This is a genomic window from Jeongeupia naejangsanensis, from assembly GCF_016865585.1.
Lineage (GTDB): Bacteria > Pseudomonadota > Gammaproteobacteria > Burkholderiales > Chitinibacteraceae > Jeongeupia > Jeongeupia naejangsanensis.
Map to the genome: position 1 here is coordinate 1 of NZ_JAESND010000012.1, position 57,671 is coordinate 57,671.

The window sequence follows — 57,671 nt, forward strand, 5'->3', positions numbered from 1 at the left end:
TCACCGCGACGCAGATGATGGAATCGATGATTTCCAGCCCGGTGCCGACCCGCGCCGAAGTGTCCGACTGTGCCAATGCGGTGCTCGACGGCACCGACGCGGTGATGCTGTCGGCCGAATCGGCGGCTGGCAAGTATCCGGTCGAGGCGGTCGAGGCGCTGGTGCGCACCTGCATCGAGGCCGAACGCTCGGGCGAATGCCGGGTCGACAGCGAAGTCCGGGGAGGAACGGCGCAGTTCGACCGCGTCGACCAGACCGTGGCAATGGCCGCGCTGTACGCCAGCCGCCACCTGCCGCTGAAGGCCATCGTGGCACTGACGCATTCGGGCACCTCGGCACTGTGGCTGTCGCGCTACAACAGCCACGTGCCGATCTACGCATGCACGCTCGAACTGGCGACCTATCGCAAACTGGCGTTGTACCGCCACGTACAGCCGATGCTGCTCCCGGCCGAAGTCGGCCAGGACCGCGAGGCCCAGCTCAGCCACGCACAGCTCGCCCTTCTCAAGGGCAATCTGATCGCGCCCCGCGACCGGGTAGCGCTGACTTTCGGCTCGCAGCGCGGCGGCATCAACGGCGCCGATAGCCTGCGGATCATCGAGATCAGCGGCAAGTAGGTTTTTACAACCTCGGACAGCCTATAGCTGACCGAGGTTGTATTTATATCCCGGTGAGACCTAGGTTGATTGTGGGTGTTCGTTACATACACCAGCCGGCTGGCATATTAAGCTAGCTTCATTCTTACAATCTACCTTCTCTCTCCGGTGCCTATGCCCTATCTTGCCCGTCGAGTCTGCACGTATTTTCTTTTTGTCCTGATCCTGGGTAGCTGGACGATACAACTGGCCCGGGCAGCGACGCCTCAGCCCAGCGTCGCCTTTTTCTATGGCGAGTCGCCGCCGATCGATGCGTTGTCGACATTCGACTGGGTCGTGGTCGAGCCCGGCAATCTGGCCACCGCCCCCACAACCGGTACCACCCGCTGGTTCGCCTACATGAGCCTCGGGGAAATCACCGCAGATCAACCCTACGCGAAGTCATTGCCGCCATCGTGGGTACTCGGCAAGAACGACGCCTGGGGCGGGGTGATCGTCGACCAGAGCCAGCCCGACTGGCCGGCCTTCGTCGTCGACAAGATGGTGACGCCGCTTTACCAGCTGGGCTACCGGGGGCTGTTCCTCGACACGCTGGATTCATGGCAGATCGTCGCCAAGACGCCACAGGGCCAGCAGGCGCAAATCGACGGTCTGGCCCGGGCGATCCGGGCGATCAGGATCCGCTATCCGGACCTGCAACTGATCGCCAACCGTGGCTTCGAGGTGATGCCCAGCATTCACGCCGATCTGGCCGCGGTGGCATTCGAATCGCTGTACCGGGGCTGGGACCAGTCCCGCAAGCGCTACGTCGAGGCCAGCGAATCCGACCGGGCCTGGCTGAAGCAGCAGCTCGCCCCCATCGTCAACGACTACAAACTGCCGGTCATCGCCATCGACTACGTCGCGCCGGCCAAGCGGGCACTGGCCCGCCGCACCGCCGAACAGATCCTCGCGGACGGTTTCATTCCTTGGGTTGCCGATCCCTACCTGAAAACGATCGGCGTCGGCCTGCGCGAAGTGCAGCCCCGCAAGGTGCTGTTCCTGTACGACGGCCAACGGTTTTCGACGCCGATGCGCTCGGACCTGCTGGCCCTGCTGACCCCGCTCAACTATCTCGGGCTGACGCCCGAATTTGTCGACGTCCGCGGTCCAATGCCGGGTGGCGTACTGATCGGACGGTATGCCGGGATCGTCAGCTGGCTCGACGGCGTCACCTTGCCGGCCCCTGCCCAGGCATGGCTGCGACACGCGATCGACGACGGTTTGCCCTGGGTCACCTTTGCCGGACTCGGTGTCGAGACGCGCGGCGATTGGGCACAACGACTCGGCCTGATCGATGACGGCAAGCCTGAAACCCCGGCACGCAAGATCGTGACCCAGTCCCCGCTCTACGACTTCGAAATCGCCCCCCGCCCCCAACGGGACGGGTTCCGCGGCCTGACCGCGAAACAGGGAGAGCCGCTGCTGAGCCTGAGCGATGCCAACGGCCGCCGGTTCGACGCTGCCGCCATCATGCCTTGGGGCGGCTATGTGCTCGACCCCTACTTCCGCAGTGAAATGCCCGATCAGAGCAATCGCTGGCAGCTCGATCCGATCGCGTTTTTCCAGCGCGCCTTGCGCTTGCCACCGGGGCCGATCGCCGACGTCACCACCGAAAACGGTCGCCGCGTCTTCCTGATGCATCTGGACGGCGACGGCTTCGTTTCCCGCGCGGAAATGCCGAACCGCCCCTACGCGGGCGAAGTGATGATGAACGAGGTACTGAAAAAGTACGGCCTGCCCGCCACCGTATCGGTCATCGAGGGCGAAGTGGCGCCGACCGGCCTGTACCCGAAGGACTCGCCCGCGGTAGAAGCCATCGCCCGGCAGATTTTCGCGCTGCCGAACGTCGAAATCGCCAGCCACTCGTTCTCGCACCCGTTCCAGTGGGGCAGGGTCAACACCAACAATGCCGAGGATTACCACCTTGAGATTCCCGGCTACACGCTCGACCTGAATCGCGAAATCGCCGGTTCGATCGACTACATCAATCACCGCCTCGCGCCACCGGGCAAGCAGACCAAGGTCTTCCTGTGGACCGGCGATTGCAAGCCGATGCCCGACGCCGTGGGCCTGACCCGCAAGGCCGGCGTCCTCAACATGAACGGCGGCGACACCGTCATCACCAAGCGTCTGCCCTCGATCACCGCCGTGGCCCCGGTGGGCCTGCCCTTCGGGGGAGAGCTGCAGATCTTTGCGCCGAACCAGAACGAGAACGTCTACACCAACGACTGGACCGGGCCCTTCTACGGCTACCGCCGCGTCATCGAAACCTTCGAAATGACCGACGGCGAGCGTCGCCTCAAGCCGATCAACATCTACCTGCATTTTTACGCGGCCTCCAAACGCGCATCGCTGGACGCCGTACAGCAGGCCGTGAGCTGGGCCCTGAAGCAGCCGATTACCCCGATGTTCGCATCGCAGTACATCGAACGCGCAAATGCCTTTTTCTCCGCGACCATCGCCCGCGACGACAAGGGCTTTGCCATCCACGCCGGGGCACTGCGCACGGTGCGGATTCCCGCCGAACTGGGCTATCCGGACATTGCGGCCAGCCGCAACATCGCCGGCTTCAGCGAGCACGGCAAGGAACGTTACGTGCATCTCGCCGATGACAGTGCCTATCTCGCGCTGCAGGCGACCGCGCCGACGCAGCCCTACCTCGCCGATGCCAGCGGCCTGCTGAAGAAATGGCAGTCCGCACCGGGCAAGCTCAGTTTTGCCCTCGATTCGACCCGCCCGCTGACCTTCGCGATGGCGAACACCGCGCGCTGCAGCGTGCGGGCCGATAATGTCGTCCTGACCCCGCGCAACGAAGCCGCCTTGCAACGCTATACCCTGAGTCGCCATGCCGCCCAGATCGACGTCAGCTGCGGTTGAACCGCCGTCGCGTGCGCGGCTGATCGCACCGTGGGCCGTCATCGCCTTGATCGCGACGACGGCCGGCGGACTGTATCTGCTGCACACCAATGATTCGGCGCTGGGCCAGTTGGCCGAAAAACACGGGAACGACGCCGTCTCCATCGACTATCTGCGGGCATTGCTGCAGACGCACCCGGAGAACGACCAGGTCCGCCGCGCCCTGATCGACGGCTACATGCAGCAGCAGCGCTATGGTGACGCCGAAGCCCTGCTGGCCGTCTGGGAGCGCGGCTCGGACGCAGGTAAACAGCGCGAATGCCAGCGAAAACGCCTGCTGATCGCCGAGGCGCGAACCGTCTCGCTGCCGCCGGGCCCCACGCGTGATGCCAATCTGGCGCAGCTGCGCAGCCTGCTGGCCAAACTGGCGGCCAACCCGGCCACCGATGAAACCGACTGGCTGATCGGCAAGCTCGGCAATTACGCTCCCGACCAGCTGCCTGCGCTTTACCAGACCCTTGCAGCCCGGGACCAGGGCCGTGCGCCACTCTGGCACGACAAGGCAGGGGCCCTCGCCTTTGCCCACAGCCGCTATCGGGACGCCGCCACGAACTACTTCGCGGCACAGGCTGCCAGCCACTCGCCGGACAACCGCAAACGCTACTTCCTTGCCGGCGTCGCGGCCCTGCAATCGGGCAATCTGCTCGACGAAGCGCTGAGTGCCGCCGACACCCACGGCAGCGAGCTGCTCGGTGACCGCGACGTGCTGCTCACGCTCACCCGGCTGGCCCGCGCCGCCGGCAACAATGCCGCCGCCGACAGATACGCCAGACGACTGGTGCGGATGGCCTGGCTGGATGCGCAAGCGGGCCGGCTGGCGCTGGCCGGCTACAACGCCCTTCCCGCCCCCGAATGGCGCAGCGCGAGCGTGAGGCGGATTGCCGCCACACCCAATGCCGCGTTCGATGCCGAATCGTTCCAGCTGGCCTTCGAGGTTTTCGTCGGCAACCGCAAGCTCGACGACGCACTTGCCGTCGCCACGGCAGCGCTGAAGGCCGTCCCGAACGACAACGGCTGGCTCAAGCGCTACGCGCAAGTCGCCGAGTGGGATGGTCACCCGCAGGACGCACTGGCCGCCTGGCAGAAACTGGCGCTGCGGGCCGATGACAACGACGCGTGGCAGGCCATTCTGCGCCTTGCCCCGGGGCTGCTCGACGATGAAGCCCTGCTGCTGGCCAAGGAACGCGAAGCGCGCCGGCGTACGCTGTCGACCACCGAACTCGACCAGCTGGTATCGCAGTACGAACGCATGGCCCGTCCGGAGGCCGGCATCCGTTTCCTCGAGGCACAGTTCCACGCGCGTCCCGACGCAGGAATGCTCGAGCGCGCAGCGCTGCTGCGACAACGCAGCGGCGACGATGCCGGCGCCATCGTCAATTACCAGACGCTGCTGGCGCGTTTCGGTCAGCGGGTCGGTTGGGCCAGAACGCTGGCCGCCTTACGCTACAGCCGTGGCGACCTCGACGGCGCGTACCGCGCGCTGGCCGATGCCCGCGACGTGGGCACCGATGCCGACGGCGATTACTGGCGCTTGCTCGGCGATCTGGCCTGGCAGCTGCAGCATGACGAAGTGGCCCGCCAGGCCTACCAGCACCTGCCCGGCTCGCCGAAATGGCAGGCGGTCGATGCCGGCCGCCTGATTGCGCTGCTGCCCGCAAGCGACCTCACCGGGCGCCGGGCGGTGGCGGACGCAGCGTGGCAACGCTTCGGCGATCCGGTCTACCTGAATCAGGTTCTGGCCATCGATCTGGAACGCGGCGATTACGCGGCCATCCGCCAGCGATTGTCGGCGCTCTCCGCCGCACAGCGCAGCCAGCTTGAAAAGGACGGCGACTTCCTGCTGCTCCGCGCCCGCTACCACCAGGAGACCAACCAGCTGGCGGCCGCGCATCGCGATTTCGAGGCCGTACTGGCGCTGAATCCCGAGCTTGGCGTGGCCCGCATCGGCCTCGTCTGGCTGCTGATCCAGCAATCGGACGCAAACGCGCTGGCGGGCCTGCTGCCGCGATTGGAAAAACCGGCGGAAAGCGACCCGGCACTGGCGCAGGCCGTTGCTGCCGGCTGGCAATCGCTGGGCCGCATCCAGAAAGCGCTGGTGTGGCAGCGCCAGCTTTTGGCGGAACGAAGCGGCGATTTCGCCTGGCTGATGAACTATGCCGATCTGGTCGAGCAGGCCGGCAGCCCGGATCAGGCGTGGCGGATTCGCCGCCATGCGTGGCAGCAGCGCCCGGCCAGCCCCGACGGCAATCTCGACGCGCTGCTGTCGCAGCTCCGTCTGACGCTGATGTTCGAACGCACCGATGCCGCCGAACGCAAGCTCTTTGCCGCGCTCGCGTCGCAGGCAGCAGGGAGCCGCGACGACGCGGCGGTCGACGAACTCGCCTACACCTGGCTCACCGGTCGCGACGACGATGCCCGGGCACGCTACTGGTACTGGCGCCGCTACGCCCGCAAGCTGACCGACCCGCACTACCTGACGCGGCAAAGCGCCATGCTGCGCGGTGACGAAGCCGCGATCGCGCAGGCGCTCGAACGCGACGGCATCGCCGTTCAGCCCGCCGACGCCACGCTGCTCGCGCACGTCGCCGGCCAGAAGCCGCTGGAAACATCGCTGGCACACGTCGCCGCCGACGGCGCGCCCGACAACGACGCGCTGCATCTGGCGCTCGAAACCGAGCTGATCATGGACCGGCCGAACCGCATCACCGTCCAGATCGACCGGCTGTTGCAGGACACGCTCAAGGGCACGCGCACCGTCGTCGGCGCACGCATCGCGCTGACGCCGACGTTGCGGCTGACGATGCAGCTGGCCGAAACGCCCTACACCTACTCGCCGACCGGCTACCGGCAGAACAACGGCCTGCTGGTGCTGACCCTGTCCGAGGTCGGCTCGGAAAACAATGCCGATGATGCGCGCTGGTCCGTTTCGCTGCTGCAACGGCGTGCGTGGGAAGACAACACCGGCGCTGCCGTACACTGGGCCGACCGCATCGGCGGCATCGACTGGCTGGTCGAAGCCGCACTGAACGAACCGACCGACGACACCGTCGGGCTGACCTTGCTCGGCCGCCAGAATCGCCTTTCGTTCGGCGCCGGCTACCGCTTGCGCAGCAACCTGTCGGCCCAGCTCCGCGCCAACCTTGCCCGCTACGCCTTGCAGGACGGTACGCTGCTCGGCGACAAGCAGGAGCTGCTGGCCAGCATCAGCTGGCGATTCGCCGGGCTGATTTCCGCCGAACTGATGTCGCAGACCATGTGGACCAGCGCCCGCGACGTGGTGCTGCAAACGCCGGACGGATTTGCACCGGGCGAAACGATCACGGCGAAAACGCTGCTGCCCGAGCATTTCCAGCGCACCACGCTCGGCCTCGGCTACGACATCGACACCGCGACATTGCCGCGACGCAGCTGGAATCCCTACGGGCTGATGACCGTCGGCTATCAGACCATCAGCGGCGTCGAATACGGCGGCCTGCTCGGCGTCGGCGGCAGCGTGTTCGGCGGCGACCGGATGACGCTGTACGTCCAGCGCAGCAACACCGACCGCGGCGACGCCAGTCTGGATCTGGGCATGTATTACCAATGGCTGTTCTGACCCCTGACGCAGCACGACGAATCCAAACAACGAAAAGGACCATCATGCAAAGACCCGTACCCTCGCTGATCGGCCGCCTGGCCGCTCTGTGCCTGCTGCTCGCGCTTTCGGCGTGCGCCGTCGTCGACGTTTCGAAGAGCGCGCCGCTGCCGGCCAAGGCGCAATGGGCGATGCTGCCCATCGTCAACCACACCGAAACGCCGCTGGCCGGCCTGCGTGCCGAGTCCATCCTGCAACCGCTGCTGCACCAGCGCGGCATTGCCGACCTGCGCCCCTACCCGAGCAGCCTGTCGAAGGAAACGATGCTGGCCCCGGACGAGCGTGCGACGCTTGATGCCGCCCGCAACTGGGCCAAGGAAGAGGGGCTGCGTTACGCCATCGGCGGCAGCGTCGACGAATGGCGCTACAAGGTCGGCGTCGACGGCGAGCCGGCAGTCGGCCTGAGCCTGACCGTCTGGGATCTGCAAACCGGCCAGGTCGTCTGGAGCGGCGTCGGCGGCAAGAGCGGCTTCTCGCGCGAAAGCCTCGCTGCAGTCGCGCAAAAGCTGATGCGCGACATCGTCAACGGTCTGCCGCTGTCGGAGAATACGGGTGCTGAAACTCGCTAACTGGCAAACCTACGTCACGCAGGCGCGCCTGCCCTGGTGGCACTGGGCCGAAGCGCTGGGCATGCCGGCGCTCGGGCTGGCCATCGGACTCTGGCTCTCGCCGGCCGATCCCTTCGGCGTCGAGGCGCCGTTTCCGTGGCTGTGGCTGATCCCGCTGCTGGTCGCGCTGCGCTACGGCATGCTGCCGGGGCTGAGTGCCGCGGCGGTGCTGCTGCTCGGCTGGATGCTGCTGGCCCACAACCAGCCGCTGCCGCCGGCATACTTCATCGGCGGGCTGATCATGACGATGATCGCCGGCGAATACAGCGGCATCTGGCGTACCCGCGTGCGCCGGGTCGAGGAGCTCAACCGCTACATCGACGAGCGGCTCGACCGGCTGGCCCGCCAGCACCATCTGCTGCGGCTGTCGCACGAACGGCTCGAACAGAACCTGATCAGCCGTCCGGTCACGCTGCGCGATGCACTGGCGCGACTGCGCGAACTGCTCGACGCGCATCGCGGCGAGGGCAACCTGCCAGTCGCACAGTCCTTCCTCGATTTCATGGCGCAGTTCTGCCAGCTCGAAGCCGCAGCGCTGTTCGAATGGCGCAACGGCGAACTCGTCCGCGACCCGGTCGCGCTGATCGGCAGCGACCACAACTACGACACCGACGACGCGCTCCTCGTATACGCCATCAGCCACCGCACGCTGTGCCACGTGCAGACCGATGCGCTGCAAACGACCGAAACCGGCCTGCTGGTGGCCGTGCCACTGCGCAACAGCATCGGCGCGCAGATCGGCGTGCTCGCGATCAAGCACATGCCGTTTTTCGCACTCAACGACGATACGCTGCAGATGATTTCGGTGCTGTCGGCGTATTACGCCGAGCAGGTGTCGGTGCGCGAACTCGCCGCGCCGCTGCTCGAAGCGCTGCCGGACTGCCCGGCCAGCTTCGCCTACGAGGTTTTCAACCTGCAGCGCGTCCGGCGCGAAAGCGGGCTGACCAGCTCCATCGTCGTACAGTTCTTCCGCCATGGCGCCCAGCAGCACGACATCTTCAACACCGTCCTGCGTGCACAACGCGGGCTCGACCAGACCTGGGTACTGCAGGACCGGCCGACGCGGGCACTGATCACGCTGATGCCGCTGTCGACGGCGCGCGTGATCGAAGGTTACGTCGCGCGGATCGAGACCCTGCTGCAGGAACGTTTCGGCAAATCGCCCCACCAGGCCGGGTTCAGCTACCACTGCGTCGAGCTGACCAAGGCCGATGCCTGGATCCAGCTGCAAGGCCTGCTGCGCGAAAACCGCGCGCTCGCGCCGCTTGAAGCGGACAAGGCCGAAGCGTGAAGGCGCTGGCCGGATTGCTGCTCTGGCTGGTGTTGCCGGCGCTGAACCTGACGCTGGTGATCGCCAGCACCCAGGGCATGAACCTGTCCGCACCGACGCTGCCGACGCACTTCGCGATCGGCATCGCCGAAATGGCGCTGGCCTGGTGGCTGATTCCCACATCGCAACGCCGGCCGCGACGGCTGACGCTGTCGCTGCTCGGTCTGGCCGCGCTCTTCCTGCCTGTGCTGGGCGTGCCGGTGTTCAGCCTTGCCGCCTGGCTCGGTACGCGCAGCCGGCGCACCCAGCCGCCACCGCCTTTCCGGGTGCTGCCGGCGCCGGTGTTCACCTCGCGCAACCGCAGCGCAATCAGCTACGGCATGGGCGGCGTGCGCATGCGCCTGACCGATCCGCACACCCGGCCCGAAGCAAGGCTGTCGGCGCTGCTGACGCTGAAGTCGATGCCGATCCGTCATGCCAGCGAGCTGCTGCGCGATCTGCTCGATGATCCCGAGGAGGATTTGCGCCTGCTGGCCTACGGCATGCTCGAACGCGAGGAGAAACGCCTCGACAGCCAGATCAACATCGCGCTCGAACGCTATCGCGACGGCGACCCCGTTGCCGCGCGGACGCTGGCCTTCCTGTACTGGGAGCTGATCTATCACGACCTCGCGCAAGGTGATGTGCGCCGGTTCGCCGCCGGCGAGGTCGAACGCTATCTGGACGAAGCTTTGAAAGCGGCGCCGCGCGAGCCGGACCTGTGGATGCTGCGCGGCAAGTTCGCCCTGCTGCACGAACAGCTGGACGAGGCCGGCAATGCCTTCGGCACCGCCAGCATCCTCGGCTATCCGCACGTGAAACTGATTCCCTATCTGGCCGAACTGGCCTACGTCCGTCGTGATTTCGGCGCGATGCGCGCACTCTTTCCCAGCCTCAATCCGCTACACGTCAACGACACGCTGCAGCCCGTCGTCCGCTTCTGGAGCCGCCAATGACCACCGATCATCCGACGCGGCCCGTCGACGTCTGCCTGTTACTCGAAGGCACCTTTCCCTACGTCAGCGGTGGCGTATCGAGCTGGGTCAACCAGATCATCCGCGGCTTTCCGGAACTCCAGTTCGGTATCGTCTTCCTCGGCAGCCGCCGCGAGGACTACGCCGGGATGAAGTACACCCTGCCCGACAACGTCGCCTGGCTGACCTGCCACTATCTGCACGACATCCAGCACAACGACAAGCCGCGCGCCCACCGTGGCGACGCAGCCGAATTCGAGATCATTGCCAAGGCACACGCCCACTTCCGCGCGCCCAACGGCCTCGACACCTCACCCGAGGCGGTCGAACGCATGCTGGAGCGGCTGTTCAACGGGCTGATGGGACGCAGCGACTTCCTTTACAGCGAGGCGGCCTGGCACTTCATCTGCAACCAGTACCGCCAGCATTCGACCGACCCGTCCTTCGTCGACTACTTCTGGACGATCCGGGCCATGCATGCGCCGGTCTGGCTGCTCGCCGAGATCGCGGCAAAGCTGCCGCCCGCCAGGCTTTTTCACAGCGTCTCGACCGGCTATGCCGGCTTTCTCGGCGCCCTGCTCAAACACCGGACCGGTGCGCGCCTGCTGCTGTCCGAGCACGGCATCTATACCAAGGAACGCAAGATCGACCTCTACCAGAGCGAGTGGATCCGCGACAACCGCAACGTCTTCGAACGCGAGGCCAGCCGCATCGGCTACTTCCGCGAGCTGTGGATCCGCTTCTTCGAGCAGCTCGGCCGCCAGTGCTATCGCGCCGCCGACGACATCGTGGCACTGTACGAAGCCAACCGGCTGCGGCAGGTGCGTGACGGCGCCGAGGCCGCGCGGACCCGCTCGATTCCCAACGGCATCGATCTGGCACGACTGGCGCCGCTGCGCGCGCAACGTGACGAATCGATTCCGCCGGTGCTGTGCCTGATCGGCCGGGTCGTGCCGATCAAGGACATCAAGACCTTCATCCGCGCGATGCGGACCGTCGTCAACCGCCGGCCCGATGCAGAAGCCTGGATCGCCGGCCCCGAGGACGAGTCGCCGGATTACGCGCAGGAATGCCGCGAGCTCGTCGTCAGCCTCGGTCTGGCCGACAAGGTCCGTTTCCTCGGCTTCCAGCGCATCGACGCGCTGCTGCCCAAGGTCGGCGTCGTCGTGCTGAGTTCGATTTCCGAGGCCCTGCCGCTGGTCCTGCTCGAGGGCTATGCCGCGGGCGTTCCGGCGGTCACCACCGATGTCGGCTCCTGCCGCCAGCTGGTCTACGGCCACGGCGCCGAGGACGAGGCGCTCGGCGCTTCGGGCCGTGTCGTCGGCGTCGCCGATCCGCAGGCACTGGCCGACGCGGCGGTCGAACTGCTCGAACCCGCACACTGGCATGCCGCGCAGGCCGCCGGGATCGCCCGGGTCGAGCGCTACTACACGCAGGCGCAGATGTTCGACAGTTACCGTGCGCTGTACGGCGCCGCCTTTGCCACGGAGACAGCCTGATGGCCGGTATCGGTTTCGAGCTGCGCAAGCTGCTCCGGCGCGACAGCTACCTCGGCCAGTTGCAGGCCTACGCCTACGCCGGCCTGATCAGCGCCGGACCGTGGATCCTGTCGATCATCGGCGTCCAGCTGATCGGCCTGCTGAGCCTGTCGGTCGTCGTCCCGAAGATCGCGATCGAGCAGTTCCAGGTCTCGGTCACCTGGCTGCTGGCAACCAGCCTGATCGTCACCGGACCGCTGCAGCTGGCGTTCACGCGCTACATCGCCGACCGGCTTTACCAGAAGCACGACCACCATGTGCTGCCTAACTTCATCGGCGCGCAGTTCGTCACGCTGGCCGTCGCCGGCACGCTGGCACTGGTGCTGTGCTTCACCGCCTTCGCCGGCGAATCGGTCGGCTACCGGATCCTGATGTTCAACGGCTTCGTGCTGCTGTGCCTGATCTGGATCGCCGCGGTCTTCCTGTCGGGGATGAAGCGTTACCTGTCGATCGTGCTGCTGTTCGCGCTCGGCTACGGCACGACCGTGGTCATCGCCTTGTGGCTGCGGCCATGGGGGCTGGAAGGCCTGCTGACGGGCTTTGTCGTCGGCCATGCGCTGCTGGCCGGCGGGCTGTGGTTCCTCGTCTGGCAGCACTACCCGTCCGAACGGCTGATCTCGCTGCAGTTCATGCGCAGCGGCCGGATGTATCCGGCGCTGATCCTCACCGGGCTGTTCTACAACCTCGGCATCTGGATCGACAAGTTCATTTTCTGGCTCGACCCGAGCACCAGCCAGGCCGTCATCGGCCCCTTGCGTGCATCACCGATCTACGACTTCCCGATCTTCATCGCCTACCTGTCGATCATCCCGGGCATGGCGGTCTTCCTCGTGCGGATCGAAACCGACTTCGTCGACTACTACAACCGTTTCTTCGACGCCGTGCGCGAAGGCGGCTCGCTCGAACAGCTGGAAACCTACCGCAACGAAATGGTGTTCTCGATCCGCCAGGGGCTCGCCGAAATCGCCAAGATCCAGGGGCTGGCCATGCTGGTCACCTACATGCTCGCCGGCGAAATCTTCGCCTGGCTCGGCCTGTCACCGCTTTACCTACCGCTGCTGTATGTCGACGTCTTCGCCGCCGGCCTGCAGGTCGCGCTGCTGGCGGTGCTGAACGTGTTTTTCTACCTCGACTCGCGCCGCATCGTCCTCGGCCTGACGGCGCTGTTCGTCGTCGCCAACGCTATCCTCAGCTGGATTTCGATCCAGCTCGGCTCCAGCTGGTACGGCTACGGCTTCGCGCTGTCGCTGCTCCTGTGCGTGACGGTCGGTCTGCTGCTGCTCAACCGCAAGCTCGACCGGCTCGAATACGAAACCTTCATGCTGCGGTAAACTCGACGCACACGCATTCCGCCGACCCGGCCACCAGGCCGGTGGCCGCAAGGATTTTCCGCATGACCCAAACCATCCTGTTCGTCGAAGACGACCTCGAACTCGCCGGGCTGATCGGCGGCTTCCTGCGCTCGTTCGAGTTCGACGTCGACCACGTCGCCGACGGCAACGATGTCATCGAGCGCGTCCGCACCGATCCACCGGCCCTGGTACTGCTCGACGTGATGCTGCCCGGCAAGGACGGTCTGACCATCTGCCGAGAATTGCGCGAGTTCTATACCGGCCCGGTGGTGATCCTGACTTCGCTCAACAGCGACATGAACCAGATCCTCGGCTTCGAGATCGGCGCATCGGACTACGTCGTCAAGACCACGCCACCGGCCGTGCTGCTGGCACGCATTCGCGCCCACCTGCGCAGCACGCCGGCCGTGCCGCTGACCGCCTCGCCGGCCGCTGCCGGAGAGCGCAGCACGCTGAACTTCGGCAAGCTCACCGTCGACCTACGCAACCGCACCGCCAACTACCAGGGCGAGCCGCTGGGGCTGTCGACCGGCGACTTCGACCTGCTGTGGGAACTTGCCAGCCACGCCGGCGAAATCCTCTCGCGCGATCACCTGCTGAAGAAGCTGCGCGGCATCGATTACGACGGACTCGACCGCAGCATCGACGTGGCGATCTCCCGGCTCCGGAAGAAGCTCGACGACGATCCGCACGAGCCGCGCAAGATCAAGACCATCCGCCACAAGGGTTATCTCTTCGCCACCGACATCTGGTGGCAGGAGTAGTGGCACGGACGGCTGCGCCGGCTTGCCACTGCGTCGGGCGCTCCTCGCAGCACCCCAAGGGCACTTCCTGCGGGGCGTCCTCATGGGCAGACAGCCCGGTCCGGCTGCTGCAGCGTGGCCTCCTTGTCGTGAACCGGCTCGCTCGTCCCGATACTTCATCGCGCGGCAAGCTGGCCCGGCCGATGCAGCAATGGCCGACCGCGCCTTGTGCAGCACGCCTCCCGTTTTAGGAACCCGATGCGCAAGCTCTTCCTGCGGTTCTACCTGACCGTCGTCATCTGCTTCCTTGGCGCAGCGCTGCTGGTCGGCTCGTTCTACAAGCACATGATCGAGCGCACCAACGAGCGCTATCTGACCGACATCTTCCAGTCGACGATCACCATCATCGAGGAAGAACTCGGCGACCTGCCGCAATCGCTGTGGCATGACGAAATCAGCCGGCTGCGCGGCACCCTGCCGGTGCCGGTACAGGTCGAAGCGCTCGATGCCTACGTGCTCAGCACGGACAACCGCGTCGCGCTCGCCTCCGGCGACATCATCCTCGTCGCCGACGCCGGCCTGTACCTGCACCGGATACCGAAGACCGACCTGATGGTCGTGCTCGGCCCGGTGTCCTACCTCGAGCAGCTCGACAACGTCTCGTGGCCGGACATCCTCGCGCTCGCGCTGATGTGTCTGGCGCTCGGCCTGCCGACCTGGCTGTGGCTGCGGCCGTTCTGGCGCGACCTGCTGGCGATGATCCGGCAGAGCCGCAAAGTCGGTACCGGCGACTTCAGCGTCCGCGTCTCGCTCGACGAAGCCTCGCCACTGGCGCCGCTCGGCGCAACATTCAACCGGATGGCGCACGACGTTGAAGAACTGTCGGCCAGCCGGCAGGCGATGATCGACGCGATCTCGCACGATCTGCGTACCCCGCTGGCCCGGCTGCGCTACCGGCTCGAAGCGCTGAAGGCCGGTGCCGCAACGCCCGACGTCGCCGCCGGCATGGAGCGCGACCTCGACAACATCGACGCGCTGATCGAGGAGTGGCTGACACTGCGCAGCCTCGAAGCCCGCAAGCTGACGATGGAACTGCAGCCGCTGGAAATCCTGCCGTGGCTGTCCCGCCAGCTCGACGAACTCAGTGTCGCCGGCAACGCCATTCCGCTGACCAACGCCACGCCGGTCAAGGCCCCCTGGCTCGCCGCCGACAGCTATTACCTGTCCCGTGCGCTCGGCAACCTCGTCAGCAACGCGCGCCGTTACGGCGGCGGCCGTGTCGAAGTGACACTGGCATGGGCCGATGGCGTGGCCCAGCTGATCGTCGACGACGACGGCCCCGGCATCCCCGAGGAAGCGCGGGCCCGGCTGGTCAAGGCGTTCGAACGGCTCGAAGGCAGCCGCAACCGCGACAGCGGCGGCTTCGGCCTCGGCCTCGCCATCGTGGCGATGATCATGCGCGGCCATGGCGGCGACGTGCGGATCGACGATTCGCCCCTCGGCGGCGCACGCCTCGTGCTCTCGTGGCCAACGACGCTGCGCGACGCCGGCAAGCTCTGACCGCCCGTACCACCACGTCGCGTACACGGCGTTACACGTCGCTACCAAGCGCGCATCGACCCTGTAAGCCAGTTTTTTGATAATCGCCTCCAACACAAGACGTGTTCTTCTTACTTGGAAACAGACAATCATGAAAAAACTGCTCGCCGTTCTCGTTGCTGGTGTGTTCGCTACCGCTGCTGCTGCCGGCATCGCTGCTGAAGCTTCGCCGGCTTCCAGCGTCAAGGCTGTGAAGGTTGAAAAGCACGCACACAAGAAGGGCGCGTCGGCTGCTTCGGCTGCACAAAAGGCTCAAGCCAAGAAGGCTGCCTCGACCGCTTCGGCTGCACAAAAGGCTCAAGCCAAGAAGGCTGCTTCGACCGCTTCGGCGGCACAAAAGGCTCAAGCCAAGAAGGCGGCTTCGACCGCTTCGGCTGCACAAAAGGCTCAAGCCAAGAAGGCTGCCTCGACCGCTTCGGCTGCACAAAAGGCCCAATCGAAGAAGGCTGCTTCGACCGCTTCGGCTGCACAAAAGGCTCAATCGAAGAAGGCTGCTTCGACCGCTTCGGCTGCACAAAAGGCTCAATCGAAGAAGGCTGCTTCGACCGCTTCGGCTGCACAAAAGGCTCAAGCCAAGAAGGCCGCTTCGGCTGCTTCGGCTGCACAAAAGGCTCAAGCCAAGAAGGCTGCTTCGACCGCTTCGGCTGCACAAAAGGCTCAAGCCAAGAAGGCTGCTTCGACCGCTTCGGCTGCACAAAAGGCTCAAGCCAAGAAGGCTGCTTCGACCGCTTCGGCTGCACAAAAGGCTCAATCGAAGAAGGCCGCTTCGGCTGCTTCGGCTGCACAAAAGGCTCAAGCCAAGAAGGCTGCTTCGACCGCTTCGGCTGCACAAAAGGCCCAAGCCAAGAAGGCCGCTTCGGCTGCTTCGGCTGCTGCTGCCAAGTAATCACTGGCTCGCTCAAGCACGAAAAAACGGGGACACTGTCCCCGTTTTTGCATTTCAGGATCGACCAACTTGCGTTACCTCGCTTCCCTGCTTCTGTCCGCCCTCAGCCTTGCCGCCCACGCCGACCCGGCCAGCGAGCGCAAGGCACTGTTCTTCGGTCGTGATGACCGGGTGGCGATCAGTGCACCCTACCCGGCGCCGTATGCGGCAATCGGCCAGCTGGAAACCCGCGCCGCCAGCACCTGTACCGCAACGCTGGTCGCGCCCGATCTGGCCGTCACCGCAGCCCACTGCTTCCTGATGGACAAGGGCAAGATCGACCCCGGCCAGTGGTTCAAGGCCGGTTTCCACAAAGGCAAGTATCAGGCCCGCTATCGCGTCGTCGACCAGGTTTTCCACCCGAAATTCCGGGCCGGCCTCGTCTACAAGGGCGACGATGTCTACATCGAGCCATCCGCCGCACGCTATGACATCGCCTGGATCAAGCTCGAGCGCGCCGATGGCGCCGCACCGGCCCCGATCCCGCTGTTCAAGGGCGACCGGCAGACGCTGACCACCGCGCTGAAGGACGCAGCCTATCGCGCCACGCAGGCAGGATTTGCCGAAGATCACGACGACATCCTGACCGCGCATCAGGGCTGCCAGATCACCAAGTTCCGCAGCAACAATACGCTCTACCACCGTTGCGACACGCTGTCCGGGGACTCGGGTTCGCCGCTGTTCATCGACACGCAATACGGCCCGCAGCTGATCGCGGTGCAAAGCTCGGCCCCGGACTGGTTCAACCGCAAGAAGGCCGACAACGTGGCCGTCACCGTCCTGCAGTTGCCGGAACGCCCCTAGACTGGCGCATCCGGCGGCGGTGCTTTACGCGCCCCCTCCCCGCTTGGCCTCGCTCGCCGGCCGGGTCGCTCCGCGACGTTTTCGGTACAATCGGTTGAATCGTATTCAAATCAAGCGAGCGGATCCGAGGCAAGGAACCCGGCGCGCAGCAACCGGAATGGACTGCAAGTCCATGAAGATTGCGGGCACCGAGGCACGCCGCACCGGATTCGCGCAGCCGCTTTGCTGATCGGAGTTTGTCGCGATGGATATCAAGCAATACATGCAGGATGTGGGCCGCAACGCCCGCGCCGCCAGCCGTGCCATGGCCAAGGCCAGCACCGGCGCCAAGAATGCCGCGCTGAATGCGATCGCCGATGCCGTCATCCGCGATACCAGCGCGCTGCTGGCCGCCAATGCGCAGGACATGGATCAGGCGCGTGCCGACGGTCTTGATGCCGCCTTGCTCGACCGGCTGCAACTGACCGACAAGACCATCGCGACCATGGCCGAAGGCCTGCGGCAGATCGCCACGCTGCCCGATCCGATCGGCAATATGGGCGACTTCAAGTACCGGCCGTCCGGCATCCAGGTCGGCAAGATGCGCGTGCCGCTCGGCGTGATCGGCATCATCTACGAAGCCCGTCCGAACGTCACCGCCGACGCCGCCGGCTTGTGCATCAAGTCCGGCAACGCGACGATCCTGCGCGGCGGCCGCGAGGCGTTCCACTGCAATCAGGCCATCGCCAAGCTGGTCAAGGAAGGCCTGGAAGTGGCCGGCCTGCCGGCCGCAGCGGTACAGATCATCGAGACGCCGGATCGTGCCGCCGTGGGCGAGCTGATCACGATGACCGAGTTCGTCGACGTGATCGTGCCGCGTGGCGGCAAGAGCCTGATCGCGCGGATCACCGCCGATGCCCGCGTCCCGGTGATCAAGCACCTCGACGGCATCTGCCACGTCTACATCGACGACGAAGCCGATCCGGAAAAGGCCATCCGTATCGCCGACAACGCCAAGACGCACCGCTACGCACCGTGCAATACGATGGAAACGCTGCTGGTCAACGCCACCGTCGCCGAACTGATCCTGCCGCCGCTGGCCGAGATCTACCGCGCCAAGGGCGTCGAGCTGCGTGGCTGCCCGGCGACGCGCGACATCCTGCCGGACGCGATTGCCGCCACCGAGGAAGACTGGCGCACCGAATACCTCGCACCGATCCTGTCGATCAGGGTCGTGGCCGATCTGGACGCAGCGATCGACCATATCAACACCTACGGCTCGCACCACACCGATGCGATCGTTACCGAGAACTACACCAAGTCGCGGCGCTTCCTGCGCGAGGTCGACTCGGCGTCGGTGATGGTCAACGCCTCGACGCGTTTTGCCGACGGCTTCGAGTACGGCCTCGGCGCCGAGATCGGCATCTCGACCGACAAGATCCACGCCCGCGGCCCGGTCGGCCTCGAAGGGCTGACCAGCGAGAAGTGGATCGTGCTCGGCGACGGCGAAATCCGCGCCTGAACCAGCACAACGCACCGGCCCGCCTTGCAGCGGGCCGTTTGCATTGAAGACACAATGAACACACTCGGCATTTACGGCGGCAGTTTCGATCCGGTCCACAACGGTCACCTTGCATTCGCACGCTGCCTGCGAGACACCTTTGCACTGCCCGAAGTGAGGCTGATCCCGACCGGTCTGCCCCCGCATCGCACCGCACTGCGCGTTTCGCCGCAACAGCGACTGGACTGGGTCCGGCTGGCGATCGCCGGAGAACCCGGCCTCGCCGTCGACGACCGCGAAGTGCGGCGTGAAGGCTACAGTTATACGATCGACACGCTGACCGCGCTGCAGGCCGAATACCCAGAGACATTGCTGGTGTGGCTGATCGGCGCCGATTCGCTCGCCGGGCTGGCTGGCTGGCACCGCTGGCGCGAGCTGCTCGACCTCGGTCATCTGGTCGTTGCGGCCCGGCCGGGCTTCGCATTCGACCGGTTATCCGCCGAAATCAGCCGTGAATATGCCAAGCGGCTGGTAACAGCCGCACCCGAAACGCTGGCTCGCGGTAAAATCAGCCAATTACCGAGTCCGCTGACGACGATTTCGTCGACCGAGCTGCGCGAAAAACTCGCGCGCGGCGAGAATGTATCGGCCCTGACGCCGATCGCCGACGAACTCTCCGCCAGCGGCCTCTACCGGACTACACCCTAGGAAGAACATGAACGAACTGACCCAAGCGATGCGCGACGTGGCCGTTGCGGCGCTCGAAGACATCAAGGGCAAGGACATCCTCGCCCTCGATACCACCGAACTGACCGAACTCTTCGACTGCATGGTCGTCTGTTCCGGCGATTCGAACCGCCAGGTACGCGCGCTCGCCAACAACGTCGCGGTCGAGCTCAAGGCCAAAGGCTACGATATCGTCGGTACCGAAGGCGAAGAAAGCGGCGACTGGGTACTGGTCGACGCCGGCGAACTGGTCGTGCACGTGATGCTGCCGGCAGTGCGCGATTACTACGATCTGGAACAGCTGTGGGGCGGCCAGAAGCCGACCTTCAACCCGCTCGGCAAGAGCTGGACCGCGGTCTGACTGCTGCAGCAGCATCCCCCGAAAAGCCCGGCCCAGCCGGGCTTTTTGCTGCCTGCTGTCAGCGCAAGGGGATGGAGAACGCTTCCCATATCCTTATAACCAGGCAATCTTTCTGCGCTGGTTTTATTACGGTAGATTCGGCCTTATTCCGTATTGTCCCGGCCCGTTGCGGGCCCGCCGTGGAGCACCATGAACCTTGTAAGTGAAGCGAGGCTGACTCACCTCAAGCAACTCGAAGCCGAGTCGATCCACATCATCCGCGAAGTCGCGGCCGAGTTCGACAACCCGGTGATGCTGTACTCGATCGGCAAGGACAGCGCGGTGATGCTGCATCTGGCCAAGAAGGCCTTCGCGCCGGGCAAACCGCCGTTCCCGCTGATGCACGTCGACACGACTTGGAAGTTCCGCGACATGTACGCGCTGCGCGACAAGCAGAAGGCCGAGGGCTGGAACCTGATCACCCACGTGAACGAGGAAGGCGTGAAGGCCGGCATCAACCCGTTCACCGCCGGCAGCGCCAAGCACACCGACGTGATGAAGACCGAGGGCCTGAAGCAGGCGCTGAACAAGTACGGCTTCGATGCCGCCTTCGGTGGCGCGCGTCGCGACGAGGAAAAAAGCCGCGCCAAGGAGCGCGTCTACAGCTTCCGCGACAAGAACCACCGCTGGGATCCGAAGAACCAGCGCCCCGAGCTGTGGAACATCTACAACTCGCGCATCGACAAGGGCGAATCGATCCGGGTGTTTCCGATCTCGAACTGGACCGAACTCGACATCTGGCAATACATCTATCTCGAGAACATCGAGATCGTCCCGCTGTACTACTCGGCCGAGCGTGAAGTAGTCGACTACAACGGCACGCTAGTGATGATCGACGACGAACGCATCCTGCAGTACCTGACGCCGGAACAGAAGGCGACGATCCGCAAGGAATGGGTACGCTTCCGCACGCTGGGCTGTTACCCGCTGACCGGCGCCGTGGTCTCGAAGGCGCAGACCTTGCCGGAAATCATCCAGGAAATGCTGCTGACCACCACGTCCGAACGCCAGGGCCGCGCCATCGACCACGATAGTGCCGGGTCGATGGAAAAGAAGAAAATGGAAGGCTATTTCTGAGCGGGGCCGTGCCGATGTTTGTCATTCTGGTTGAATACCTGCGGCCGCTGGATGAGATCGACGCGCTGGTGCCTGCGCACCGGGCCTTCCTCAAGACCCAGTACGATGCCGGCATCTTCCTGCTCTCGGGGCCGCAAGTGCCGCGCACCGGCGGGGTGATCCTCGCCCGTGGCCTGAACCGTGAAGCGCTCGAGGCGCTGACGCGGCAGGACCCGTTCCATCAGGCCGGCGCCGCACGCTACCAGATCATCGAATTCGCGCCCAACCTGTCCGCCGACGCCCTTTCCTTCCTGCGCGCCTGAGCCGCGGGATACCACTGGATCACACCATGTCCCACCAATCCGACCTGATCGCCAGCGACATCCTCGCTTACCTGAAGCAGCACGAGAACAAGGATCTGCTGCGTTTCATCACCTGCGGCAACGTCGACGACGGCAAATCGACGCTGATCGGCCGGCTACTGCACGATTCGAAACTGATCTTCGAAGACCATCTGGCCGCAATCAAGAAAGACAGCCAGAAGTACAACACCACCGACGAAGAGATCGATCTGGCACTGCTGGTCGACGGCCTGCAGGCCGAGCGCGAGCAGGGCATCACCATCGACGTCGCATATCGCTACTTCAGCACCGAAAAGCGCAAGTTCATCATCGCCGACTGCCCGGGCCACGAGCAGTACACCCGCAATATGGCGACCGGCGCATCGACCAGCGACCTTGCCATCATCCTGATCGATGCCCGCTACGGTGTGCAGACGCAGACGCGCCGCCACAGCTTCATCGTCTCGCTGCTCGGCATCAAGCACGTCATTGTTGCGGTCAACAAGATGGACCTGGTCGATTTCTCCGAAGCACGCTTCAACGAAATCAAGACCGACTACCTGAAGTTCGCCGAAGAACTGGCCATCGACGACATCCGCTTCGTGCCGATCTCGGCGCTGAAGGGCGACAACGTCGTCAACGCCTCGACCCGCGCACCGTGGTACGACGGCGCCACGCTGATGGGTCTGCTGGAAAGCGTCCAGGTCAGCAAGAACGCCAAACTCGACGCCTTCCGCCTGCCGGTGCAGTACGTCAACCGCCCCAACCTCGACTTCCGCGGCTTCTGCGGCACCATCGCCGCCGGCCATGTCGTACCGGGCGATGAAGTCGTCGCACTGCCCTCCGGCAAGACATCGAAGGTCAAAGCCATCGTCACCTTCGAGGGCGAACAGCCCGCCGCCTTCGCCGGCCAGGCGATCACACTGACGCTCGAAGACGAAATCGACGTCAGCCGTGGCGATCTGCTGGTACGCGCACAGGATGCGCAACCGCAAGTCGCCTCGGCGTTCAGCGCCCACATCGTGTGGATGAACGAAGCACCGCTGCTCGTCGGCAAGGAATACCAGTTCAAGCTCGCCGGCAAGAGCGTCTACGGCCGCGTCAGCCAGATTACTCACCGGATCGACGTCAACACGCTGGCGCAGACCGCCACCGATGCGCTGCAACTGAACGAAATTGCCCTCGTCACCCTCGAAACCAGCGCCCCGGTCGTCTTCGACCCCTACACCGCCTGCCGCGGCACCGGCTCGTTCATCATCATCGACCGGCTGTCCAACGCGACAGCGGGAGCCGGGATGATTGTCGAAGCAGCCGAATCCAAGGGCATCAGCAGCGATGCCGATGAGCTGGCAAGGTTGCGGGCGTTCGAGGTGGAGTTGAATGCGCTTGTGCGGAAGCATTTTCCGCACTGGGGAGTGAATGCCATTCAAGGGCTTTCAAAGTAAAGCATCGTTTCGAAACAAAAAGGCCATCCCTTCGGATGGCCTTTTTTGAAAAATCACATCAAATCGATAACCGGTTTATATGCCGGATACATTTCCAACGCCTTGGACATAAATCTCGGATTAGTCTGTTTAAGTACGTCAATCCACTGTTTTGCTTTTATTAAATCTCCCGACGCATAATCAATCATCGCCATTTTAAGCATCAAGAGCGGAAACGGCCTGAACTGCCACAATTGCAGTAACAGCACCTCCTTTTGCTCGCCGAACAAATTGTCAGCAACCAGATAATTGCTTAATGCCACATCCGACATGTAGTGCAACATCGGATGCATTCCTGCTTTACTCAGCTCACGTGTGGCGGCGATACGCTGGGCAGTTTCCTGAGGCGGAGTAAAATACTTCTCGAGCTTGCCCATCGCCAGCCACGCCCCGCCCCAAAACATCAAAACGAAAACCAGGAAAAAGAATGCCCATTGCCGATTGCTACCAAATGAAACAGTAGTACAACGGGATTGATCGACAAGACCCCATAAAAGGCAAAACGGCATCAAGAAAACCGTATACCACAACGGAAACTCGAGCAAGCTGTGGATCAGCACAGCGCCACTCAGAAATGCAACGAATGCGAACGCCGGATCATTTCTATTTTTCCAGATCGATCCCGCCACAGGAATCAGCATCGCCGTTACACACATCAATCCAGCAATTCCATATTCTGCCAGCACTTGCAGAATGAAATTGTGGCAATGACTAGTGACCCCTTCGTCGATGGTGACCGGAAACTGCCCATTGGACACTTGCTGCCATTGCTGAAAACCGTAATGCCCAAGTCCCCAGCCGAACCAGGGTTTCTCGGTAATCAGCATCCAAGCCTGGTGCCAATACTGTAGGCGTACGTTATGCGCACCTCCGATCTCCGTTCGTGCCAATGCATTGGCATTAGACCAGCCCATTTCAGCCACAAGCCACTGGCCACAAAATACACTCAGTCCAAACAACGCAATCCCACCCCAGATTTTCCGGTTAGCAGGCTGAAGTCGCATCAGCAAAACTGCCATCAAAATCCAGGCAGACAAGATCAGCAACATCGTTCGTGATGTGGTCAGTGACAGCGCCACCGCCATCGGCAATGCCAGCAAAAGGGCAACAAAGCCCGCAATTTTTTTGCGTAGCAATAACCAGAAAATGGATGCTGCACCAAACAATACGAAACTGGCAAAATTGTTGGCTTGCGCAAAATGGCCATTCACGATGCCCTGGCTTTGGTAAACCCAACCATCAAGCCACGCCGGCACGCCGGCAAACTGGATTATCCCGGCCGCTGCATTGCTAAGCGCACCGCAAACTGTTCCCAACGCAAATGCATCAAGGATGACCTCGCGCTGCGAAGCCAGATTTCGCCCGGCAATCCACATCAGCGCGGCCATTGCCATGACAATGGCCGCAGCGGCTCGCAGGTAATCATCACCTCGCCAGAGAGTCAAAAGGATCAGTCCGAGCCATCCGGACACTGCTGCTATCGGTAACGCAAGGCGCTTGTGCTTGAACAAAACCCAGACGACAAGCAAGCACGCAAGAAAGCCGGCCCAGCCATCGGCCGGCATCTCGCCGAGAAAAATCCCCGTAGGGACGGTCAGCAATAAAAACACAAGTAAAGTATTGACGATATGCAGCATGACTGGCTTTCGGACAGTAACAGTGGAAATAGAAAGTGCCCCAATTGGGGCACTTTCTACGATTCAAAGACCGATATGCTTGTTACTTGCAGAGCTTGGCAGTGATACAAGTACTATTGGAAGCAACAGCCCACTTCACGCCAGTGGCCGAGCTGAACTGCGGCTCTAGGATGTAGTTTTCACCGCTCAGGCCGTCTTGGGGCGTAGTAGACGAGCCCACAGCAGTAGCGGTAATCTTGCCATCAGCAGTCGAAATCGACTGCACGTACTTGCCAACTGCTGCAACCGTAGCCGAACCACCGGTGGTGTCGGCAGGAATTTCATTGCTGCCGCCGTCGCATGCATTGACGTCATTCGTATCGTTAATGCAAAGCTCGACGGCCGTCTTGATGGCCTGCGTCGATTGCATCACTTCGGTGAACTTCGCTTTCTTGGTGTAGTTCTGGTACGACGGAATCGCCACCGCAGCCAGAATACCGATGATCGCCACAACGATCATCAATTCGATCAGGGTGAAGCCCTGTTGCATCTTTTTCATTTGCTCTTCTCCAACTTCTTTGAAGGGATAGCCTGGGTGGCCACTTCACGCAGCCACTCGGCGCGTGCCAGTACATAAGCAAATGCTGTGCCAGCGGCTGGCACTTCGCACATTTCAGTACGCGGGCCTTGGTCCTAGGCCCGGTTTTCCGTATAATCCAGCCCGTTGCCGTTGTAGCTCAGTCGGTAGAGCAACTGATTCGTAATCAGTAGGTCGAGTGTTCGATTCACTTCAACGGCACCAAGTACATAAAAGGCCCGCAGCGATGCGGGCCTTTTGCTTTGCTGGCATCCCTAGCGCCTCAGCAAGTGACGCAAAACGTCACCTTGCTGACGCATGCCGTCGTGGCCGCCCATGCTGCGTCCAAAAACAAAGCCCGCAATCGCGGGCTTTGTGTCGACCGGGCGATCTGAAACGCCGTCAGACAGCCAGACCCGCCGGCTTGTGACCGGTGAGCAGGTAGTCCATCAATTCCTTCACCGGGCGGATGGCGCTGCCGAAGGGCAGGTTTTCCGAGCCGCGGAAGAACAGGCCCTGGTTGACCTCGCCGCGCACGGCGGCGGCGAGCTTGAGGTCGATGCAGAACTGGCCGATCTTGGCGAGACCGTCGCGGAAGCCGCAGACCGACAGGCAGTTCAGCGACTGGGTGCAGCGGCGCGGGTCGGCCTTGGCGTTGGCCTGGGCCTTGGCTTCCATCTTCAGGTACTTGGCGAGCCACGGCGTCTTCACGGCGCGGGCCGGCAGACCGGCGACCGACATGAATTCGACCACGTCGCTCTTCTGCGCACCGGCCAGCACGTTCTTGAAGTTGATGTGGGCGTCGCCTTCCTCGGTGACGGCAAACGCGGTGCCGAGCTGGACGGCGTTGGCGCCGCAGCCGAGCAGGTGCGCCACCTTGGCGTGGCTGTTGATACCGCCGGCGACGATCAGCGGGATCGGGTCGATTTCCAGTTTGGCGAACAGTTCATGTGTTTCGGCCAGCACGCGTTCGAATTCGAATTTTTCGTCATGCACGCCTTCGATCGTTGCCGCGCCGAGGTGGCCACCGGCATGGGCCGGATGTTCGATGACGATGGCGTCGGGCAGCTTGCCCTTTTTCATCCAGCGCTTGAGCACGACGTTGATGCCGCGGCTGTCCGACAGGATCGGGATCAGCGCCACGTTCGGGTGGTCGGCGGTCATCTCGGGCAGGTCGAGCGGCAGGCCGGCGCCCATGACGATGGCGTCAGCGCCGGATTCGCACGCCTGGCGTACGTATTGCGCATGAATGTCGACCGCCTTCATCACGTTGACGGCGACCATGCCGCGCCCCTGCGCGGTGTCCTTGGCCATGCGGATTTCGCGGTCGAGCGCGGTCAGGTTCAGCGCGTCGAGCGTGGCCTGGTCCTTGGTCGCTTCGCTTTGCGCCAGCAGATCCGGGTGGTGGTGACGAAGGTCGACCGATGCGATCGTACCGACGCCGCCCTCGGAGGCGACGGCGCCCGCGAGCTTGTGTGCCGAAACACCGACGCCCATGCCGCCCTGAACAATGGGCAGGAGCGTCTTTCCTTTGATAATCAGTGGTTTGAATTGATGTGCAAGCATGCCTGTATCCTAAATGGGTATGTTTGGGGTCGAGCCCTTTTTTTGGTGATGCAAGTTTGCGCTGGGACCTGGAAAGCGGCCTTGATCTGCATCAAGGCGCTCAGGACAGGGGCATGCGATGGCACGATTCACGCTCTGCATGCAAAGAAAAACCGGCCTCGCGGCCGGCTTTTCCTTGTGATTGCCCGTTGGTCGGGCAATCCGGGCTCAGGCGAGGTCGAAGCGGTCCGCGTTCATCACTTTGGTCCACGCGGCGACGAAATCGCGGACGAACTTCGTCTGCACATCGCTCGATGCATAGACCTCGGCCAGTGCGCGCAGCTGCGAGTTGGAGCCGAACACCAGATCGACCCGGGTCGCAGTCCACTTCGGGGCGCCGGTCCTGCGGTCGCGGCCTTCGAACACGTCGGCGGCCTCCGACACCGGCGTCCACACCGTGCCCATGTCGAGCAGGTTGACGAAGAAGTCGTTGCTCAGCGTGCCGACGCGCTCGGTGAACACGCCGTGCTTGCTGTCGCCGGCGTTGGCACCGAGCACCCGCAGCCCACCGATCAGCACCGTCATCTCCGGCGCGGTCAGCGTCAGCAGCTGGGCCTTGTCGATCAGCAGCTCCTCGGCCGATACGCTGAATTGCGCTTTCAGATAGTTGCGGAAACCGTCGGCCACCGGTTCGAGCGGCGCGAAGTTGGCGACATCGGTCTGTTCCTGCGACGCATCGGCACGTCCGGGCGAGAACGGCACGCTCACCGCTTGACCAGCGGCCTTGGCCGCCTGCTCGATCCCGGCACAGCCGGCCAGCACGATCAGGTCGGCCAGCGACACCTGCTTGCCGCCGGCCTGATTGAACGCCTGCCGGATGCCTTCGAGCGTCTGCAGCACCTTGGCCAGTTGCGCCGGCTGGTTGACCGCCCAGTCCTTCTGCGGTGCCAGCCGGATGCGCGCACCGTTGGCGCCGCCGCGCATGTCCGAACCGCGGAACGTCGACGCCGACGCCCAGGCCGTCGACACCAGCTCCGCAACCGACAAGCCCGACGCCAGTACCTTGGCCTTGAGCGCGGCGATATCCGCATCGTCGATCAGCGGGCCCTTGGCCGCCGGAATCGGGTCCTGCCACAGCAGCTCTTCGGCCGGCACTTCCGGGCCGAGATAGCGGGCGCGCGGCCCCATGTCGCGGTGGGTGAGCTTGAACCAGGCGCGGGCAAAGGCGTCGGCGAACTGGTCCGGGTTCTCCATGAAGCGGCGGGAGATCTTCTCGTACGCCGGATCGAAACGCAGCGACAGGTCGGTGGTCAGCATCGTCGGCACGCGTTTCTTCGACGAATCGAACGGATCCGGAATCGTCGCGCCGGCACCCTTGGCGGTCCACTGGTGCGCGCCAGCCGGACTCTTGGTCAGCTCCCATTCGTAGCCGAACAGGTTCCAGAAGAAGTTGTTGCTCCATTTGGTCGGCGTCGTCGTCCAGACGACTTCAAGGCCGCTGCCGATCGCATCGGCGCCCTTGCCGCTGCCGAAGCTGTTGTGCCAGCCCAGCCCCTGCGCTTCGAGGGCGGCAGCTTCGGGTTCGGCGCCGACGTGCGAAGCCGGGCCGGCGCCGTGGGTCTTGCCGAAGGTGTGGCCACCGGCGATCAGCGCGACGGTTTCCTCATCGTCCATCGCCATCCGGGCAAAGGTTTCGCGGATGTCGCGGGCCGCGGCCACCGGATCCGGGTTGCCGTTCGGGCCTTCCGGGTTCACGTAGATCAGCCCCATCTGTACCGCACCCAGCGGGTTTTCCAGATCGCGGTCGCCGCTGTAGCGCTTGTCGTCGAGCCAGGTTTTCTCGGCGCCCCAGTAGATGTCCTCGTCCGGCTCCCACACGTCGACACGGCCGCCGCCGAAACCGAAGGTCTTGAAACCCATGGTTTCCAGCGCGACGTTGCCGGCCAGCACCATCAGGTCGGCCCACGAAATCTGCTTGCCGTACTTCTGCTTGACCGGCCACAGCAGCCGGCGCGCCTTGTCGAGATTGACGTTGTCCGGCCAGCTGTTCAGCGGTGCGAAACGCTGGGTGCCGTGACCGGCGCCACCGCGGCCGTCGCCGACGCGATAGGTACCGGCACTGTGCCAGGCCATGCGGACCATCAGGCCACCGTAATGGCCGTAGTCGGCCGGCCACCAGTCCTGCGAATCGGTCATCAGCGCGGCGAGATCCTGCTTGAGCGCCTGATAGTCGAGCTGCTTGAAGGCCTCGGCATAGTTGAACGCAGGGTCCATCGGGTCGGACAAGGACGAATGCTGGTGCAGGATGCCGAGATTGAGCTGGTTGGGCCACCAGTCACGGTTCGACGGACCGCCGGTTCCCAGTCGGGTCTGCGCGCCGTGCATGAACGGGCACTGGCCCTGTGTGTTGACACTGCTAGTCATCATCTTTCTCCAACGGTTGCACTGATGGAATGAACGCCGCCACGGGTTGCCGGCCCATGGCGTGAAAGAGGCGCTCGCGGTTTGAACTGCGCCGTCGGCGCAGTTGTGCGCCGGGGCTGGCGGTCCGGTGGATCGGCTATGCCGGTAGACGGTCAAGGGAGCCGATCGAAGGTTTGGCCTGAACCGGCACCATCGCTGGCTGCCTTGTGCCTGACCGGGCCGGCCCCCGGTTGGATCGGATACGGGCCGACCGGTTCAGTACCAGCCGCTGTAGTGGGCCCACAGGTCGACCCATTCGATCAATCGTTTCATCGTGTGCTCCTTGTCAGGAACTGACCCTGATTATTGTCAACAGCCATGGCTTGTTGAAATAGAATATTCATTCGCTATGGATAGCCAGCCGCTATCCCTCTGTGTGTTAGTCGATGCGCCCGGCGCGGACAAGCACGGCCAGCAGGTATGATGGAAAGACCCTTCCCTGCTATCCGCCAGCCACCACGCCGATGTCGCCGCGCACTCTCCTCATTCGCCTGCTCCCCGGTCTGCCCGAACTCGTGCACTACCCTCGCCGGCACTGGCGCGCCGACGTCCAGGCCGGGTTGTCGGTCGCCGCGGTCGCACTGCCGGTCGGCGTCGCCTACGCCCAGCTCGCCGGTTTCAGCCCCATCGTCGGGCTGTACAGCACCATCCTGCCGATGATCGTCTACGCACTGATGGGCTCGTCACGCCAGCTCGTCGTCGGCCCGGACGCGGCGACCTGCGCGATGATCGCCGCAACGCTGATGCCGCTGGCTGCGCCCGGCAGCGAGGCATACATGGGACTGGCGGTCAGCCTGACGCTGATGGCCGGGCTGTTCTGCATGCTCGCCAGCCGCTTCCGGCTCGGCTTTCTTGCCGACTTCCTGTCTCGTCCGATCCTCGCGGGCCTGCTCAACGGCGTGGCAATCAACATCATCATCGGCCAGCTCGGCAAGGTTTCGGGACTGACGCTGACCGGCAAGGACGTGATCGGCCAGCTGCTGTCGCTGCTCGAACAGCTCGGCCGCATCCACTGGCCTACACTGCTGCTGGCGCTGGCGACGATCGCCGTCTACTTCATCGTCAAATACCGGGTACCGCGCGGACCGGCTGCGCTGGTCGCAATGGCCGGCGCCACGCTGGCGTCGGGCCTGTTCACGCTGTCGCAGTACGGCATCGCCGTGGTCGGGCCGCTGCCGTCGGGGCTGCCGCGGCTGGTCTGGCCGTCGCTGCCGCACGAGGCACTCGGCACGCTGGTACCGGCCGCTGCGGCACTGGCGCTGATTTCGTTCAGCAGCGCCATGCTCACCGGTCGCAGCTTTGCCGCGAAGAACGGCTACGACATCGACGCCAACCGCGAATTCATGGCGCTCGGCGCCGCCGACGTCGCCTCGGCACTGAGCCAGGGCTTCGCGATCAGCGGCGCCGATTCGCGTACCGCGGTCAACGACGCCGCCGGCGGCCAGACGCGGATGGTATCGATCGTCGGCGCCGGTGCGCTGCTGCTGGTGCTGCTGGTGCTGACCAAGCCGCTGGCCGTGCTGCCGATCGCCGCGCTCGGCGCGATCCTGATCGCATCGGCGATCGGGCTGATGGACCTGCGCGGGTTGATCGCACTGCGCCGCTACAGCCGCGCCGAATTCAACATCGCGCTGGCGACGCTGAGCGGCGTCGTCATCATCGGCGTGATGCCGGGCATCCTGATGGCGGTCGGGCTGGCGCTGCTGCGCTTCCTCGCCCAGGTCGCCCGGCCGAGCGACCAGCTGTTCGGCCGGATCGGCGACCGCGACGGCTTTTACGAGCTGGCCCACTACCCGGAAGCGAAACCGGTACCGGGGCTGCTGATCTACCGCTTCGAATCGCCGCTGACCTTCTTCAATGCCGACTTCTTCCGCCAGCGACTGCAGGCGCTGGTGCACGAGCAGCAGCCACGCTGGGTCGTCATCGATGCGGTGTCGATCGGCGATGTCGACCTGACCGGGGCGATGGCGGTGCGCTCACTGCAGAAGCAGCTGGCCGAACACGGCATCGTGCTGGCACTGGCCGGCCGCACCGCGCAGATGCTCGAATGGCTGCGCCAGCGCGGCATCGCGGTCGAAAGTACCGGCATCCGCTTCTATCCGTCGCGGCACGCGGCGCTGGCGGCGTATTGCGCCGAAACCGGCTGCAGCGCCTGAACGCTCAGTCGTTGCGCACGCAGAAGCGGGGAAAGCGTTCGGCCAGCGCCGCCGTTGTCGCGGCGGAGGGATAGCCGGCCGGTAGTGGCTGGCTGCCGAGCAGCGGTGATGCCGTGCCCTGCGGCCGGAAGCGCTGCAGCGCGTAATCCTGCACGCCAAGGCCGGCGAGCGTCTCACCCAGTGCCAACAGCGCCGCTTCGTCATGCAGCTGCGGGTGGATGGTCGTCCGGCATTCGAACGCAACGCCCGAACCGATCACCTGCTGCAGCGACGCAAGCGCCGGGTCGCCGCTGCGCGGGACCAGCGTCACGTTGAGATAGTCGGCAAAGCCGGTCTTGACGTCGAAGCCGACCCAGTCGAGGTAAGGCAGGCAATGCGCCAGCCGCGCCGGGTAGGCACCGCCGGTGTGCAGCGCCGCCTTGAAGCCCATCGCCTTCACATCGCGCAACATCGCCGGCAGATGCTTTTCGGCCAGCGGCTCGCCACCACAGAACACCACCGCATCCAGGAGGCCGCGGCGCTGTTCGAGCCAGCCGAGCAGCTCGGCCCAGACCGGTACGCCGGGCACCGTTTCGCGCTTCTGCAGATGCGGGTTGTGGCAGTAGTGGCAGCGCCACGGGCAACCGGACAGGAAAACGACGCAGGCCAGCTGGCCCGGGTAATCACAACTAGAAAAAGACACGAACCCGCCGATCTTCGGCGGGTTCGGCAGATCGCGGCTCTGATGCGCGATCCCGGGCGCGACCTCAGCCACGGCCCGGCTCGTTGAAGAAGGTTCGCTCGGCAAACTCGCCCTGCTTGCCGGTGTTGAAGCTCGTCACCGGGCGGTGATAGCCCATCACCCGGGTCCAGATTTCGCAGCGGGTGCGTTCTTCGTCACGCAGTTGCACCTCGGCGGTGGCGAGCTGGGGCTGGATCGAGAGGTCGGTCATGATGTTCTTCCTTTTTATTGATGGTGATGGGCCAACCGGGAGGCTGGCCACGGATTTACTTGCAGCAGGCGGCCTGCTTCTTGGCCAGCAGTTCCGCGTCGCACTTCGGGCAGAACTCGTGGTGGCCGGCGAGGTAGCCGTGGGTCGGGCAGACCGAGAACGTCGGCGTCACGGTCAGGTACGGCAGGCGGAAACTCGACAGCGACTTCTTCACCAGCGCCTTGCACGCCGCGGCGCTCGATACCGCCTCGTTCATGTACAGGTGCAGCACGGTGCCGCCGGTGTACTTGCGCTGCAGCTCGTCCTGACGGCTCAGCGCTTCGAACGGGTCGTCGGTGAAACCGACCGGCAGCTGGCTGGAGTTGGTGTAATAGGGCTGGCTTTCGCTACCGGCCTGGATGATGTCCGGATAGCGCTTCCTGTCCTCGCGGGCGAAGCGGTAGGTCGTGCCTTCGGCCGGCGTCGCTTCGAGGTTGTACAGGTGGCCGGTTTCTTCCTGGAACTCGGTCATCCGCGCACGGATGTGGTCGAGCAGCTTTACCGCCATCGCATGGCCGCGCGGATCGGTAATGTCGAACGCATCGCCGCTGAAGTTGCGGATCATTTCGTTGATGCCGTTCACACCCAGCGTGCTGAAGTGGTTGCGCAAGGTGCCGAGGTAGCGCTTGGTGTACGGGTACAGGCCGTTGTCGATCAGCCGCTGGATCACCTTGCGCTTGAGTTCGAGCGAGGTCTTGCCGATCTCCATCAGCGCGTCGATGCGGGCGTACAGGCCGGCCTCGTCGCCGCGGAATTCATGGCCGAGGCGGGCGCAGTTGATCGTCACCACGCCGAGCGAGCCGGTCTGCTCGGCCGAGCCGAACAGGCCGTTGCCGCGCTTCAGCAATTCGCGCAGGTCGAGCTGCAGCCGGCAGCACATCGAGCGCACCATGTTCGGCTGCAGCTCGGAATTGAGGAAGTTCTGGAAATACGGCAGGCCGTACTTGGCGGTCATCTCGAACAGGATGTCGGTGTTCGGGTGATCCCAGTCGAAATCCGGTGTGATGTTGTACGTCGGGATCGGGAAGGTGAACGCGCGGCCCTTCGCGTCGCCTTCCATCATCACTTCGATGTAGGCGCGGTTGATCATCTCCATCTCGGCCTGCAGGTCACCGTAGGCGAACGGCATTTCCTTGCCGCCGATATAGGGGATCTGTTCCTTCAGGTCGTCCGGGCACACCCAGTCGAAGGTCAGGTTGGTGAACGGCGTCTGCGTGCCCCAGCGGCTCGGCACGTTCAGGTTGTAGATCAGCTCCTGGATGTGCTGCTTCACTTCCTCGTACGACAGATTGTCGACGCGGATGAACGGCGCCATATAGGTATCGAACGACGAGAACGCCTGCGCGCCGGCCCACTCGTTCTGCAGGGTGCCGAGGAAGTTGACGATCTGGCCGACCGCGCTGCTCATGTGCTTCGGCGGCGTCGCTTCGACCTTGCCCGGCACGCCGTTGAAGCCTTCGGTCAGCAGCACGCGCAGCGACCAGCCGGCGCAGTAGCCGGCGAGCATGTCCAGATCGTGGACGTGGATCGCGCCCGAGCGGTGTGCCTCGCCGACTTCGGGCGGGTAGACATGGTTGAGCCAGTAATTGGCGATGACCTTGCCGCTGGTGTTGAGGATCAGCCCGCCGAGGCTGTAGCCCTGATTGGCGTTGGCGTTGACGCGCCAGTCCGAGCGGTCGAGGTATTCGTTGATGCTGGCGCCGACGTCGACGACGGTGCGGGTGTCGGCACGCAGGCGCGAATGCGCTTCGCGGTAGGCGATGTAGGCACGCGCGGTCTTCAGGTGGCCTGCGGCGAGCAGGGTTTCCTCGACCGCATCCTGGATCGTTTCGATCGCCGGCGTCGCGTCGGCCGGCAGGTGGTTGAGCACGGTCACCGACAGCGCGTGCGCCCAGTCGGTATCGAACTCGCCGCTGGCACGGCCGGCGGCGGCAAGGGCACGGCCGATTTTCTCGGCGTCGAAAGCAACGATGCGGCCATCGCGCTTGATCACGTACTGGGGGGTAGCAGTCATCGGGCTTATCAACTTTTTATCAACAATTTATCAACATATGGTGCATATGCTGCGAATGGACACAATATATTGTGTTCAAACCGCTGCCGCTGCCCCAAGTCGGCACGGCTTGACCGAGGTCAAACACCGTCCCGGTGGACCTTGCCGATCCCCTGCAAATGGCCGATACCGCCGCCACTTCGGCGTATGCTCTGTGACTAATGCCGGACGCGCCCGACGCGACCTCGCTAGAATGTAATCGGCCGTTCTGGACTACACGCTGGATACCCCATGGACACGCAAGTCATCCGCATTCACCGGCACGGCGATCCCGACGTGCTGCAGCTGGAAACCGTTACGCTGGGCAGCCCCGGCGCCGGCGAGGTGCTGATCCGCCAGACCGCGATCGGCGTCAATTTCATCGACACCTACCACCGCAGCGGCCTCTACCCTTTGCCGATGCCGTCCGGGCTGGGTCAGGAAGCGTGCGGCGTAGTCGAAGCCGTCGGCGACGGCGTGAAGGAATTCCGCCCGGGCGACCGCGTCGCCTACGCCGGCGGCACGCCGGGTGCGTACGCGCAGCACCGGATCGTGCCGGCCGCCAAGCTCGTGCCGGTGCCCGAAGCGATCAGCGACGACATTGCCGCCGGCACGCTGCTGCGCGGCATGACCGCGCAATACCTGCTGAAACGCACTTTCCCGGTCAAGGCCGGCATGACGGTGCTGATCCACGCCGCCGCCGGCGGCGTCGGCCAGATTGCCTGCCAGTGGGCGCGCGCGCTGGGCGCAACCGTGATCGGCACCGCCGGCGGTGCCGAAAAATGCGCGCTGGCCAGCCGCTGGTGCGATCACGTCATCGATTACCGGGTCGACGATTTCGCCGCACGGGTCAGCGAGATCACCGGTGGCGCCGGTGTGCCGGTCGTCTACGACGGCGTCGGTGCGGTCACGTTCGACGGCTCGCTCGACAGCCTCAGCCCGCGCGGCATGCTGGTGTCGTTCGGCAACGCCTCGGGCGCGGTGCCGCCGTTCTCGCCGAACCTGCTGGCGCAGAAAGGCTCGCTGTTCCTGACCCGGCCGACACTGGGCCACTACACCGCCACGCGCGACGAACTGCTCGACACCGCCGAGGACTATTTCACCGCCGTCGCCCGCGGCCACGTTGTCGCCGACATCGGCCAGCGTTTCGCACTCGCCGACGTGGCGCTGGCGCACCGCGAACTCGAAGCGCGCCGCACCACCGGCTCGACCTTGCTGGCTCCCTGAGCGATGCAGCCGGTCCACCTCGTTTATCTGCACGGATTCCTCTCCAGCCCTTTCTCGCAAAAGGCACAGGACACCGCGGTCTGGATGGCCGAGCAGCGGCTGGCCGACTATTTCCACTGCCCGCAATTGCCAATGGCGCCGGAGGGCGCCCGCGAGGCGCTGGAGAGCGCGATCACACGACTGCACGGCGCACCGTTCTGCCTGATCGGCAGCTCGCTCGGCGGCTACTTCGCCACCTGGGCCGCCGAGGAGTACGGCAGCCGCGCGATCCTCGTGAATCCGGCCATCCGGCCCTACGAGTTGCTCAAGGACCACCTCGGCCCGCAACGCAACTACCAGACCGGCGAGTATCACGTGATCGACGCGTCGTTTGCGCCTACGCTGAAATCGCTCGAACGTGACGTCAGCGATCCGCGCCGCTACTGGCTGCTGGCGCAGACCGGCGACGAGGTGCTCGACTATCGTGAAGCGGTCGACAAATACGCAGGTTGCCGTCAAACCGTCATCGACGGCGGCGACCATAGCTTCCAGAACTACCCGGACTGGCTGCCCGCCATCTGGGACTTTGCACAAGGACAAGCATGACCACACCGCAATCGGGCATCCTGCCGCTCGCCTCGTCCCACGCCTATTTCGTCCTGCTGCGCCGCCGTCTGGGCCGACGCATCGATGCCAAGAGCCGTGAATGCCTGGCGAACCTGCAGGCCCGACTGGCGGCGCAGGACTGCCTCGGCGTCGTCGCCTTCGGTGCCGACGCGTTCGGCGACGTCTTCGACGGCCCGCGCCCGGCCGAATTGCGCGCATTCCCGCGCATTCCCGGTGCCGTTCATGCCGCCCCGGCCAGCGATGCCGACGTGCTGATCCATCTGCGCGGCGAGCATCAGGACCGGCTGTTCGACCTGGCCGACGCCTGTGTCGATGCCCTGTCGGGCTGGCTCGAGCCGGTCGAGAACGTTGCCGCGTTCCGCCGCGCCGAAGGTCGCGACCTGACCGGCTTTGTCGACGGCACCGAAAACCCGGATGCCGACGAGCGCCCGACCGTCGCGCTGGTGGCCGACGGCGACTGGGCCGGTGGCAGCTACATCCACACCCAGCGCTACGTGCACCGCCTCGATACGTGGCAGAAGCTGCCGGTCAAGCAGCAGGAAGCCGTGATGGGCCGCACCAAGGCGGACGACGAAGAGCTCGACGACGAGGAAAAACCCGCGACCGCGCACATCAGCCGCGTGGTGATCGAGGAAAACGGCGAAGAGCTGGCGATCCTGCGCCACTCGCTGCCCTACGGCACCCCGGGCGGCGAACGCGGGCTGTACTTCGCCAGCTACTGCCACACGCCGGTGATCTTCGAGAAAATGCTGGCGCGGATGATCTCGCCGACCAGCGACGGGCGCGTCGACCACCTGCTCAACTACACCCGCGCGGTCAGCGGCGGTGCATTCTTCGCCCCGAGCCGGGAAAAACTCGCCATGCTGGGCTGATCCCGGCATCGACGCAGGACGAAAAAAAACCCTCGCATCGCGAGGGCTTTTTTTCTGCCTGACTGCGCATCCGGTCAGAACAGGCGTTCGGCGTACAGCGGCAGCGGAAACACCGGCTGCCACGCAGCCTTGCCGTGCTTGGCCAGTTCGTCGGGACTGCGCTCGCAAATCCCGGCCAGCGTCGGCCAGAAACGGTCATTGCCACCAGCCAGCCGTGCCACCTCGCTCGACAGGCAGAACATTGGCCGTTCGGCAACGCGTGCCGCCATGGCCGCCGGATCCGCGTTGCCCTTGCCGGTCGACTTGATGAAGACCGGCACTTCGCCGCGCACGCGGTATTGCGCCGGCGTGAGCTTGAACGCGAAGCGGAAATCGCCATTGGTCGCGCCGGTCGTGCGGAAATAGCTCTGGTCGAACACGCCCTTGCGGTAGAACACCGACGTCAGCGACGGCTTGTGGTCGCCGACCACGATAACGGTCAGCGGCCGCTTGCGCTTCTTCGCGCGTTTTTCCAGTTCGGCGACAAAGCCGCGCATTTCCTTCACCGCTGCCGCCAGCCGGGTCCGGTAATCGGTCTCGCCGTCGTCGCTGCTGCGGTAGGCGCCGTGCGTCATCACCGTCACCAGAAACATGAACTGCTTCTTTTTCGGCGGCTGTGCCGCGTACACGTCGAGCGCGCGCTGGTACAGCAGCGCGTCGGACGGCCAGGTCCGGGTATGCCAGGCCATCGTTTCGACGAAATGCTGTTCGTCGAAACCGAAATGCTTGTAGACGGTATCGCGCTTCCAGAACGAGCCGTAGAAATTGTGGATGCCGGCGGTATGGTAGCCGGCGCCGCGGAAGCGCGAGACCAGCGACTCGGCACCGTCGCGGTAGTCCGGGCCGAAGTTCTGGTAATCGACGCCGGGCAGCACCTGCGACGACAGGCCAGCCAGCAGCTCGAACTCGGCCTCCGACGTCCCGCCGCCATAGACCGGGCTGATCGCGTTCGACTCGGCGAAGCCCTGTTTGGTCAATTCGGCGATCGGCGTACGGAAGCGGTCATCGGTGGTGGTGAAGCACGCCTCGCACAGGATCAGCGCGACGTCGGGCTCGGGCGCAGGATCGAGCACGGCCGGCGGATTGTCGTAGAACGCATGCGGGCCGCGCTGCGGCAGCTTGATGCTTTCGGCGGTGAAGTACAGATGCGCGAAGATGCCGTTCTGCTTGGCGTTTTCGTTGAAGTTGTACGACAGGTAGTGGGCGTTGAAGACGTCGCTGAGCACGGTGTTGACGGCCTTGCCGGCCGCGCCGGAGTCGGCCAGCCGCAGCCCGAGCATCGCCGGCAGCACGAGGCCGGCCGCCAGCCGCCACCACGAGAAGCGCGGCCGTTTCCACACGCCGATGGCCAGCGCGACGACAAGCAGCGTCGCGAATGCGGCCATTTCCCAGCCGAGGTAACTCGACAGCGATGCGCCTTGCGAGACTTCGAGCACGTCGCGCGCAACCAGCGTTTCGCCGGTCAGCGACTCCTTGGCCCAGTTGGCGTGGGTCAGGAAACCCTCGAGGCCGATGACGACGCCGACCGATGCCCAGCGGTTGAGCACGATCGCGAAGGTCAGGTAGACCAGCAGCGAAAACAGCACCCGTGCCGGTGAATACGCGCTGTCGACCAGCAGGCGACCGGCCAGCAGCAGCGCATACGGCCCCGCCAGTACCGCCAGTTTGAGTCCCCAGTACCGAAGTCTTGCTACTTGCATATGCTTTCCCGCGATCGCCCGCGAAGGCGATGCATTACTCCGCCTTGCGGCGGCCGAACGCAAAAAAGCCAGTCTTTCGACTGGCTTTTTTGGTGAAACTGGTGGGCTGTGAGTGGCTCGAACACTCGACCTACGGATTAAGAGTCCGCTGCTCTACCAACTGAGCTAACAGCCCGAGAGCGGCAACTATATAGAACCAATTGCCAGCTTGTCAAGTAATGGATGGTGGGTCGTGCGGGACTCGAACCTGCGACCAACGGATTAAAAGTCCGCTGCTCTACCAACTGAGCTAACGACCCTTCCAAAACAAGACGCGCATCTTAATCAGCCCAGCGCAGGCTGTCAAGCCCGAAACCGGAAAAAGCGGCTGCGCCGCCGCGCCGATGCCACGGCAATATGCCGCTGTATGGCAATACTCACATCGGGCTACACTTTGACGCAGTCCAATACCCGTCCCCACCAGGAGCTTCATCATGCGTCTTCTGCATACCATGCTGCGCGTCGGCGATCTCGATCGCGCCCTTGTTTTCTATACCGAAGTACTGGGCATGCGCCTGCTGCGGCGGCAGGACTATCCGGAAGGCCGCTTCACGCTCGCCTTCGTCGGTTACGGCGACGAGTCCGATACCGCCGTGCTCGAGCTCACCCACAACTGGGATACAAATCGTTACGAGCTCGGGAACGCTTACGGGCACATCGCGATCGAAACCGACGACATCGTTGCCACCTGTGAGGCCGTACGTCTCAAGGGCGGCAAGGTCGTGCGCGAACCGGGACCGATGAAGCACGGCACCACCGTGATTGCCTTCGTCGAAGACCCGGACGGCTACAAGATCGAGTTCATCCAGAAGCACACCCAGTAACGCGGCCCGCGGCCGCACTCACCGACCGGACGACATGAAACGATTTCTTCCCCTGTTGCTGGCCATGTTGCCGGCGCTGGCCCATGCCGCCGACTTCGATGGCGCCCAGCTCGGCCTCGTCTGGGCGCTGCCCTTCGTCGGCATCCTGCTGTCGATCGCGCTGTTCCCGCTGCTGGCACCGCATTTCTGGCATTCGCACTTCGGCAAGATCGCCGGGTTCTGGGCACTGGCCTTTCTGGTGCCGTTTGCCGTGGTCTTCGGCCCCGGCAATGCCGGCGCGGTGATCGCGCATGCGCTGATCGACGAGTACATCCCCTTCATCCTGCTGCTGTTCGCGCTTTACACGGTGTCGGGCGGGATCCTGGTCTGGGGCAATCTGCACGGCTCGCCGAAGGTCAACACGGCCATCCTCGCGCTGGGCACCGTCTGTGCGTCGATCATGGGGACGACCGGCGCGGCCATGCTGCTGATCCGGCCGCTGCTGAAGGCCAACGACAACCGCAAGCACAACGTCCACGTCGTGGTGTTCTTCATCTTCCTCGTCGCCAACATCGGCGGCGGGCTAACACCGATCGGCGATCCGCCGCTGTTCCTCGGCTTTTTGAAGGGCATCAGCTTCTTCTGGACGCTCCAGCACATGCTGCCGCTGGTGGCGCTGAATTCGGCAATCCTGCTGACGCTGTTCTACTTCATCGACCGCCATTTCTACAGCAAGGAAGACGAGGTCAAGGCGGTCGACCCGACCCCCGACTCGCGGCTCAAGCTGTTCGGCAAGTTCAACTTCTTCCTGATCGCCGCCGTCGTCGCCGCCGTGGTGATGTCGGGCGTGTGGAAGCCGGGGATCGATTTCCACGTGCTCGGTACCGAGGTCGGCCTGCAGGACATCGTTCGCGACGTGCTGCTGATCGTCATCGCGCTGGTGTCGCTGAAGTTCACGCCCAAGCAGGTCCGCGCCGGCAACGACTTCAACTGGGATCCGATCCTTGAAGTTGCCAAGCTGTTTGTCGGCATCTTCCTGGCGATGGCACCGGCGATCGCGATCCTGCGCGCCGGCGAGGCCGGCCAGCTGGCGTCGCTGGTACGGCTGGTCAGCGCCCCGGGCGGCGCACCGATCGATTCGATGTACTTCTGGATGACCGGCATCCTGTCGAGCTTCCTCGACAACGCGCCGACCTATCTGGTGTTCTTCAATCTCGCCCACGGCGACGCGGCGCACATGATGGGCCCGATGGCATCGACGCTGCTGGCGATCTCGGCCGGTGCGGTGTTCATGGGTGCGATGACCTACATCGGCAACGCGCCGAACTTCATGGTCAAGGCGGTCGCCGAAGACCGTGGCGTGAAGATGCCGAGCTTCTTCGGCTACATGGCCTGGTCGATCGCCATCCTCCTCCCCTGCTTCGTGATCACTTCGCTGGTGTTCTTCCACTACTGATCGCGATCGGTGAAATACCCGCCAGCCTTGCTGGCGGGTACTTTTCACTGTCTCCGGCATTCCGCCGAACTTAGAACTATTCCCACTTGTCATTACAGGACGAACGGTAGAAGCTGTTTACTACGTCGTCCGCACGCCTTCCTGCGTATTGACACAGCGGCATCGATCCTTGACCTCCGTCATAGGGTCGCAAACGCGACGGCATATACTTGTTTGCAATCGTTGGTACCAGTACACGGTGTGCCAACGCTCCGTTTTCTATCCGCACTAGAGGTGAACACGTGGCTCAACAACCGCTTTCCCAAGACCTCCTCGACAAGATGCACCGCTACTGGCAGGCCGCAAACTACCTGTCGGTCGGTCAGATCTACCTGCTGGAAAATCCGCTGCTGAAGCAGCCGCTGGAGCGCAAGCACATCAAGCCCCGTCTGCTGGGGCACTGGGGCACGACGCCGGGCCTGAACTTCATCTACGTTCACGCCAACCGCCTGATCAAAGACCGTGACCTGAAAATGATCTACATCACCGGTCCTGGCCACGGCGGCCCGGGTCTGGTGGCCAATACCTGGCTGGAAGGCAGCTACGAAGAGTTCTACCCGAGCATCGACCGCACCGAAGGCGGCATGCAACGGCTGTTCAAGCAGTTCTCGTTCCCGCGCGGCATCCCGTCGCACGTTGCGCCGGAAACCCCGGGCTCGATGCACGAAGGCGGTGAACTCGGTTATTCGGTCTCGCACGCCTACGGCGCTGCGTTCGACAATCCGGATCAGGTCGTCCTCGCCGTGGTCGGCGACGGCGAAGCCGAAACCGGCCCGCTGGCCGCCAGCTGGCACTCGAACAAATACCTGCATCCGGTCAACGACGGTTTCGTCCTGCCGATCCTGCACCTGAACGGCTACAAGATCGCCAACCCGACCGTGCTGGCACGGCTGTCGAAGGAAGAGATCACCAAGCTGTTCGAAGGCTACGGCTACAAGCCGCACTTCGTCGAACTGAAGCACGAAACCTTCAACGACAAGCAAGCCACCTTCCACGACATCCACCAGAAGATGGCGGCCACGATGGACGCCTGCCTGGACGAGCTGAACGCGATCCGCGAAGCCGCCAAGGCCGAAATCGCTGCCGGCAAGCCGATCACCCGCCCGCAATGGCCGATGATCGTGATGCGCACGCCGAAGGGCTGGACCGGTCCGAAGGAAATCAAGGGCAAGAAGGTCGAGGACTACTGGCGCAGCCACCAGGTGCCGTTCTCGGACATCGACGCCGAAAACGTCCACAACCTGGAAAACTGGCTCAAGTCGTACGAACCGGAAACCCTGTTCAACGCCGACGGCACCGTCAAGGCAGAACTGACCGAGATCGCGCCGAAGGGCCTGCACCGCATGGGTTCGAACCCGGTCGTCCACGGCCAGGCGTCGAAAGACCTGCGCATGCCGGACTTCCGCAACTACGAAGTCAAGTTCGAGAAGCCGGGCACCGTCAACGCCGAAGCCACCCGTGAAATGGGCAAGCTGCTGCGCGACGTGATGAAGGAAAACGAAGAGCAGCGCAACTTCCGCATCGTCGGCCCGGACGAAACCGCGTCGAACCGCTGGAACAACGTGTTCGAGGAAACCGGCAAGACCTGGTTCGCCGACTACCTGCCGGAAGACGAACACAACGACACGCTGTCGCAAGACGGTCGCGTGATGGAAATCCTCTCCGAGCACACCTGCCAGGGCTGGCTCGAAGGCTACAACCTCACCGGTCGCCACGGCTTCTTCAGCTGCTACGAAGCGTTCATCCACGTCGTCGACTCGATGTTCAACCAGCACGCCAAGTGGCTGAAGACCACCCGCCACATCAACTGGCGCAAACCGCTGCCGTCGCTGAACTACCTGCTGACCAGTCACGTCTGGCGTCAGGACCACAACGGCTTCTCGCACCAGGATCCGGGCTTCATCGACCACGTCGTCAACAAGCGTGCCGAAGTCATCCGTGTCTACCTGCCGCCGGACGCCAACACCCTGCTGTCGGTGACCGACCACTGCCTGCGTTCGCGCCACTACGTGAACGTCGTCGTGGCCGGCAAGCAGCCCGCGCTGCAGTACCTGACCATGGACCAGGCGATCAAGCACTGCACCAAGGGTCTGGGCATCTGGGACTGGGCATCGAACGACGACGGCGGCGAGCCGGACGTGGTGATGGCCTGCGCCGGTGAAATCCCGACCATGGAAGCACTGGCCGCGACCGACCTGCTGCGCCAGCACTTCCCGGACCTGAAGATCCGCTTCGTCAACGTCGTCGACCTGATGACGCTGCAGCCGAAGGAAGAACACCCGCACGGCCTGTCGAACCGCGAGTTCGACTCGATCTTCACCGCCGACAAGCCGGTCATGTTCGCCTTCCACGGCTACCCGTGGCTGATCCACCGCCTGTGCTACCGTCGCAACGGTCATGCCAACATCCATGCCCGCGGCTACAAGGAAGAAGGTTCGACCTCGACGCCGTTCGACATGGTCGTCGTCAACCAGCTCGACCGCTTCAACCTGGCGATCGACGTGATCGACCGCGTACCGAAGCTGTCCAAGATCGGTGCACACGTGCGGCAAAAGTTCGCCGACAAGCTGGTCGAGCACGCGCAGTACATCGCCGAGCACGGCGACGACCTGCCGGAAGTGAAGAACTGGGTCTGGCCGTACTGAGACCCCGCGCCGGCCCGGGGCATCTGCCCCGGCCAGCCCTGAAAACAGCCCGCCTCGTGCGGGCTGTTTTGTTGTCGGCCGCGCTTGCCGACGGCGGCTGGCGGCAGGCAAACTGGCGTTTGACCCGAAGGAGTGTGCCGTGCCCGATACCGACCTGCTTGCCCGCATCGCCGACTGCGCCCGCGCCGTCTCAAGCAGCGAGATCATGCCGCGCTTCCGCCAGGTCACCGCACGCCGCAAGCACGACGGCACGCTGCTGACCGAGGCCGACCTCGCCAGCCAGGCCTTCCTGACCCGGGCGCTGCCCGAGATCGCCCCGTACCCGGTGCTCGGCGAGGAAATGTGCGCAGCCGACCAGAAAGCCCTGCTGGCCGCCAACCCCGATGGCCTGTGGGTCGTCGACCCGATCGACGGCACGACCAACTTCGCCCACGGCCTGCCGATGTTCTCGGTCTCGATCGCCCTGCTGCGCCACGGCCGTACCGAATTCGGCGTCGTCCACCTGCCGGTACTCGACGAGACCTTCAGCGCCCGGCGCGGCCATGGTGCCTGGCTCAACGGCGAGCGGCTCGAAGCCCCGGCCGAGCCGACCCGGATCGCCGACTCGGTCGCCGCGGTCGAACCCAAATATCTCGGTGGCCACCTGCCGGTGCGTATCGTCACCGTCGCGCCCTTCGCCAGCCAGCGCAACTACGGCGCGGCCACGGTCGACTGGTGTTACCTCGCCGCCGGCCGTTTCGACCTGCTGCTGCACGGTGCACAGAAACTGTGGGATTACGCCGCCGGCGCGCTGATCGCCGAGGAAGCCGGCTGCCTGCTCGGCACGCTGACGCGCCGCGACTACTGGCATTGCGATCCGTGGACGCGCTCGGCCATTGCCGCCCGGCATCCGAAGGCGTTCGAGAGCTGGTATCAGTGGGCGACGCAGAACCGCTGAGTATGCCGGCCTGACCGACCAGCGCCGGGCCCCGGCCTTGTAATCTCAGTCCCCGGGGGCATGACAGGCGACGCAGAGCTTGTTGCCGTCCGGGTCGCGAAAATACGCACCGTAGTAATGCACGTGATACGCCGGGCGCAGGCCCGTTGGCCCTTCGCAGAGACCACCGTGGCTCAGGGCCGTCCCGTAGGCCCGATCGACGACTGCGCGGCTCCCGGCCAGCAGGGCGACCATCTGACCGTTGCCCGGCACATGTGCATTCCCGTCAAACGGCGCACCGATCAGCAGCAGCGGGCGTGCTTCGCCCGGTTGTTGCCAGCCCGCCCAAGGGCGGCTGCGGTCGCAGAACCGCGCCTCCAGTCCGAGACAGTCCAGCACCGCGCGATAGAACCGCAAGGCGCGCGAAGTCGGTCACGCCCACATGCACGTGCGAAAACATGGCTGCGCCCCTGTCGCTAGCGGAATGTCCTGCCGTATCAGAGCACCTTGCCCGGGTTCATGATCCCCTGCGGATCGAGCGCGGCCTTGATGGTGCGCATCAGGTTCAGTTCGATCTCGCTGCGGTACAGCGGCAGCTGGTCGCGCTTGAGCTGGCCGACGCCGTGTTCGGCGCTGATCGTGCCCTGATGCCGGGCGACGACCTCGTAGACGATGGCGTTGACCGCCGGTTCGTGGTCGTACACGCCCTTGCCCAGATCGCCGAGGAAGACGTTGTAGTGCAGGTTGCCGTCACCGACGTGGCCGAAAGCGACCAGGTCGAGGTCGGGGAATGCGGCTTTCAGCGCCGTTTCCGCCTCCACCATGAAGGCCGGAATGTGCGACACCGGCACGGCGATGTCGTGCTTGATGCTGGTACCCCTGCGGCGTTGCGATTCGGGGATGTGTTCGCGCAGGCGCCAGAAATCCTGCGCCTCGGTGACGCTCTGCGCCAGCAGCGCATCGTCGAACCCGAGCGCGAACAGCGCTTCGGCCAGCCGCTCGGTCAACGCCAGCGAGCTGCCCCCATCGGACAGTTCGACGAGCACGCTCCACGCCGGCGGTGCGTCGAACGGCTGCGGCAGTTCGGGACAGTGTTCGGCGAGCAGTTCCCAGCAGCGGCGCGAGACCAGCTCGAACGACGTGACCCGCTCGCCGACCTGATCCTGCAAGCCGCGCAGCAGCCGCACCGAGGCCTCCGCGCTGTCGACCGCGACCAGCGCCGTCGCCTGCGCCGACAGCTGCGGCGACAGCTTGAGCACCGCGGCGGTGATCACGCCCAGCGTGCCTTCGGAACCGATGAACAGCTGCTTCAGGTCGTAGCCGGTATTGTCCTTGCGCAGCCCGCGCAATCCGTCCCAGACGGTGCCGTCGGCGAGCACGACTTCGAGCCCGAGCGTCAGTTCGCGCATGTTGCCGTAGTGCAGCACGTTCACGCCGCCGGCATTGGTACCGAGTGCACCACCGATCCGAGCCGAACCGACCGCCCCCCAGTCGGCGGCGAACAGCCGCCCGGCCGCGCGCGCTGCTGCCTGCACGTCAGCGACGACGGTGCCGGCGTCGACGGTGATGGTGTTGTTGTCGGCATCGACCGCCAGCACGCGGTTCATCCGTTCCAGCGACAGCACGATCGCCGTGCCGCTGCCGTCGGGCGTCGCCGCGCCGCAGTTGCCGGTGTTGCCCCCCTGCGGCACGACCGGCACGCCATGCGCATGCGCCAGCTTCATTACCGCCGCAACCTCGGCGGTCGAGCGCGGCCGTACCACGGCTTGCGCGGCGCCGTGGTAGCGGCGGCGGTTGTCGAGCAGATAGCCGTCGATCTGTGCGCCGGTGAGGATGCCGGCCGGGTCGAGCAGCGCGGCGAGTTCGGTCATGAACGACATCGTCGTCTCCAAACGAGATCGCCGGCAGCAGCCGGCGATCCAGAATCATCGTTACATTGATTTTAAAGCCAGAAGTCCCGGCGCGCGACGTGGTGCTGCAGCACGCGCCGGAAGTGGCCCGGGTCCTTGGCGAAGGTCATCTCGCCGGCGGCCGGCTTGTAGAAGTCGTACAGCCGCGACACCCAGAAACGCACCGCAGCGGCACGCAGCAACTGCGGCCATGCGGCAGCCTCGGCCGGCTCGAAAGCCCGGACCCCCTGATAGCCGGCCAGCAGCGCACGTGCGCGTTCGGCGTCGATGTCGCCGTTTTCCAGCACGCACCAGTCGTTGAGCGTGATCGCCACGTCGTAGGCCAGCGTGTCGTTGCACGCGTAGTAGAAGTCAATGAAGCCGCCGACGCGGTCGCCATCCATCAGTGCGTTGTCGCGGAACAGGTCGGCATGGATCACACCGGCCGGCAGCGCGTCGAAGTCCTGCGCCGCCAGCGACGCCACCTCGGCGGCCAGCTCGGCAGCGGCGGCCTCGTCCATGAACGGCGCCACTTCGGCGGCCACGGCTTCGCGCCACGCGCGGCCGCGCGGATTGGCCATATGGCCATCGTAATGTCCGGCTGCCAGATGCATCTGCGCCAGCATTTCGCCGACTTCGCGGCACTGCGCGGCATTCGGAGCGTCGATCACCGCGCCGGGCAGGCAGTTGACCAGCAGGGTCGGCTTGCCGTTCAGCGTGTCGACGAAGGCATTGTCGTGATTGGCGATCGGCCCGGCGACGGCAATGCCGTGCTGCGCCAGATGCGCAAGCAGGTTGACGTAGTACGGCAACTCGTCGGCGCGCAGCGTCTCGAACAGCGTCAGCACGTAGCGGCCGTGCGTGGTCGTGACGAAGTAATTGGTATTGGTGATGCCGGCAGCGATGCCCTTGAGCTCGACCAAGCCGCCGATGGCGTAGCGCTTGAGGAAGGCGCCCATCTCATCGGGCGTGACGGTGGTAAAAACGGACATGATGGATTCAGTACGACGCGATCGGATGAGGAACGGAGTGTACGCAAGCACGCCGGCACAGACGAGCGCCGGCGATCGCCGTCACCAGGAAAACAGCGTCCATTGCGGAACCGACAGGCGTGCGCCACCCGAATCGGCATTGTCGATGCGGTCGAACTGGCCGTTGCCTTCGTGGTCGTAGAGGAAATACGGTGCGCCGACCTTGGGCGTGACCTTCATCATGTAGAGCTTGCCGTTCATGCGGTACTCGGCGATGGTCGCGTCGGCCTTTTCGATGATGCGGACTTCGGGTTCACCGACCTGCTTGTTGGCCTTGGGTTTTTCCACCGGCGGCAATTGTTCGGCCGGCACCGATTGCGGCGGCGGCGGCGGCGGATCGATCGGCGGCAGCTCGGCCATCGCGGCGCTGCCGGCAAACAGCATCAGGCTGGTCAGCACGGTTTTCATCTGGGCTCCCTTGGCCCGGCGGGCCTGTTGCGGCCATTCTACCGATGCACCACGTCGGCTCACAGGCTGAACTGCATTTCGCGCTCTGCAGGCGACATCTCGAAGCCGCGGGTTTCGAAGAAACGGAAGATCGCCTCGACGATGGCCGCCGGATCGTCGATCAGCTGCACCAGATCCAGATCGGCCTCGGCGATCATGCCGTCGGCAACCAGCCGCACGCGGAACCAGTCGAGCAGCCCGCCCCAGAAATCGCTGCCGACGAGAATGATCGGCATCCTGCGCGATTTGCCGGTCTGGATCAGCGTCAGCGCCTCGGTCAGCTCGTCCAGCGTGCCGAAGCCGCCCGGCATCACCACGTAGGCGCTGGCGTGCTTGACGAACATGACCTTGCGGGCGAAGAAGTGGCGAAAGCTCTGGCTGATGTCCTGGTACGGGTTGCCGGTCTGCTCGTGCGGCAGCTGGATGTTCAGCCCCACCGACGGGCTCGCCCCGTCATAGGCGCCCTTGTTCGCCGCCTCCATCAGGCCCGGACCACCGCCGGAGATCACGGCAAAACCGGCATCCGACAGGCGCCGGGCAATCTCTTCGGTGCGTTTATAATGGGCATGGTCGCGCCCGATGCGGGCCGAGCCGAAGATCGATACCGCCGGCTGGATGCGCTGCAGGCGCTCGGTCGCCTCGACGAACTCGGCCATGATCTCGAATACCCGCCATGCCTCGCGAGCACGCGTGCCCTGATGATCGGCATCGGTCTGCGAATCGACGACATGCGGCAGCTTGTCCCTGAGATTCATCGCGCACTCCCTTGCTGGGAACCTTCTTACAAAATATAGCCGCGCCCAAAAGGCGGCGGCTTGCGGAAATGCCATGCCCACCCTGCTCCTGATCGACGGTTCGTCCTACCTGTACCGCGCCTTCCACGCGATCCGCGAACTGTCGGCACCCGACGGCACGCCGACCAACGCGGTCTACGGCTTCATCAACATGCTGAAGAAGCTGCGCCAGACCACGCCGGCCGACTACATCGCCTGCGTGTTCGACGCCAAGGGCAAGACCTTCCGCGACGACCTCTACCCCGAATACAAGGCCAACCGGCCGAGCATGCCGGATGACCTGCGCGTACAGATCGCGCCGATCCACGAAGCCGTCGCCGCCTTCGGCGTGCCGATGCTGATCGTCGACGGCGTCGAGGCCGACGACGTGATCGGCACGCTGGCGCGGCAGGCCGCCGCGCAGGGCATGACGGCGATCATGTCGACCGGCGACAAGGACATGGCGCAGCTGGTCGACAGCCACGTGCGGATCGAGAACTCGATGACCGACGAAGTGCTCGACGAAGCCGGCGTGTTCGCCAAGTTCGGCGTCCGGCCGGACCAGATCGTCGACTTCCTGACGCTGAAGGGCGACGCCGTCGACAACGTGCCCGGCGTGCCCAAATGCGGCGACAAGACCGCCGCCAAGTGGCTGGCCGAATACGACAGCCTCGACGCGATCATCGCCAACGCCGGATCGATCAAGGGCGTCGTCGGCCAGAACCTGCGCGACAGCCTCGACTGGCTGCCGAAGGCGAAGGAACTCGTCACCATCAAGACCGACGTCGACCTCGCCACCGAACTGCCCAACGGAATCGCCGATCTCGCCCCCGGCACCGAGGACTGGGAGACGCTGCTGGCGATGTTCCAGCGCTTCAATTTCCGCAGCTGGCAGCGCGAGGCCGAAGCCAAGCTCGCCGCCGCTCCGGCATCCGCCGGTGATCTGTTCGGCAAACCGGTGGCGTCACCGGCGCCGAACGGCGAGGCGGCATCGACCATCGAGACCGCCGATGCCCCCGCCGCACAGCCGGCCGCAGCGCCGGTCGAAAGACACTACGAAGCCATCCTGACCAACGCGCAGCTTGACGCCTGGCTGGCCAAACTGCTGGCTGCCGACGTCGTTGCGCTCGATACCGAAACCACCAGCCTCGACCCGATGCGCGCGAAGATCGTCGGCATCTCGTTCTCGGTCACCCCGGGCGAGGCCGCCTACCTGCCGCTGGCGCACCGCGGCACCGAGGCACCCGAGCAGCTGCCGTTCGATGCAACGCTGGAGAAGCTGCGTCCGTGGCTCGAGTCGAACGAACACAAGAAGCTCGGCCAGAACCTCAAGTACGACCAGCACGTGTTCGCCAACCATGGCATCGCGCTGGCCGGCATCGCCGACGATACGCTGCTGATGTCCTACGTGCTCGCCAGCCACGAACGCCACAATATGGACGATCTGGCGATGCGCGAACTGGGCGAGACGACGATCAAGTACGAGGAAGTTGCCGGCAAGGGCGCCAAGCAGATCGGCTTCGACGAAGTCGGCGTCGACACCGCGACCGCCTACGCCGCCGAGGATGCCGACATCACGCTGCGACTGGCGCACTCCCTGAGCGCCAAACTGGCGCAGCAACCGCAGCTGGACACGCTGTACCGCGAGCTGGAAATGCCGGTGCGCGAGGTACTGTTCACGATGGAACGCAACGGCATGCTGGTCGACGCCGACCGGCTCAACCGCCAGAGCCACGCGATCGGCCTGAAGCTGATCGAACTGGAACAGCAGGCGTACGAACTGGCCGGCCAACCGTTCAACCTCGGCTCGCCCAAGCAGATCGGCGAAATCTTCTTCGAAAAGCTCGGCCTGCCGGTGATCAAGAAAACGCCGAAGGGTGCACCGTCGACCGACGAGGACGTGCTGACCGAACTGGCCAAGGATTTCCCGCTACCGAAGGTGCTGCTCGAGAACCGCAGCCTGTCGAAGCTCAAGTCGACGTATACCGACAAGCTGCCGACGATGGTCAACCCGGACACCGGCCGCGTGCACACCAACTTCAGCCAGGCCGTCGCCGCGACCGGCCGGCTGTCGTCGAACGACCCGAACCTGCAGAACATCCCGATCCGCACCGCCGAGGGCCGCAAGATCCGCGAGGCCTTCGTCGCGCCGGAAGGCTGCAAGCTGGTCTCGGCCGACTACTCGCAGATCGAGCTGCGCATCATGGCGCACCTGTCCGGCGACAAGGCACTGCTCAAGGCGTTTGCCGAAGGCCAGGACATCCACCGCGCCACGGCGTCCGAAGTGTTCGGCGTCTCGCCGCTCGAAGTCAGCAGCGAGCAGCGCCGCTACGCCAAGACGATCAACTTCGGACTGATCTACGGCATGAGCGCCTTCGGCCTCGCCGCCGCGCTCGAAATCGACCGCAGCGCCGCCAAGACCTTCATCGAGCGCTATTTCGCCCAGTTCCCCGGCGTCGCCGACTACATGGAGCGGACCCGCATCCAGGCGCGCGAGCAGGGTTACGTCGAGACGGTGTTCGGCCGCCGGCTGTGGCTGCCCGAGATCCGATCAAGCAACGCCGGCCGCCGCGCCGGCGCCGAACGCGCCGCGATCAACGCACCGATGCAGGGCACCGCCGCCGACCTGATCAAGCGGGCGATGATCGCCGTCGACGCATGGCTGCGCGACGCGAAACTCAAGAGCAAGCTCGTGCTGCAGGTACACGACGAACTGGTGCTCGAAGTACCGGAAGACGAGGTCGAACTGATCCGCGTCGAGCTGCCGAAGAAAATGGCGCAGATCGCCGAACTCGCAGTGCCGCTGGTCGCCGAAGTCGGTGTCGGCGACAACTGGGACGAGGCGCACTGATCCGCCGTTTTCCAATCCGGCCCTGCGTCGTGCAGGGCTTTTTTCATGCACCGGCAGATCCCGGCAACACGGAAGGCAGCGGTGACGCCGGATGGTCTGCACAAGAGAATTGTCTTAGGCTTGGCGCAAGGAGGTCCAACATGAGCAGACTCAAAGCCGGCACCGTGCTGTACGCCGTCGACATCGAACGCGTCGCGGCGTTCTACGCCGGCGTGCTCGACATGGACATCGGTCACGCCGAATCGAACTACATCGTGCTGAATGCGCCCGGCTACGAGCTGGTGATCCAGCGCGTACCGGCACAGATCGCCGCGACCATCGCCATCGATACCCCGCCGCGCCCGCGCGAGAACACGGCGATCAAGCCGGTGTTCTTCGTCCCCAGTCTCGCCAACGCACGCACCGTGGCCGCCTGCCTCGGAGGGGTGCTGCCGCCGCCCGAGGCCGAATGGCGTTTCGGCGATTTCGTCGTCTGCGACGGCGTCGACCCCGAGGGCAACGTCGTCCAGTTCCGGGCCGGCACGCCCGACGCATGAGCCCGCCCGCCCCGCTGCGACGCGGGCTGCTGGTCCTGCTGATGCTCGTCCCCGGCGCGCTGCTCGCGGGGGCCGGCTATGCCTGGCTGCTCGAGCGCGGTCTGGCGGCACAGCAGGCCGAGGCACGCCAGCGGCTGGGCTTCTACGCCCGCAGCCTCGACGCGCTGCTCGACAAGTACGCGCAGCTGCCGCAGCTGCTGACGCTCGAATCCACGCTGGCCGGGGCGCTCGCCACGCCGGGAGATCCGGCCCGCATCGCCGCCGCCAACCGCTATCTCGAAGCCTTCCGCCAGCACGCACAGGTGTCGGTCGCCTACCTGATCGCGCCGGACGGCGTGACGCTGGCAGCGAGCAACTGGCGCGAGCCGCAGGGTTTCGTCGGCCGGCGTTTCGACTACCGCCCCTATTTCCGCGATGCGATCGCCGGCCGGCCCGGGCGCATGTACGCGTTCGGCACCACCAGCCTTTCACCCGGCTATTACCTGTCGGCGCCGCTGAAGCGCGACGGCCGGATTGCAGGCGTCGTCGTCGTCAAGGTCAGCCTCGGACCGTACGAAGCGGCACTGCCCGGCGGCAGCGATCCGCTGCTGGTCGCCGACGACGTCGGCGTGGTGTTCCTGTCGTCGATGCCGGCCTGGCGCTACCACACGCTGAGCCCGCTGCCGCCGGCCGACCGCACGCGGCTGGCGCAGACGCGCCAGTATCCGCAACAGGCGCTGCAGGTGCTCGCCGCCGGCCAGCGCATCGATGCATCGGCGCCGCAACCGCAAAGGCTGCGCATCGCCGGGCCCGAGAACGGCCGCGACTACATGGCGCAGACCGCCGGGGTCGGCCCGCTCGGCTGGCATATCGTGCTGCTGTCGAACACCGCCGAGGTCCGCCGCAGCGCCGCCGCACAGGCCGCCGCGCTCGGCTTCGGCCTCGCCTTCGTCACCGCGCTGTGGCTGTTCGCGCAGCAGCGCCGCCGCCGGCTCGAGGAACGGCGCGAGTCGCTCAAGGCGCAGCGCGCCGCGCACGCGGCGCTCGAGGCCCGCATCGCCGAGCAGACCGAACATCTGGTGATCACCAACGAGGCGCTGACCGAGCGCATCCACGAGCTCGAACGCACCGAGGCATTGCTGCGGCGCGCCCGCGACAACGCGGTGCAGACCGCCAAGCTCGCCGTGCTCGGGCAGATGGCCGCCGGCGTCACCCACGAACTGAACCAGCCGCTCGCCGCGCTGACGACCCTGTCCGACAACGCCGCCCGGCTGCTCGAACTGAACGAAACGGCCGAAGCACGCGAGAACCTCGGCCTGATCAGCCTGCTGGCGCAACGGATGGGCCGCATCGTCGGCCAGCTCAAGACCTTCGCCCGCAAGGAATCGGCACGGCTCGAACCGGTGCGGCTGGCCGACGCGTTCGCCAACGCGCTGATGCTGGTCGAGCCGCGTCGCCGCGAGCTGAACGCCCGGATCGACACCGACGTCGGCGACGAAACTGTCCGCGCCGACGCGCTGCAGCTCGAACAGGTGCTGGTCAACCTGCTGCGCAACGGCCTCGATGCAATGGAAGGCCAGATCGCACCGGTGCTGGCGGCCGGCGTACGCACGCTGGACGGGCAGGTCGAGATCCGCATCCGCGACCACGGCGACGGTATCGCGCCCGAGGCGCTCTCAAGGCTGTTCGAGCCCTTCTACACGACCAAGCCGGTCGGCAAGGGACTCGGCCTCGGGCTGGCGATTTCGCACACCATCGTGCAGAGTTTCTCCGGCAGCCTCAGCGCCGACAATGCCGCCGATGGCGGCGCCATCTTCATCCTGACCCTGCCGACGCCATGACCGAACCGCTGACCGACGCCTTTCCGCAGAGCATCCATCTGGTCGAGGACGACCCCATCGTCCGCCGCGGCAGCGAACAGGCCTTGCGGCTGGCCGGCTTTGCCGTCCGCGGCCATCCGGACGCCGAATCGCTGCTCGACGCCATCGCCGACGGCGAACGCCCGGCCGTCGTCGTCAGCGACGTCCGGCTGCCCGGTCGCGACGGGCTGGCGCTGCTGCGCGAGCTGCTTGCGCTCGATCGTGCGCTGCCGGTCATCCTCGTCACGGGTCACGGCGACGTGACGATGGCGGTCGGCGCGATGCGCGACGGTGCCTACGACTTCATCGAAAAGCCGTTCACGTCCGAACGGCTGGTCGAACAGGTTCGGCGCGCACTGGAAAAGCGCCGGCTGGCGTGGGAAAACCAGCGGCTGCGCGCCAGGCTGGGCGAGCCGCTCGAACAGCTGCTGATCGGCCAGAACCCGGCGATCGTGGCACTGCGGCAGACCATCGCTGCGGTCGCACCGGTCGGTATCGACGTGCTCGTCAACGGCGAGACCGGTTGCGGCAAGGACGTCGTCGCGCGGGCGCTCCATGTCGCCAGCGGCCGCAAGGGCCAGTTCGTCGCGCTCAACTGCGGCGCGCTGCCTGAAAACATCTTCGAGGCCGAGGTCTTCGGTGCCGAGGCCGGCGCCTACACCGGCGCGGCCAAGCGGCGGATCGGCAAGATCGAGTACGCCGACGGCGGCACGCTGTTCCTCGACGAAATCGAGAGCATGCCGCTGGCGCTGCAGGTGAAGCTGCTGCGGGTGATTCAGGACCGCAAGGTCGAGCGGCTTGGCGGCAACGCGGCGATTGCCGTCGACGTGCGCATCGTCGCCGCCAGCAAGGCCGACCTGAAGGCCGAGAGCGACGCCGGCCGTTTCCGCGCCGACCTGTATCACCGGCTCAACGTCGTCGTGCTCGACCTGCCGCCGCTGCGCGAGCGCAAGGATGACATCGCGCTGCTGATGGGCCATTTCCTCTTCGACGCCGCGCAGCGCTTCGGCCGGCCGGCGCCAGGCTGGAGCGCCGGCGATCTGGCGCGCTGGCAGGCGTACGACTGGCCCGGCAATGTGCGCGAATTGAAGAACGTCGCCGAGCGTTTCTGCCTCGGCCTGCCCGAAGGCACGCCGAAGCTCGCCGGCGACATCGCACCGGCGACGCTCGCCGTACAGGTCGACCGTGCCGAGAAGCGCATCATCGAGGGTGCGCTGCGCGATACCGGCGGCCAGGTCACCCGTGCCGCCGAGGCGCTCGGCCTGCCGCGCAAGACGCTGTACGACAAGCTCGCCCGCCACGGCATCGACCCGGACGCATTCCGCCAGAGCTGAGCTAGCGCGGCCACCCGGTCGCCACAACGCTGGCAGCGATGAACAGGCCAAAGCCGAACGCCAGATGGGTGGTCACGCTGCGCCAGCGCGCGGCCCGCGGATTCGCGGTCAGCCGCGCGGCGATGCCGAAACCGAACGCCGGCTGCATCACGAAGAATGGCAGCACGACGCTGCCAAGGCCGACGCCCAGCGCCACCGGCAGCGAAGGCCGGGACAGCCAGTCGGCCCCGCTCAGCAGCAGCGGCAAGGCCGCCAGCGCTATCCCGCTCAGGTAGTGCACGTTCCAGCCGATGGCCCGCTCGCACGGCTGGGGCGACGCCTTGGCAATCGCCGGATGGCGAAACCGGCCGAACCGCATGTGCGCGACCCAGCGCCCGACCAGCGCATAGTCGAGCGACGCCACGCCGAACAGACGTTTGCGCAGCACGGTCCACAGATCCATGCAGGCCGTCGCACCGATGCCGGTCAGCCCGATCCGCCACAGTACGTCGATAAGATCAGTCATGGCAGCCCCGCTTTGCCGGCGATTGCCGGCCGTTCGGTGCGGCGCGTCGGGCTGCCGCTGGTACTGGTGTGCTTCTCATGATGGTCACTCCGCTTGCTTTGCCGTGTATGAATCTCCATTCTGCAAATTCAAGTCGACTTGAGGTCAAGCATGGATACGCTCGATATCGGCGAAGTGATCCGGCACTCGGGCCTGCCGGCCTCGACGCTGCGCTACTACGAAGAAAAGGGGCTGATCCGCCCGACCGGACGCCGCGGCCTGCGGCGTCTGTATCACCCGGATGTGCTGCAACGGCTGGCGCTGATCGCGCTCGGCCGCACCGCCGGTTTCTCGCTCGACGACATCGCCGGCATGTTCGGTCCGGACGGCCAGCCGCAGATCGACCGGCAGCAACTGCTCGCCCGGGCCGACGAACTCGAACGCACGATCCGGCGGCTCAGCGCATTGCGCGACGGACTGCAGCACGCGGCGCACTGCCCGGCTCCGAACCACATGGCCTGCCCGACGTTCCGGAAGCTGCTGCAGACCGCCGGCACTGCGCCGCGCCACCCGCGGCAGCCGGGCAAGCCCTGAACGCGGCCGCCCCGTACTGCCGCATGCCGGTGCAATCCGGAATACGCCGTACACCGACTACCGGAACGGTGAGCGGATTTCCGCACACGCACGGGCTGTCATGGCGGAATGCCGCACATGGCCGCATCGGCACGATCCGGCACAAACCCTGATAAATCAATGTACTGACTCCAGAACGGCTTCTGGCACGGCGCTTGCACTGTAACGAGGCAAGCCGTAGCCCGCGCAGCACCACTACGCGGCGCCACGAATCGGAACCGGCGATCCGTCGCCCCAGGAGTCGTGATCATGAAACAGCCTTTCTACAAGGTGCTTTACGTGCAGGTGCTGGTCGCCATCGTCGCCGGCGTGCTGCTCGGCTACTTCGACCCCGGCCTCGGTGCCGCGCTCAAGCCGCTCGGTGACGGCTTCATCAAGCTGGTGAAGATGATCATCGCGCCGGTGATCTTCGTCACCGTGGTCCACGGCATCGCCGGCATGCAGGACATGAAGAAGGTCGGCCGCGTCGGCGGCAAGGCGCTGCTGTACTTCGAGGTCGTGTCGACGTTCGCGCTGGTCATCGGCCTGATCGTTTCGCACGTCTTGCAGCCGGGCGCCGGCTTCAACGCCGACGTCGCCCACCTCGACGCCAGCGCCGTCGCCGGCTACGCCGCCAAGGCGCACGGCAACAGCACCGTCGATTTCATCATGCACATCATCCCGGGCACCGTCGCCGGCGCCTTCGCAGACGGCGAGATCCTCCAGGTGCTGCTGCTGGCGATCCTGTTCGGCTTCGGCCTCTCCCGACTTGGCGAGCGCGGCCAGCAGTTGCTAGAACTGAACGACAAGATCTCGCAGGTGCTGTTCTCGGTCGTCAACATGATCATGAAGCTCGCCCCGATCGGTGCCTTCGGCGCGATGGCGTTCACGATCGGCAAGTACGGCGTCGCGTCGCTGATCCCGATGGCCAAGCTGATGGGCGCGTTCTACCTGACCTGCGGCCTCTTCATCGTGCTGGTGCTCGGCAGCATCGCCCGCACCTGCGGCTTCTCGGTGCTCAGGCTGATCGTCTACATCAGGGAAGAACTGCTGATCGTGCTCGGCACCAGCTCGTCGGAAAGCGCGCTACCGCGTCTGATGGACAAGCTCACCAAGCTCGGCTGCTCGAAGTCGGTCGTCGGCCTCGTCGTACCGACCGGCTACTCGTTCAACCTCGACGGCACCAACATCTACATGACGATGGCGGCGCTGTTCATCGCCCAGGCGACCAATACCGACCTGACCTTGAGCCAGCAACTGATGATCCTTGCCGTGGCGATGCTGACGTCGAAGGGCGCCAGCGGCGTCACCGGTGCCGGCTTCATCACGCTGGCATCGACGCTGGCGGTGGTGCCGAGCATCCCGATCGCCGGCATGGCGCTGATCCTCGGCATCGACCGCTTCATGAGCGAAGCGCGCGCACTGACCAACTTCATCGGCAACGCCGTCGCCACCGTCGTCGTGTCGCGCTGGGAAAACGAGCTCGATACCGCACAGCTGAACCGTGTGCTCGGGGGCGGCAAGACCGAAGCCGAAATCAGCGTTGCACCGGTCGCCCCGCAGCTCGGCCTCGACCGCGCCTGATCAGAACCGTTTTTCCTCTCTTTGCCCGGCCCCGGCCGGGTTTTTTTTCGCCCGCGACACCGG

The 57,671-nt window shown here is 64.9% G+C and carries 47 protein-coding genes and 3 tRNA genes (1 of these 50 running past the window's edge); 33 read left to right on the top strand and 17 right to left on the bottom strand.

All coding sequences use genetic code 11. From position 1 onward, the window contains the following. The 18 genes from JMJ54_RS17405 to cysN form a co-directional block, all read left to right on the top strand. Positions 1 to 617: pyruvate kinase (locus JMJ54_RS17405; protein WP_239000176.1), on the top strand; the 617-nt coding region annotated here is incomplete at its 5' end. A 153-nt stretch (positions 618 to 770) separates the two neighbouring features. Further along, entirely contained in the window at positions 771 to 3,515 is a 2,745-nt protein-coding gene (locus JMJ54_RS17410; protein WP_203539833.1) for a bifunctional glycoside hydrolase/polysaccharide deacetylase family protein, read from the top strand. Then, complete coding sequence (locus JMJ54_RS17415; RefSeq protein WP_203539834.1) at positions 3,484 to 7,149, top strand: tetratricopeptide repeat protein; 3,666 nt, start codon at positions 3,484 to 3,486, stop codon at positions 7,147 to 7,149. Before JMJ54_RS17410 ends, JMJ54_RS17415 begins: the two co-directional genes overlap by 32 nt. A 44-nt stretch (positions 7,150 to 7,193) precedes the next feature. After that, positions 7,194 to 7,757 (top strand): DUF4136 domain-containing protein, encoded by a 564-nt coding sequence (locus tag JMJ54_RS17420; RefSeq protein WP_203539835.1) that lies wholly within the window; start codon positions 7,194 to 7,196, stop codon positions 7,755 to 7,757. Further along, a complete protein-coding gene (locus JMJ54_RS17425; protein ID WP_203539836.1) occupies positions 7,741 to 9,087 on the top strand; it encodes a PelD GGDEF domain-containing protein in 1,347 nt (448 codons plus the stop codon). The genes JMJ54_RS17420 and JMJ54_RS17425 overlap by 17 nt, the downstream gene beginning before the upstream one ends. Continuing rightward, positions 9,084 to 10,061: a tetratricopeptide repeat protein gene (locus tag JMJ54_RS17430; protein ID WP_203539837.1), complete on the top strand. Its 978-nt coding sequence runs from the start codon at positions 9,084 to 9,086 to the stop codon at positions 10,059 to 10,061. Before JMJ54_RS17425 ends, JMJ54_RS17430 begins: the two co-directional genes overlap by 4 nt. Next, positions 10,058 to 11,578, top strand: coding sequence for a GT4 family glycosyltransferase PelF (gene pelF / locus JMJ54_RS17435; RefSeq protein WP_203539838.1), 1,521 nt, complete (start codon positions 10,058 to 10,060; stop codon positions 11,576 to 11,578). Before JMJ54_RS17430 ends, pelF begins: the two co-directional genes overlap by 4 nt. Further along, positions 11,578 to 12,948: an exopolysaccharide Pel transporter PelG gene (pelG, locus tag JMJ54_RS17440; protein WP_203539839.1), complete on the top strand. Its 1,371-nt coding sequence runs from the start codon at positions 11,578 to 11,580 to the stop codon at positions 12,946 to 12,948. The genes pelF and pelG overlap by 1 nt, the downstream gene beginning before the upstream one ends. Positions 12,949 to 13,010: 62 nt before the next feature. Next, positions 13,011 to 13,733 (top strand): two-component system response regulator RstA, encoded by a 723-nt coding sequence (gene rstA / locus JMJ54_RS17445; protein ID WP_203539840.1) that lies wholly within the window; start codon positions 13,011 to 13,013, stop codon positions 13,731 to 13,733. 237 nt (positions 13,734 to 13,970) lie between these two features. After that, positions 13,971 to 15,272, top strand: coding sequence for an ATP-binding protein (locus JMJ54_RS17450; protein WP_203539841.1), 1,302 nt, complete (start codon positions 13,971 to 13,973; stop codon positions 15,270 to 15,272). A 130-nt stretch (positions 15,273 to 15,402) separates the two neighbouring features. After that, complete coding sequence (locus tag JMJ54_RS17455; protein ID WP_203539842.1) at positions 15,403 to 16,197, top strand: hypothetical protein; 795 nt, start codon at positions 15,403 to 15,405, stop codon at positions 16,195 to 16,197. A 69-nt stretch (positions 16,198 to 16,266) separates the two neighbouring features. Continuing rightward, complete coding sequence (locus JMJ54_RS17460) at positions 16,267 to 17,040, top strand: trypsin-like serine peptidase (RefSeq protein WP_203539843.1); 774 nt, start codon at positions 16,267 to 16,269, stop codon at positions 17,038 to 17,040. A 244-nt stretch (positions 17,041 to 17,284) separates the two neighbouring features. Then, positions 17,285 to 18,541, top strand: coding sequence for a glutamate-5-semialdehyde dehydrogenase (locus tag JMJ54_RS17465; RefSeq protein ID WP_203539844.1), 1,257 nt, complete (start codon positions 17,285 to 17,287; stop codon positions 18,539 to 18,541). A gap of 54 nt (positions 18,542 to 18,595) precedes the next feature. After that, positions 18,596 to 19,228 (top strand): nicotinate-nucleotide adenylyltransferase, encoded by a 633-nt coding sequence (gene nadD / locus JMJ54_RS17470; protein ID WP_203539845.1) that lies wholly within the window; start codon positions 18,596 to 18,598, stop codon positions 19,226 to 19,228. Positions 19,229 to 19,235: 7 nt separating this feature from the next. Next, positions 19,236 to 19,607 carry a ribosome silencing factor gene (rsfS, locus tag JMJ54_RS17475; RefSeq protein ID WP_203539846.1) on the top strand — a complete coding sequence of 124 codons (372 nt, stop codon included), beginning with the start codon at positions 19,236 to 19,238 and terminating at the stop codon, positions 19,605 to 19,607. A gap of 189 nt (positions 19,608 to 19,796) precedes the next feature. Next, positions 19,797 to 20,723: a sulfate adenylyltransferase subunit CysD gene (gene cysD, locus JMJ54_RS17480; protein WP_189460886.1), complete on the top strand. Its 927-nt coding sequence runs from the start codon at positions 19,797 to 19,799 to the stop codon at positions 20,721 to 20,723. A 14-nt stretch (positions 20,724 to 20,737) separates the two neighbouring features. Further along, the gene (locus JMJ54_RS17485; protein ID WP_203539847.1) at positions 20,738 to 21,025 is read left to right on the top strand and encodes a YciI family protein; all 288 of its coding nucleotides are present in this window, start codon (positions 20,738 to 20,740) and stop codon (positions 21,023 to 21,025) included. Between the two features lie 26 nt (positions 21,026 to 21,051). Further along, entirely contained in the window at positions 21,052 to 22,488 is a 1,437-nt protein-coding gene (cysN, locus tag JMJ54_RS17490; RefSeq protein ID WP_203539848.1) for a sulfate adenylyltransferase subunit CysN, read from the top strand. Positions 22,489 to 22,541: 53 nt separating this feature from the next. Here cysN and JMJ54_RS17495 read toward each other — a convergent pair whose 3' ends face one another. Continuing rightward, entirely contained in the window at positions 22,542 to 24,164 is a 1,623-nt protein-coding gene (locus tag JMJ54_RS17495; RefSeq protein WP_203539849.1) for a PglL family O-oligosaccharyltransferase, read from the bottom strand. Positions 24,165 to 24,246: 82 nt separating this feature from the next. Next, positions 24,247 to 24,702: a pilin gene (locus JMJ54_RS17500; protein ID WP_203539850.1), complete on the bottom strand. Its 456-nt coding sequence runs from the start codon at positions 24,700 to 24,702 to the stop codon at positions 24,247 to 24,249. A gap of 167 nt (positions 24,703 to 24,869) precedes the next feature. Between JMJ54_RS17500 and JMJ54_RS17505 the strand changes: the two genes are divergently transcribed. Next, positions 24,870 to 24,945: transfer RNA gene (locus JMJ54_RS17505), tRNA-Thr, on the top strand. A gap of 177 nt (positions 24,946 to 25,122) precedes the next feature. Here the strand turns inward: JMJ54_RS17505 and JMJ54_RS17510 are convergent. Further along, positions 25,123 to 26,286, bottom strand: a complete 1,164-nt coding sequence (locus JMJ54_RS17510) for an NAD(P)H-dependent flavin oxidoreductase (RefSeq protein ID WP_203539851.1) — start codon at positions 26,284 to 26,286, stop codon at positions 25,123 to 25,125. A gap of 207 nt (positions 26,287 to 26,493) precedes the next feature. Further along, on the bottom strand, positions 26,494 to 28,692 hold the full coding sequence (gene katG / locus JMJ54_RS17515) for a catalase/peroxidase HPI (protein WP_203539852.1): 2,199 nt from the start codon (positions 28,690 to 28,692) through the stop codon (positions 26,494 to 26,496). Positions 28,693 to 29,192: 500 nt separating this feature from the next. On the opposite strand from katG, the gene JMJ54_RS17520 reads away from it, so the two are divergent. Next, positions 29,193 to 30,884 (top strand): SulP family inorganic anion transporter, encoded by a 1,692-nt coding sequence (locus JMJ54_RS17520; RefSeq protein WP_203539853.1) that lies wholly within the window; start codon positions 29,193 to 29,195, stop codon positions 30,882 to 30,884. Between the two features lie 4 nt (positions 30,885 to 30,888). Here the strand turns inward: JMJ54_RS17520 and JMJ54_RS17525 are convergent, their stop codons facing one another. From JMJ54_RS17525 to JMJ54_RS17535, 3 genes are read right to left on the bottom strand one after another with little or no spacing between them, the layout of a single operon-like run. Continuing rightward, positions 30,889 to 31,638 carry an anaerobic ribonucleoside-triphosphate reductase activating protein gene (locus JMJ54_RS17525; RefSeq protein WP_308438028.1) on the bottom strand — a complete coding sequence of 250 codons (750 nt, stop codon included), beginning with the start codon at positions 31,636 to 31,638 and terminating at the stop codon, positions 30,889 to 30,891. After that, positions 31,631 to 31,816: an anaerobic ribonucleoside-triphosphate reductase gene (nrdD, locus tag JMJ54_RS17530; protein WP_203539854.1), complete on the bottom strand. Its 186-nt coding sequence runs from the start codon at positions 31,814 to 31,816 to the stop codon at positions 31,631 to 31,633. The genes JMJ54_RS17525 and nrdD overlap by 8 nt, the downstream gene beginning before the upstream one ends. A gap of 55 nt (positions 31,817 to 31,871) precedes the next feature. After that, positions 31,872 to 33,869, bottom strand: coding sequence for a ribonucleoside triphosphate reductase (locus JMJ54_RS17535; RefSeq protein ID WP_203539855.1), 1,998 nt, complete (start codon positions 33,867 to 33,869; stop codon positions 31,872 to 31,874). A 270-nt stretch (positions 33,870 to 34,139) separates the two neighbouring features. Here JMJ54_RS17535 and JMJ54_RS17540 point away from each other — a divergent pair, with 270 nt between their 5' ends. Genes JMJ54_RS17540 through JMJ54_RS17550 form a run of 3 tightly spaced genes read left to right on the top strand, consistent with a single transcriptional unit; the run spans position 34,140 to position 36,592 of the window. Further along, positions 34,140 to 35,114, top strand: coding sequence for a quinone oxidoreductase family protein (locus JMJ54_RS17540; protein ID WP_203539856.1), 975 nt, complete (start codon positions 34,140 to 34,142; stop codon positions 35,112 to 35,114). 3 nt (positions 35,115 to 35,117) lie between these two features. Further along, positions 35,118 to 35,699 (top strand): YqiA/YcfP family alpha/beta fold hydrolase, encoded by a 582-nt coding sequence (locus JMJ54_RS17545; protein ID WP_203539857.1) that lies wholly within the window; start codon positions 35,118 to 35,120, stop codon positions 35,697 to 35,699. Further along, complete coding sequence (locus JMJ54_RS17550; RefSeq protein WP_203539858.1) at positions 35,696 to 36,592, top strand: Dyp-type peroxidase; 897 nt, start codon at positions 35,696 to 35,698, stop codon at positions 36,590 to 36,592. Before JMJ54_RS17545 ends, JMJ54_RS17550 begins: the two co-directional genes overlap by 4 nt. A gap of 74 nt (positions 36,593 to 36,666) precedes the next feature. On the opposite strand, the gene JMJ54_RS17555 is transcribed toward JMJ54_RS17550, so the two are convergent. From JMJ54_RS17555 to JMJ54_RS17565, 3 genes are all read right to left on the bottom strand, one after another. Further along, positions 36,667 to 38,331 (bottom strand): LTA synthase family protein, encoded by a 1,665-nt coding sequence (locus JMJ54_RS17555; protein WP_203539859.1) that lies wholly within the window; start codon positions 38,329 to 38,331, stop codon positions 36,667 to 36,669. A 99-nt stretch (positions 38,332 to 38,430) separates the two neighbouring features. Next, positions 38,431 to 38,506 (bottom strand) — tRNA-Lys (locus JMJ54_RS17560). Positions 38,507 to 38,554: 48 nt separating this feature from the next. After that, positions 38,555 to 38,630, bottom strand: a tRNA-Lys gene (locus tag JMJ54_RS17565). Positions 38,631 to 38,804: 174 nt separating this feature from the next. Between JMJ54_RS17565 and gloA the strand changes: the two genes are divergently transcribed. From gloA to JMJ54_RS17585, 4 genes are all read left to right on the top strand, one after another. Then, positions 38,805 to 39,194, top strand: a complete 390-nt coding sequence (gene gloA / locus JMJ54_RS17570; protein WP_203539860.1) for a lactoylglutathione lyase — start codon at positions 38,805 to 38,807, stop codon at positions 39,192 to 39,194. Between the two features lie 34 nt (positions 39,195 to 39,228). Next, positions 39,229 to 40,629 carry a sodium:proton antiporter gene (locus tag JMJ54_RS17575; RefSeq protein ID WP_203539861.1) on the top strand — a complete coding sequence of 467 codons (1,401 nt, stop codon included), beginning with the start codon at positions 39,229 to 39,231 and terminating at the stop codon, positions 40,627 to 40,629. A gap of 281 nt (positions 40,630 to 40,910) precedes the next feature. Then, a complete protein-coding gene (locus JMJ54_RS17580) occupies positions 40,911 to 43,313 on the top strand; it encodes a phosphoketolase family protein (protein ID WP_203539862.1) in 2,403 nt (800 codons plus the stop codon). Positions 43,314 to 43,452: 139 nt separating this feature from the next. Next, positions 43,453 to 44,250 (top strand): inositol monophosphatase family protein, encoded by a 798-nt coding sequence (locus tag JMJ54_RS17585; protein ID WP_308438029.1) that lies wholly within the window; start codon positions 43,453 to 43,455, stop codon positions 44,248 to 44,250. A gap of 45 nt (positions 44,251 to 44,295) precedes the next feature. On the opposite strand, the gene JMJ54_RS17590 is transcribed toward JMJ54_RS17585, so the two are convergent. From JMJ54_RS17590 to JMJ54_RS17610, 5 genes are all read right to left on the bottom strand, one after another. Further along, complete coding sequence (locus JMJ54_RS17590; RefSeq protein ID WP_239000177.1) at positions 44,296 to 44,646, bottom strand: VOC family protein; 351 nt, start codon at positions 44,644 to 44,646, stop codon at positions 44,296 to 44,298. A gap of 80 nt (positions 44,647 to 44,726) precedes the next feature. Continuing rightward, complete coding sequence (locus JMJ54_RS17595) at positions 44,727 to 46,109, bottom strand: FAD-binding oxidoreductase (protein WP_203539863.1); 1,383 nt, start codon at positions 46,107 to 46,109, stop codon at positions 44,727 to 44,729. Between the two features lie 62 nt (positions 46,110 to 46,171). After that, positions 46,172 to 47,110, bottom strand: coding sequence for a homoserine kinase (locus tag JMJ54_RS17600; RefSeq protein WP_203539864.1), 939 nt, complete (start codon positions 47,108 to 47,110; stop codon positions 46,172 to 46,174). Between the two features lie 81 nt (positions 47,111 to 47,191). Next, a complete protein-coding gene (locus JMJ54_RS17605) occupies positions 47,192 to 47,557 on the bottom strand; it encodes a DUF2782 domain-containing protein (protein WP_203539865.1) in 366 nt (121 codons plus the stop codon). A gap of 59 nt (positions 47,558 to 47,616) precedes the next feature. Next, a complete protein-coding gene (locus tag JMJ54_RS17610; RefSeq protein ID WP_203539866.1) occupies positions 47,617 to 48,351 on the bottom strand; it encodes an LOG family protein in 735 nt (244 codons plus the stop codon). Positions 48,352 to 48,424: 73 nt separating this feature from the next. Between JMJ54_RS17610 and polA the strand changes: the two genes are divergently transcribed. The 4 genes from polA to JMJ54_RS17630 all read left to right on the top strand — a co-directional run bounded on the left by polA (position 48,425) and on the right by JMJ54_RS17630 (position 54,928). Beyond that, the gene (polA, locus tag JMJ54_RS17615; protein WP_203539867.1) at positions 48,425 to 51,220 is read left to right on the top strand and encodes a DNA polymerase I; all 2,796 of its coding nucleotides are present in this window, start codon (positions 48,425 to 48,427) and stop codon (positions 51,218 to 51,220) included. Positions 51,221 to 51,360: 140 nt separating this feature from the next. Further along, the gene (locus JMJ54_RS17620; protein ID WP_203539868.1) at positions 51,361 to 51,756 is read left to right on the top strand and encodes a VOC family protein; all 396 of its coding nucleotides are present in this window, start codon (positions 51,361 to 51,363) and stop codon (positions 51,754 to 51,756) included. Beyond that, positions 51,753 to 53,576, top strand: coding sequence for a sensor histidine kinase (locus JMJ54_RS17625; protein ID WP_203539869.1), 1,824 nt, complete (start codon positions 51,753 to 51,755; stop codon positions 53,574 to 53,576). The genes JMJ54_RS17620 and JMJ54_RS17625 overlap by 4 nt, the downstream gene beginning before the upstream one ends. Then, entirely contained in the window at positions 53,573 to 54,928 is a 1,356-nt protein-coding gene (locus JMJ54_RS17630) for a sigma-54-dependent transcriptional regulator (protein WP_203539870.1), read from the top strand. Before JMJ54_RS17625 ends, JMJ54_RS17630 begins: the two co-directional genes overlap by 4 nt. Before the next feature lies 1 nt (position 54,929). Here the strand turns inward: JMJ54_RS17630 and JMJ54_RS17635 are convergent, their stop codons facing one another. Then, complete coding sequence (locus tag JMJ54_RS17635) at positions 54,930 to 55,433, bottom strand: DUF2938 family protein (protein WP_203539871.1); 504 nt, start codon at positions 55,431 to 55,433, stop codon at positions 54,930 to 54,932. A gap of 150 nt (positions 55,434 to 55,583) precedes the next feature. Here JMJ54_RS17635 and JMJ54_RS17640 point away from each other — a divergent pair, with 150 nt between their 5' ends. Together JMJ54_RS17640 and JMJ54_RS17645 are read left to right on the top strand one after the other, a co-directional pair. Then, complete coding sequence (locus JMJ54_RS17640; RefSeq protein WP_203539872.1) at positions 55,584 to 56,006, top strand: helix-turn-helix domain-containing protein; 423 nt, start codon at positions 55,584 to 55,586, stop codon at positions 56,004 to 56,006. 288 nt (positions 56,007 to 56,294) lie between these two features. Beyond that, on the top strand, positions 56,295 to 57,608 hold the full coding sequence (locus JMJ54_RS17645) for a dicarboxylate/amino acid:cation symporter (protein WP_203539873.1): 1,314 nt from the start codon (positions 56,295 to 56,297) through the stop codon (positions 57,606 to 57,608). Here the strand turns inward: JMJ54_RS17645 and JMJ54_RS19580 are convergent, their stop codons facing one another. Then, on the bottom strand, positions 57,609 to 57,671 hold the 3' portion of the coding sequence (locus tag JMJ54_RS19580; RefSeq protein ID WP_203539874.1) for a YjiS-like domain-containing protein. It continues 270 nt past the right edge of the window; 63 of the gene's 333 nt are visible here — the last part of the coding sequence; its start codon lies off the right edge, out of view — the gene reads right to left on this strand; it ends in the stop codon at positions 57,609 to 57,611. It lies immediately after the preceding gene.

What these genes read in the sequence shown, in the direction of transcription:
- JMJ54_RS17410 (WP_203539833.1), top strand. Translation starts at nt 771, where the DNA reads ATGCCCTATCTTGCCCGTCGAGTCTGCACGTATTTTCTTTTTGTCCTG.
- JMJ54_RS17415 (WP_203539834.1), top strand. Translation starts at nt 3,484, where the DNA reads ATGCCGCCCAGATCGACGTCAGCTGCGGTTGAACCGCCGTCGCGTGCG.
- JMJ54_RS17420 (WP_203539835.1), top strand. Translation starts at nt 7,194, where the DNA reads ATGCAAAGACCCGTACCCTCGCTGATCGGCCGCCTGGCCGCTCTGTGC.
- pelF (WP_203539838.1), top strand. Translation starts at nt 10,058, where the DNA reads ATGACCACCGATCATCCGACGCGGCCCGTCGACGTCTGCCTGTTACTC.
- pelG (WP_203539839.1), top strand. Translation starts at nt 11,578, where the DNA reads ATGGCCGGTATCGGTTTCGAGCTGCGCAAGCTGCTCCGGCGCGACAGC.
- rstA (WP_203539840.1), top strand. Translation starts at nt 13,011, where the DNA reads ATGACCCAAACCATCCTGTTCGTCGAAGACGACCTCGAACTCGCCGGG.
- JMJ54_RS17450 (WP_203539841.1), top strand. Translation starts at nt 13,971, where the DNA reads ATGCGCAAGCTCTTCCTGCGGTTCTACCTGACCGTCGTCATCTGCTTC.
- JMJ54_RS17455 (WP_203539842.1), top strand. Translation starts at nt 15,403, where the DNA reads ATGAAAAAACTGCTCGCCGTTCTCGTTGCTGGTGTGTTCGCTACCGCT.
- JMJ54_RS17465 (WP_203539844.1), top strand. Translation starts at nt 17,285, where the DNA reads ATGGATATCAAGCAATACATGCAGGATGTGGGCCGCAACGCCCGCGCC.
- nadD (WP_203539845.1), top strand. Translation starts at nt 18,596, where the DNA reads ATGAACACACTCGGCATTTACGGCGGCAGTTTCGATCCGGTCCACAAC.
- rsfS (WP_203539846.1), top strand. Translation starts at nt 19,236, where the DNA reads ATGAACGAACTGACCCAAGCGATGCGCGACGTGGCCGTTGCGGCGCTC.
- cysD (WP_189460886.1), top strand. Translation starts at nt 19,797, where the DNA reads ATGAACCTTGTAAGTGAAGCGAGGCTGACTCACCTCAAGCAACTCGAA.
- JMJ54_RS17485 (WP_203539847.1), top strand. Translation starts at nt 20,738, where the DNA reads ATGTTTGTCATTCTGGTTGAATACCTGCGGCCGCTGGATGAGATCGAC.
- cysN (WP_203539848.1), top strand. Translation starts at nt 21,052, where the DNA reads ATGTCCCACCAATCCGACCTGATCGCCAGCGACATCCTCGCTTACCTG.
- JMJ54_RS17495 (WP_203539849.1), bottom strand. Translation starts at nt 24,164, where the DNA reads ATGCTGCATATCGTCAATACTTTACTTGTGTTTTTATTGCTGACCGTC.
- JMJ54_RS17500 (WP_203539850.1), bottom strand. Translation starts at nt 24,702, where the DNA reads ATGAAAAAGATGCAACAGGGCTTCACCCTGATCGAATTGATGATCGTT.
- JMJ54_RS17510 (WP_203539851.1), bottom strand. Translation starts at nt 26,286, where the DNA reads ATGCTTGCACATCAATTCAAACCACTGATTATCAAAGGAAAGACGCTC.
- katG (WP_203539852.1), bottom strand. Translation starts at nt 28,692, where the DNA reads ATGATGACTAGCAGTGTCAACACACAGGGCCAGTGCCCGTTCATGCAC.
- JMJ54_RS17520 (WP_203539853.1), top strand. Translation starts at nt 29,193, where the DNA reads ATGTCGCCGCGCACTCTCCTCATTCGCCTGCTCCCCGGTCTGCCCGAA.
- nrdD (WP_203539854.1), bottom strand. Translation starts at nt 31,816, where the DNA reads ATGACCGACCTCTCGATCCAGCCCCAGCTCGCCACCGCCGAGGTGCAA.
- JMJ54_RS17535 (WP_203539855.1), bottom strand. Translation starts at nt 33,869, where the DNA reads ATGACTGCTACCCCCCAGTACGTGATCAAGCGCGATGGCCGCATCGTT.
- JMJ54_RS17540 (WP_203539856.1), top strand. Translation starts at nt 34,140, where the DNA reads ATGGACACGCAAGTCATCCGCATTCACCGGCACGGCGATCCCGACGTG.
- JMJ54_RS17545 (WP_203539857.1), top strand. Translation starts at nt 35,118, where the DNA reads ATGCAGCCGGTCCACCTCGTTTATCTGCACGGATTCCTCTCCAGCCCT.
- JMJ54_RS17550 (WP_203539858.1), top strand. Translation starts at nt 35,696, where the DNA reads ATGACCACACCGCAATCGGGCATCCTGCCGCTCGCCTCGTCCCACGCC.
- JMJ54_RS17555 (WP_203539859.1), bottom strand. Translation starts at nt 38,331, where the DNA reads ATGCAAGTAGCAAGACTTCGGTACTGGGGACTCAAACTGGCGGTACTG.
- gloA (WP_203539860.1), top strand. Translation starts at nt 38,805, where the DNA reads ATGCGTCTTCTGCATACCATGCTGCGCGTCGGCGATCTCGATCGCGCC.
- JMJ54_RS17575 (WP_203539861.1), top strand. Translation starts at nt 39,229, where the DNA reads ATGAAACGATTTCTTCCCCTGTTGCTGGCCATGTTGCCGGCGCTGGCC.
- JMJ54_RS17595 (WP_203539863.1), bottom strand. Translation starts at nt 46,109, where the DNA reads ATGTCGTTCATGACCGAACTCGCCGCGCTGCTCGACCCGGCCGGCATC.
- JMJ54_RS17600 (WP_203539864.1), bottom strand. Translation starts at nt 47,110, where the DNA reads ATGTCCGTTTTTACCACCGTCACGCCCGATGAGATGGGCGCCTTCCTC.
- JMJ54_RS17605 (WP_203539865.1), bottom strand. Translation starts at nt 47,557, where the DNA reads ATGAAAACCGTGCTGACCAGCCTGATGCTGTTTGCCGGCAGCGCCGCG.
- JMJ54_RS17610 (WP_203539866.1), bottom strand. Translation starts at nt 48,351, where the DNA reads ATGAATCTCAGGGACAAGCTGCCGCATGTCGTCGATTCGCAGACCGAT.
- polA (WP_203539867.1), top strand. Translation starts at nt 48,425, where the DNA reads ATGCCCACCCTGCTCCTGATCGACGGTTCGTCCTACCTGTACCGCGCC.
- JMJ54_RS17620 (WP_203539868.1), top strand. Translation starts at nt 51,361, where the DNA reads ATGAGCAGACTCAAAGCCGGCACCGTGCTGTACGCCGTCGACATCGAA.
- JMJ54_RS17625 (WP_203539869.1), top strand. Translation starts at nt 51,753, where the DNA reads ATGAGCCCGCCCGCCCCGCTGCGACGCGGGCTGCTGGTCCTGCTGATG.
- JMJ54_RS17630 (WP_203539870.1), top strand. Translation starts at nt 53,573, where the DNA reads ATGACCGAACCGCTGACCGACGCCTTTCCGCAGAGCATCCATCTGGTC.
- JMJ54_RS17635 (WP_203539871.1), bottom strand. Translation starts at nt 55,433, where the DNA reads ATGACTGATCTTATCGACGTACTGTGGCGGATCGGGCTGACCGGCATC.
- JMJ54_RS17640 (WP_203539872.1), top strand. Translation starts at nt 55,584, where the DNA reads ATGGATACGCTCGATATCGGCGAAGTGATCCGGCACTCGGGCCTGCCG.
- JMJ54_RS17645 (WP_203539873.1), top strand. Translation starts at nt 56,295, where the DNA reads ATGAAACAGCCTTTCTACAAGGTGCTTTACGTGCAGGTGCTGGTCGCC.